We start from the raw sequence: 57,671 nt of genomic DNA, 5'->3' as shown, positions 1-57,671 counted from the left end.
TTCTCACCCACATGTGTCTACCTTTTGCATTAATAAACGGCAGTTCACTCGACCACTTACCATCAGTGACCATTGCTCGGTTTACCGTTTCTTCAATAATGTCACGAGCCTCCGGTGCAAAATAATCAAAACCACTGGTGAGTGTTGGTACAAAATCCGCTTCAACCCCGACGATTTCGCGAGTCTGCTTGGTCCATACCAGCTCATCGCTTTCCATGTCGTATTCCCAACCACCAACACCGGACACCTTTTCTAGCTCGTTAAATAGCTCTTCTTTTCTCGCCAGCAAAACACGCTGAAATTCCACTTCCTCAAAAGCAATCTTAGCTTGAAGGTAATTAAGATTTGACCGAAGTAACCCTTCAACAATTTGAGCTAAGCGACCTAGTTGTTCGATATCATTATCATCAAACTCACGGATTTGATTATCAAACACATTTAGAGAGCCGACAACCACCTCCGGGTCAATGCAAATAGGAAAGCCAGCACAAGACCGAATCATTTCTTTTTGCACATACGGATTATCTTTAAAGCGAGGGTCTTTGACGGCATCTTGTACCACTAGGCGCTGTTTGTTGTTAACAATATAACGACCAAACGAATTGGGGCTATCAATGCCCTTTTCTTCAATACCGACTGAGGAAATAAAAATTTGGGTAGGATTATTAGCATGGTCATCACATAGAGATAACGTTGCCATTGGGCAATTGAAGGTATCAGCAGTGACCTTAATCAAAGACTGCAATTCGGGCAACTGCTCCACACTAGCCGTTTTTAATTGCGCCAGCGCTTCTTTATACACCGCAGAATAATCAGAGGGTTTAATCATCATTCAGTTTACCGAGCCAATCCTAATCCGAACTCTTCATATACTTGATTAATAAGATAGGTTAATTTTGGCACAACAGGTCGTTTTTGCTTCATAAATCCACGAATTTCCTCACTATGTGGTCAAATATTTGTCCACTGCCTCGAATTTTGCGAGTTAAGATAGATATTCACTGGATAAGTAGATGTATGACTGACGTCACATAACCGCTAAAAACGACAAAAAACCACTCAGCTTCACGCATGAATATCAGTGAAATAGCTGATAACATAATTCAACTTTATACGAACAAAATTCAATTATCTGTGAATACAAAACATAATAATACACTCGGCGCATTACTTGTATTGCTTGCCACCTTCACACTTACTATCAAAGACAGCTCAGACAAATACCTAATGCAGCACGATTACCATCCGATGGAAATCTTGTGGTTTCGGTTTGCGATCCCCGCCGTGCTGATGTTCGTCTTTCTGCGCAAAGAATTTGTTATCGCGATAAAAGCCACTGAACGCTGGCTGATTGTTCGATCTGCACTGTTTTTGTTTTGTGCACTCGCCTCTGTCGTCGCATTAAAAGTCATTCCATTAAACACTTACATTATGATCGCTCAACTTGGCCCAGTTGCGTACATGATTGCTGGCATTGTATTTTTTAAAGAAGCTATGTCTTCACGACGCATCATTTCAACTGTGCTTGGTTTTAGTGGGGTGATGGTGATACTGCAACCTGGGTTATCGACAACCTTTGACTGGATGTATTTATTGCCACTGCTTATCGTATTTGCAGCAACGGGTTATAACTTAGCGACCAAAATGATTAATGGTAATGTACAATTTATTTCCATTTTTATTAATACATTTAGTATCTTAGGATTAGTATCAACATTACTGCTTGGTATTAATCCAGAATGGTGGAAAATGCCAGAGTGGCAAGATTGGCCCTACCTTCTCGCAGTGCCAACCGTTACCATCATTTCACAATTTTGTTTAATCAAAGCGATGCAAGTTGCAGAAGCGAGCTATCTTGCACCGCTGTTTTACTTTCAAATTGTTTTTGCGTGTTTAGTGGGTTATTGGTGGTTTGACGAGATCCCGACATCAGCGACTTTAATCGGTGGTTTAATGATTGTCGCGTCAGGACTGACATTAATGCTGAAAAAAGCAAAACAAAAAAACTATCAAACCAACGAACAAACCTAATACTAGCGGTTGAGCGTTAATAATACGCCAAACGAGATAAGCACTGCACTGCACAATTGATTAATTCGATGCCCGAAACGCGTCATCCAAGTAGAAACGGTCGCTGATGTTAACCAATAAGCAACAGCGGTAAACCATAGTGAATGCAGCAGAGCGATATAAACGCCATAGACAATCACGTAAACAGTCTCTCCATTCGGTTGATTCGCGATCAATTGACTAAACACACTAAGAAAAAACAGCATGGTTTTGGGATTAAGTAAATTACACAAGAATCCTTGCAGGATAGCAGTGCGCGCTTTTGATGTATTAGAGTGCAAATCCCCTTTGCTAGGAACAGCTAAATGAAACTTAGACTGAAATAGCCCCTTCACACCTAAGTACACCAAATAACCGGCTCCGAGATATTTGATTAAATTAAATAGCCACACATTATGTTGCACTAACTGACTGATTCCTATAACAGAATAAGTCACATGAACACATACGCCTAAACCGATCCCAAGCGCGGTTAACACGCCCGCTTTTCTACCCTGCAGCGCACTGGTTTTAAATACCAAGACAAAGTCAGCACCGGGACTCACCACAATCAAAAGTCCGAATACAATAAAACTTAACCATTCCATAAATTCACAATTCCTTTATACAATTTAAAGGAATTGTAACTATTTTTTAGTGATTTATAATCGAAAAGAACAGACACTAACTGTGAGAAAAATTCAAAGGTGACATTTATCTATCGCCTTTTTAATTTATAAAAATTTTTTTCCTACCTAATCTGGCATTATCATTTAATTTGATGGTTGGTCAGTTGGCATCTTTTTCCAATCACTCATCAAGCGTTCCGCCATCCCTTTGTCTTTAATTAGCAAAGAAGGATGATTATTAGCATCTTTGATGAGATACAAATCTGGCGTTTCTTGTAATACGGTATATTGAGTATTGCCAAATTGAATAGAACCACTGGTCGCAATAACAGTCGGTTTCACAGTCGTCATTTGGGGTTCAGCTTTCCAAGGATAATCACTGGAAATCTGTTTAGTATCATTCAAATGATATAATGTTTTACCCTGCCACTGTGATTCATCCAAGGTGATAGCCGTAAAACCTGTCAATGATTGGTTCGTATTAGCCGTTGTGTAAAGTTGCAAGTCGCTATCCACAGACACGGCAATCGCTAAACCATTTTCGGTATAGATAAAGTTATCTTTCATCTCTGATGTTTTGGTCTGTCCATTTTCAACCCACGCTAAAGAAAAAGCATTTACGCCCTTGGCAAAATTAATATCGAATTTGACCTGATAAGTATCTGTTTCTGAATCATTCGCATCAGTAACGATAACCGTTGGATTCGTTGCATCACTTAGGTTAAATGTCCATCGAGTTGATCCATCTCCAAGACCAGAACAGTTTTCTCCAGCGCTACTGTCGATATTTTCGTCTTCACATAGATGACGCCAAAACTCATTTAGGCTAAATGAGGTCAACGAACCAGATTGCAAAAATTCTTTTAGGGTCGGTTTAGCCGCTATCTGAGTGATTTTACCATCGTTAATTTCCAAATTGACGCTATCAAGTTGGCTTGCTGGCACTTCTGCTGCGCTATCACGAAAATCAGCAAAATTATCCAGCATATCATCGTCACTACTGCTCAAATCAGACAATGTTCGAGTTGCACTACGTGCTATAAGATGCGCTCTATCAGCATCTTCACTTTGCGCATTAACATAGTCACCACTGACAACACTTTCAGGAAGATTCACTAATGAAGCAACGTCCGCCAAAGAGATGTTCTGCTTTACCGCTAGTGTGGTAAAAGGCGTGATTACGGAAGAACTACTGTTTGATGCCATCTGGTAGCTGTGTCCCACCACGCTGCCAAAATCCTGATCCGTTGTTGTACCAGCATCAATAACCGCGATAATCGTTTGCCCATCACTCACATTGTTAATGGTTATTTGACCGTTTTCATCAGTAGTGCCGACCACCTCATTTTCATCTGCTACTTGGTTGGCGTTTCGATCAACGTAGACTTGGGCATCTTTTAAATAACCATCAATAATCGTGAATTGCTTTGCTGTAGCAGTTTGAGAAGTATTATCTGATGAATCGCTTGAAGAACCATTACAGCCAGCTAGCGCAAGAAACATACTCGCCACAATAACATTTTTATAAAACATTTAGACTACCTTTCGTTTTTTATTTAATGATAATCTAATTATGATTTTTATTAACTGGGGTAAAACCCTAGGTTGCACTAACAATATTTATTAATGTCATATCTTTAACATAAATTTAAACTAGCTCAAATGATGTAATTACGTATAATATAAAAAGCTATCTAATATTCGTATATTATGAAATCATTAATAAAATCATCTCTAATTTTCATTTTTTGGTTCTGGGCATGTTACCAAACCGGAACACTTTTTAGGGTTTATCCGGACAATACAGCAATCGCTTGTTTTTACCCTGCACCAGCTCTAACTATTGCTCTGATCTATTACAGAGGGTGGCGCTATTTGCCATTGGTGTTTGTTGCAGCTGTACTCGCCTCATCTCCTGAAAAGACACCGTGGGAGTTTGCGGAATATGTATGGATAAATAACCTGAGACAAGTCGTTGTATACGGTAGCTTTGCTCTTATGCTTCGTACTTGGTTTAAGATGCAAAGCCCGTTTTTAACTAGCACGTTATTTTCCAAGTTCATTTTGGGTTCATTGATTACTACCTTTATTTCTGCATGCGCTGCTATCACTCTATATAATCATTACGATGTAATACCCAAATTTGCCCTAAGAGATGCTTTCTTTTCATTTATGTCTGGAGATCTTGCAGGCATCATGATGATAGCACCATTTAGTTTTTGGATTTTGAATAATTCTACGAAAGAATTCTTTCAATTATTAAGAAATATTGGAAATAACGAAAAACTCCTCTTTATTGGCAGTATATTATGTGGAACATTGATATTTGCATTTATTAGTATTTACGAAGGTATTTCGTATTATTCCTATTTATTTCTAATTCCAATCTGTTGGTTTTCTGTTCAATTTGGTGCGTTTAAAGGAGCATTAAATTCATTAGTGACCAATGTTCTGGCAGCAGGAACATATACTTTGGCTCACATTTCGCTTTATACACCTACACAATTGCAAATGGGGTTCACTGTCTCTTCTATTTTGGCTCTCATGATGGGGTTATCACGAGATGAAAGAGTTCGCTTAGAAAAACAAAATAAACAGCAATCTGAAAATATTCACAAAATGTCACATCTTGCATCGCTTGGAGAATTGAGTAGCACCATTACACATGAACTCGCAACGCCACTTCAGTCGGCCATGCTCAACGTCCAAATGGCACTAAGATGTATGACAACGGGAGAATCACTTAATATCGAGCGGATTTCTCTTCATAACCAAGACGCAGAGCTAGCCCTACAACGTATGGGGGCAATACAAACCCGAATACGCTCTTTAGTGAAAGCTTCGTCAGTCAAAGAGATTACCGATATTTGCCCGTACACTTGCCTTCACGAAGCGATCACCTTACTTCAACATGAAATTGGTCATCTCAAAATCAACTTTTTTTTGCCTGAACATTCATCTATTAAAGTTAAGGCTGATCACACTTGTTTAGTTCAGGTTTACATTAACTTGATTAAAAATGCCTATCAGGCGCTGCGTGACGAACAAAAACACAATCCAACAATTACGATTAACATCTCTGAGCAAGGAAACAGAGTTTACTTCGATGTCATAGATAATGGTCTAGGCATCAGTCCCGAAATGCAGTCATCGATTTTCAATAGTTTTGTTTCTGGTAAACAAGATGGGCTTGGGTTAGGGCTTTCTATTTGTCGTAATATTGTTGAATCCTGCGGCGGATACATTCGTTTGCAGGACACTCCCAATGGAACACACTTTCAATTCACATTACCAGCAACAAGTTAATAGCCATGGATGTTTATATAATCGACGATGATCCGATTCTACTACGGTCACTCTCCCTTTTAATGGAAGACCAAGGCTATCAAGTAAACAGTTACCTTGATGCCGATACCTTCCTAGCAGAGGTTATCTTTACGTTAAAACCAGCCTGCCTAGTACTTGATTTACGAATGCCAAAAACCTCAGGGGTTGAACTCTACCTTCAAATCCAAAATGAAGTTGAGCATTGGTCGACCATTTTCTTAACAGGGCACGGTGAAATACATACAGCTGTTGAAATGGTCAAAAAAGGAGCGTTTGAATTTCTTCAAAAACCAGTTGATATTGATACATTACTTTCGATAGTTCATAACGCCATGAAAAACAGCGAATTAAAGACCCAATTAAAAAAAATGACGGCACAATTGACTGACCGCGAGCAACAAATACTTAAATATCTTACCCTTGGCTTTTCAACCAAGGAGATATCGAGCCACGTTGATATTTCAATTAAAACCGTAGAGTTTCATCGTGCTAATATTCGTCAAAAAATGAATTTAAAGGAATACAAATACCTTATGTTAAATTTATAAATGCTATGTAAAAAAGCTAAATAGTGAAAATATACCAACAACCATACAATGAATAATCATATAGATAGAATATATTTTTCAGTGAGTTATAATCGAAAAGAACAGACATTAACTGTGAGAAAAATTCACGGATGAGACATTTAAAAGCCTTTTATGTATTTCACATTACTGCCGATTCATCCAGTTATAGTGATGCGGCTGAGAAACTGCACATAACACATGGCGCGGTCAGTAAGCAGATCAAATTGCTGGAACAGTACCTCTCTCAAGTATTGTTTTATAAAAAAGGCAGGAACATGTTACTGACTACTGAAGGTAAGCTGCTCAAGCAATACACCAACCAAGCATTCAGTGCGCTGAGTAACGGAGTAAATGCCTTAATGAAAAAGGATCACGCTCATTTAAGCGTATCCTGCGAACCAACGTTAACCATGCGTTGGCTGATGCCAAGATTGGCAAGCTTTTATCAACAAACCGGCATTGATGTACGTCTTTCGACCGCAGGCGGTCCTGTGACACTTAACGACGATGATATATCCTTAGCCATTCGCCGTGATGACTTTGAGATCAACCCAGATTATACCGCGCACTCTTTAACCCCTGAATATGTTGGTCCCGTCACCTCACCAGAGTATTGGAGCAAAATTAAAGATGATTTAAGTACTTGCACCTTACTCCATTCCAATACACGCCCTACCGCTTGGGCTGATTGGCTCACCGCGACAGATACCTACTTATCAGCAACAAATGAGAAGTCATTTGAACATTTTTACTTTGGCTTGCAAGCAGCATCCGATGGCTTAGGTGTTGCCATCGGTTCTTATCCTTTAGTTATCGACGATATCAAAAGTGGTCGTTTGATTGCACCGTTTGGTTTTATTGATTCTGAGCATCGTTATGTTCTGATCAGCCAGCATCCTCGCTGCAATCCACTCGAACAAGAATTTGCCACTTGGCTAGAGCGTGAGTTGGTCACACTACAACCATCACAGATTGAAGATCAACGCTCACCTATGCCATAGGAACTAAATATTCCATATGCCCATTTCAGCATTGCGCTACTTGGTACCGTATAAGAATGGAAATCATCCAGCATTTTAAACGCGGTATATTTGGCTTTGCCGAGTTCGTGATAAGGCAAGAGTTCGATGGCACAACCCGCTAGATTGTGTTGCATAAATTCCGCGGTGGCACGCAGGTTGGCCTCGTCGCCATTCACTTCTGGAATAAACGGAATGCGAATCGTCATGGGTACACCGAGATCGTAAATGCGTTTTGCGTTCTTTAATATTTGTTCGTTGCCAAGCCCGGTGACCTCCTTATGTTTGGCAGAGTCCATCACTTTGAGATCAAAGAACAAATGTTCAAAATGAACAAATAAGTCAGCAGCACTGCGCCAATTAAAATGGCCGCAAGTTTCTGCCCAAAAACTGATGCCTAGTGGTTCACATTTCTCGATAACAGCACGAATAAAATCAGGCTGCAGAAACGGTTCTCCTCCAGAAAACGTGACGCCACCTTCGGTATAGCGAAAAAAGAGTTCATCGCGTTTGATTTTCGCCACCACCTCATCGACCGATGCTGGCGTACATGCCAGAGAAAGCGCTCTTGAGGGGCAGGCTTTAACGCACAATCCGCAGTGATCACAGGTTTTAGTGCTTTGCTGCACTGCCCTTGGATCAAGCTGTTGAGGACATTGCCCAACGCAGGTTTGGCAATCTTTGCATTTGTGGGGGTAATACGCCAGTTTTGGCTTAGCACTCCATGTTTCAGGGTTGGCACACCACTGACAACGCAGTGCGCAACCCGCTAAGAAAATGGTGGTTCGGACCCCATCACCGTCATGGATGGAATAATCCTGCATTTGCAGGACTATTCCTTGTGGCGATGGCGTTGCCTCAGTAGAGGTGTTCTCCCTCATTAACAACAACTTCCATGAGCAGAACGGGCAATAATCGCCTCTTGCATCTCAGGCGACAGGTTCACAAACTGAGTGCTATATCCCGCCACCCGAACTAAGAGATCTCGGTATTGATCCGGATCTTTTTGTGCTTTACGCAGTGTCTCGGTAGAAAGCGTATTGAACTGCACATGGAAAGCACCCAATGAGAAATAAGCACGAATAATATTGCCTAAATCGCGGCGTCCTTTGGCCGTTTTTACCACATCTTCGCTTAAACGTAAGTTCAGCAACGTGCCACCAGTGTGCACATCGTGATTCATCTTCGCGCTTGATCGCATGGCGGCGAGTGGGCTGCACACATCACTGCCGGCAAATGGAGAAACCCCTTCTGTAATCGGCTGACGAGCCAGACGTCCGCATGGTGTAGCCCCCACAACACGACCAGTTGGGATGTAGTTAGAAATCCCCATAAAGGCACTGTTAAAACGCGAACCAAAAATATCGTGGTATTCGCGGGTGGTGCGGTAATAATAGTTAGCAATAGTGCGCGCGATACCATCCACATAATCATCATCGTTGCCGTATTTGGGCACATCCAACGCCTTAGCTCGCAGTGCTTCAAAGCCTTCCCAGTTGGAATCTAACGCTTTATTAAGCTCTGCCATTGTGGTGGCTTTATCTTCAAACACTAGCTTCTTAATCACCGCCAGTGAGTTAGCGACAATCGCCAAGCCGATCCCAGTTAATACTGGTCCGATATTGTATTTTGCTCCGCCTTTAGAAAGATCGGTTGCGGTCTCAATACAATCTTCAATACAAGCCGAAAGAAATGGCCGTGGTACCATCTCTTCATGGAGCCGCTGCGCGACCAATGTGGAAATGACCGAGTGACGAATCAGATGGCCAATTTGTGACAACGTAGCGTCTTCTACCGCTTGATAACTGGCAAACTCGCTGACTACGCCGTCACCCATATGCTCGCCAGTTAAACGACTTTTACCATTATTGAGTGCGTATTCCATCGCAGCCGCAAAGTTCACATTCACCGCAGACGTCCATTGACCAGTTTTGCGAAAATGCGGTACGACACAGCCGCAGTTGCTCCAATCACGAGCATCTTCCGCATCATAACCCGCTTGCAACAACATTTGCGTGCCTGCTTGGTCATTATGAATTGCAGGGAATCCTGTACCGGTACTAACCAAATCGGTGACGGCTTGCATAAATTCCGGTGGACAATCTGCATGTACGCGCACACTCAACCCCGGCTGGTGAGTTTTCACCGCATCGGTTGCTTCTAAGCACAGATAAGTCAGTTCGTTGGTCGCATCAGATCCATCACGATTTTTTCCGCCCACGGTGAGGTTTTGGAATTGGTTGTAACCTGCAAAATAGCCCGCGGTATTGGCCGAGATGGTCCACACCCATTCAGAGAATTTAAGCCATAACGCCTGAGTAAGCTCTCTTGCATCATCTTTAGTGAGAATGCCGTTTTCCATATCATGTTGGTAATATGGATACATATATTGGTCGAATCGGCCAGGGTTAAGCGCCAGCGGGTTTTCTGAAATGATTCCGCCTAATTGAGTAAACCAAACAAACTGAATCGCTTCGTGAAAAGATTGTGGTGGCAACTTAGGCACGCGGGCACACACTTTGGCAATGGTGCGCAATTCTGTTTGTCGAGCCAGATTGGTTTCTTGTTCCGCCAAGCTTTCAGCTAGTGCGGCATAGCGCTGCGCAAAACGGATAATCCCTTGCGACGTTAAAATACTCGCTTGGCAAAACTGGATTTTTTCAATATCGACACTATTGGCATAATCCAAACTCGCCATCTTAGTTTCCAGCTTTTCAATCACGCCTTTAAAGCCGTATTTAAACAACACGTCTTGATAGTCCGGCGTAATTTCTCCCACCGCTTGACGCCATTTTGAATCGTTATCGACGATGCCAGTATCGACCACAATTTGTGCGGTACGCTTGGGCAGTGCTGCCAAAAAATGCTCTTCTAACGATTGTCCTTTCCAATAAGGAAACACATTCGCTCGGACAAAATCACGCTGTTCATCTGTCATCTGATAAGGATCTTGCGGACGTTTATCGAAATTGTCCATTTCCTTATCGACCCATTGCCAAGAAAATTCTGGTGTCAAAATCCCAGTACGACGAAATTTGCCCGCTGTGCCGACCACCAATTCATCAGCAAAGATCTGAATATTAAATTGATCACAAAAATCATAAAATGCCTGTGCACGGCGCAAAATGACAGGCTGACCTTCGGTACGTTTATGTGATTCGGTGTAAATACGAGCACGCTCGTAACAAATGGAAGGTTTCGAATTAACGTAATTCTGTCTTAAGCGTTCGATTCGTTCATTGACTGACATGACCATTTCTCCCTACTTGTCTGCCCTTTTCACCCGTGTTGTCGTATCAACACCACATAAAACGAGCGACAACATCCGCTGTTGAATACTTTTTGTATGCTATAACGCACAATCTAATTTCAATCTAACATGCTCATGAGTGGCTAAAATTTGTCCTAGCGCAATAAAATGCTGAATTATTCACCTCTGAGCCTAACGTTATAAGCGTGGGTATATACCCAAATGACCTCAAGATGCAGGATTCAGAGCTTCATCAACGAGCCTAGGTCAAGCTCAATCACGGCAGGAATGGTCATTCCCTTTTAACGTGATTGAGCGCAGAAATAGGTTTGTTGATGAGCCCCCAAAGGGCGAGTTTTATTCGCTCCTAGGCTGTGTTACTGATTTTTAACGTAGAATGACTATGTCTTCAAATCAGTGCCTTGCCTAAGAGCGAATACATTCTCGCTGAAACAGCATCTTGAGGTTACTTGGGTATATTATTAAGTTTTATCGCCAAGCCTGATATCCTCCAAATAAGAGTTAACAATGAATGAATATGATGGAAGAAATTGTCCTAGCCGGTGGCTGCCTATGGGGTGTGCAAGAATTTATTAAATATGTACCGGGAGTAATCAAAACAGAAGCTGGGCGAGCAAACGGGACGGCCAATACCACTCAAAGCCCCTATGATGGTTATGCTGAATGTGTACGGATTGAATTTGATTCTCAGATGGTAACTGTCGAACAACTGATTGACCACCTATTCGAAATCATCGATCCCTACAGCGTCAATCAACAAGGAGAAGATGTAGGCTTAAAATATCGCACGGGTATTTATAGTACAAACGATCAACATTTGCAGAGCGCTCAAAATTATATTGGTCTGCGTGACGATGCAGATAAGATCGCTATTGAAGTTTTACCATTAACTAACTTTGTGCCTAGTGATGATGAACATCAACACCACCTTACTCATCATCCAGAAGATCATTATCTGTGCCATATACCTTGGAAACTCCTCCATCGATATAAAATGCAACAGAGTGAACATGAATAATAACTCTATCGTCAAATCAGCCCTTTATGTAATAGAGGCTATATTCACTCTGAAGCTGAATTTTGCAGTGACTTATGCATATATCAGAAGAATTTTTATTGGCAATTTGACATAAATATATGTTATTTATTGTGTATTAGAACAATAATGTTGTATTCCTTATTAAGGATGTTGTAAAAGGAAGTTCATTGTGAGAAAAACGAGTGTATTTATAATCATTGCATCAACTATATTTTCGGTTTTTAATTTCGCACATTCATCTGAACTTAATAGCATATATATAAATAAATATTTGAATATAAATCAATATTTTTCAAGTAAGAACTATGCATATAATTTATCCTATCAAGCTAAAGGGAAATGGGATAAAGGTAAAGGGTTTACAGTCCGTATTGATAACAATGAACAACTGTTCATTGATAGCTGCCCAACACTGATAAAATCCTTTGAAAGTGGATACCAAACGTCAAATTTAGAGCAAAAAAACTCATATCGAACAATATACACTCAATGCAAGGCGATCAATGTAATCGTCAGTGACTCTGAGAATGCAAGAAAGTCGTACTTAAAAAGATTTCATTTAAACTTAAATAACATCAAAAACCTGCCTGCGGTGACTGCGTTTGTTATATCTAACGAGCAAGCTAAGCCCTAAGATAAAAATGAAGAAAGCCAGTATTCTGATTTCGTAAAAATAAAATCAATTTCTTTTCCTAGAAAAGGCGAAGCTAGAATCTTTAATATTAACGGTGCAGTACAAGACATATCGATTATCGCCAAAGCAGATTTCAATAAAGACAACATTGAAGATGTCTTATTATTAACCGCTAACTATAAACCCGATGGTTCTTATTCTGCATCCACACTATTTCTACTCACCAAACTAGCAGATAAAGCGATGTGGAACGTGTTAGCTATTTACCCAGAGATCAATCCATAATTTCGATCTAACCTATTGCATATTTCAACCGCTGTCGTACCTGCACCTTTGCTTAGCACTTGGTAGCACAACGAAAAAACCCGACTCCGATTGAATATCGAAATCAGGCCTTTCAAACCACGTCACAGACATCTGCAACGTTATGGGATCACGTCAAAGTACTAAGCCGTTACCATTCATAATGTCGGCTTTATTGACCCAAGTCTAAGCCTTCAATCGCTTGAGACACTTGGTCGGCTCCTTCGTGAATTTTATCCATTAACAATGAAACTTCTTCAATACGTTCATTGGTTTCGGATGACACACTCGACACACTTTGAATCGTTTCAACCACATCATTAGTTAACGTTAAGTTCTTTTGCACCACTCGGTTAATTTCATCTGTCGACGATGAAGTACGCGTTGCTAATTGCCGCACTTCATCTGCAACCACAGCGAATCCTCGTCCGTGCTCACCGGCACGTGCCGCTTCAATTGCCGCGTTCAGTGCCAATAAGTTAGTCTGCTCTGCGATCGACGTAATCGTTTTTACGATATTGGAGACATCTGCAGAAAGCGTCACTAACTGATTTAACTTTTCAATTGATGATTGAACATTGTCATTCATTTTGTCTGACAGCGTGACACATGTCCGTAAACCATGTTTGCCTTCTTCGGCCACTTTCGCGGTTTCAACCGATGTATCTTGAGCAATATGCGTTGCTTGACGTAAAGATTCACCTCGTTGAATATGACTTGTAATATCCACCGCAAATTTAATCACTCGGTAAACTTTGCCCTTCTCATCAAAAATTGGGCAATAAGTTGCTTCAAGCCACACCTCATTACCGTAACTGGATTTACGTTTAAAACGACCTGACTTCGATTTTCCCTGCCCTAAATCACGCCAAAAATTGGGGTTGTCCTGATAAAAGTCATCAAAACTAAACATTCGATGATGCTTGCCAACGACTTGTTCTCGCCGATAAGACATCGTCGTTAAGAAAATATCATTAACATACGTAACCGTCCCATCAGGCTCGAATTCAATCACGGCATACGTTTTATTTAATGCGGTAAAGATATCCATGGTGCGTTGATAAGAATTAAATTTTTCAGTGATGTCTGCACCAACTTTCATCACACGGGTCACTTTGCCATTTTCTGTAATTGGGAAGTAAGTAGCTTCCATGATCAAAGGTGAGCCATCTTTACGCACGCGGAAAAAATTACCCGATTTTTCTTTACCATTGGCTAGGTCTTGCCAGTGTTTCCTATAGTCGGGACTGTTTGTATACTCTGGCGTACAAAATATTTTATGGCTTTGACCGATCAATTCTTCTTTTCTATATCCAACAGCGGCTAAAAACAAATCATTAACTTCAATAATTGTACCGGTTGGATCAAACTCTATCATCGCGACAAATCGGCGCATTGATGCCAGCGCACTACTATCAATTTTTTCTACGCTATTAACCTGCGTTGTTTCAGTTTTCTTCTTTCTGAACATTCAGAAATCCTCACAAGACCACACTAATCTGCTGAGTATTTCTGTGATCCCCAAAGACGCAGAAATACTATGGCTTAATCGTTTCACCACAATAGATAAATGTAGCAGGAATTACGCAGGTAATAGGAAAATAGGCGCACTTTATATCCATTAATGCTAACCACATAGAGCTACCCTGTATGTAGGCTGGTTCATTGCGCGCCTATTATCCACCACCAAAAATACGTTTGGTTACATTTTTATGGGTTTCTTATCGACCATGCAAAGCAAGATGGTCATTCCCTTTCAACGTAATTGGGCGCAGAAATGGGCTTGTTGATGAGCTCCCAAAGGGCGAGTTGTATTCGCGTTACAGATTTTCTACTTAGAATAACTATGTATTTAAATCTGTGCCTTGCCTACGAGCGAATAAATTCTCGCTGAAACAGCATCTTGAGATTATTTGGGTATATACTCATTAACAAGTTACAAAATATGAGCCGCTAATATGGGAATCTTTTCGTCACTTAAAACGTCTGTTATAACGCTAATGACTTGGGCATGGATAAGTGCAACAGCACATGCTGCCGCCCCCGCACTTCCTTCAGTTGGAGCCAATATCAATGAGACATCAGTGTCTGGCTTATCCTCTGGCGGGTTTATGGCAAGTCAGCTCTATCTTTCACACTCATCAATTATGGCGGGAGTAGGGATTGTCGCTGGCGGCCCATACCTATGTGCTCAATCTTGGCCGATGCCCGGTTTAACTAATGCTGTTATGGCCTGTATGGCACCTCAACTTAAAGAGATGGGGCCTAATACATCAAAGCTTATTAGAGTGACAAAAGGTCTAGCTAGAGATGGGGATATTGATGACTTACAACGTCTTAAATCGGCTCATTTCTACTTTTTTAGTGGCAAAAATGATTCTACAGTGAATACCATTGTCGTGAATCAAGCGGTCGAATTGTATAAAGCACTTGGGGTATCGGAAAAACAAATCAACTACGATAAAACCGTTAATGCTGGGCACGCGTTTATTGTCAATAACAAGCAAGCCAATAAATGTAATACCAGCAAAGCGCCATTTATCAATGATTGTGGGTTTTCTCAGGCCGAACGCATACTCGCAACTATTTATCCAAACTTAGATAAAACGCCGCAAACGCCCCTTCCACAAGCCGTTCCATTTAACCAATCGGTATTCATCAAAGCAAAAAAGACGGGTATGGATGATACTGGGTATGTGTACATTCCACCGCAATGTAAAACGGGCACATCTTGCGCCGTGCATGTGGTATTTCATGGCTGCCAACAAGGCGCGACGGTTATTGGAGATAAATTTTATAACGGTACAGGGTACAACGCCTATGCCAACGCGAATAACATTATCATGCTGTATCCGCAGCTTCATGTATCACCAAGAGAAACCAGTGTTGAACCCTACAATCCCAAAGGGTGCTGGGATTTTTGGGGATATTCAGGTTCTGACTATTTTGATAAAAAAGCGCCCCAAATCAGCGCGGTTTATCGCATGATAGAAACCCTTGCAGCTCAACCTTAATAGACCAAAGTGATAAAGGCCAGCCTTAACATACGCGTGTGGCTGGCCTTTTTCATATTAAGATTCTGTCGACACAGATCGGCTCACTGAGACCGTATTACGGATTTTCCTTGGGTAGACGACAACAACAATACCAGCCAGAAATAGCGCACACGACACCCATTGCACTTGGGTTAAACGCTCATCATAAATGACATATCCGCCAATTAATCCAAATACAGTGGTCATTAGTGTTGTTGGGGCAATCAGCGCCATTGGGTACTTCAACGTCATTTTATTCCACACCCAGTAGCCGAATACTGTAGTGGGATAAGCTTGAAATAGCACCGAAAACCAAGCATGACTGTTCCAGTGGCTAAATGTTGTAACGATACCTTCAGTGCCATTCATCAACAGGCTCAACATCAACAACGGAATAGGCGCAAACACCATTCCCCAAATAGTAAAAGCAAATGGCGTCGTTGAACCAGATTGACGAATCACAATACTGGCTAGGGGCCAGCACAATGAAGCAATAAAAATGAAGATGAGTCCAACTGGCGTAATATTACCGTTGGTATAAGCAATAGAAACGGTTAACCCAACCATAGCAATGACCATACCGACTGCCATCTGCTTGGTGATTTTTTCTTTATAAATTAATGCGCCCACTAATACGCTGGTCAACACATCAAATTGCATCAATATTGAAGTGATACCCGCCGACAAACCGAAACTATTGGAACAGGCAGCCATTCCCCATACCCCCGTCCCGAATACTGTGCCGTAAGCAATAAAATATCGTTTAGGTACTTGAGTACGTTGAATAAAAAATACCAAAGGGAAAGCGGCAAAGAAAAAACGCAGCGCAGTAATAACAAATGGGTCAAACTCACTGGCACCCATTTTTATTGCGACAAAATTGACACCCCAAATCACCATGATGGTAATGATCAATAAAATATCTCGCCCCTGCATTGCTCACGTACTCCTGTAATTCTTATCCTATTGATGAGTATCTCTTGCTCTCCAAAATCAGTACAGATACAATTTTCTAAAATTAACCAGTACAATTTAAATCCACTATGCTTAAGTACAAACAGCTAGCAGCAAAAGTATCACACGATATTCAGCAGAACCGACTAAAAAACGGGGCTCGTATGTTGTCATTGCGCCAATTTGCTAAACAGCACAGCATTAGTGTTTCAACCGCAGTCAGTTGCTATGAGGAACTTGAAAAGCAAGGTTGGATAGCCGCACGCCCACAGGCTGGGTTTTACGTTACTCACTCATCAACGATTTTGCCATCCCCCCATTGGCCAAGCTTTAATACCGAAAGAACCACACCATCAAGGCCCATAAAAGAGACATCTATCCCGCAAGGAGCACTCGGGATGGCCTGCCTAGAATTGGATGAGCACACTCAACGCAGTCTTGATCGCAGTTTACGTAAAGCCATCCAGTTTCAAACAAGGCATTTTGCTCAATATCCAGCCCAACAAGGCGAACCGTACCTACGAGATGCACTCGCTGAGCATTTTCAAATCAATGGTTATGCATTGAACAGTAACGAACTGGTGATCACCCACGGTTGCATGGATGCCGTAAAAACGGCGCTAATGGTATGTACCAACAAGGGAGATACCATTGCCGTAAGCTCTCCCTGCTTCAATGGATTACTGGATTTAATTGCCCAACTCGATTTAAACCTCATCGAAATTCCTTCCCATGAAGATGGCATTGATCTCGATGCACTAGAAAAGCTATTACAAGACAATCAAATTCAAGCCGGACTCTTTTGTACGACTCACATGAACCCGCAAGGAATCACCCTTTCCTCACAACAAAAGCAACGTTTAGCGAATTTGGCTGCAACTTATCGTATTCCCGTGATTGAAGATGATGTGTATTTTGAATTAAGCCATTCGAACGAATTAAACTTGCCAGCCGCTTATTACGATACCAGTGGCTACGTGATTTGGTGTAGTTCTATCTCAAAAACGCTTTCCCCTAATTACCGGCTTGGCTGGTGTAAACCAGGAAAATACTTTGCCTCATTTTTGCAATACTACCAAGGTGTATCTGGTATTCTTCAATACGCTATTTCTGATCTCATTTGTTCAGGTCATTACGCAAAACACCTGAAACGAGCTCAATACACCCTTGCCCAGAATAAACGCGATTACAGCCTCTATTTGGCAACACATTTGCCCATGGGCAGTCGAATCACTCAACCTGATGGTGGCTTAGTACTTTGGATGCAAATTCCTCACCTTGACACAACACGATTTAAATTGGCCATACAACGCGAGAAAATTGATATCCGCACTGGCGATATTTTCACAGAGTCTCATCGCTATAGTGACTGTTTGCGGATCAATATTGGTTATCCACTCGATGGCCGTATAGAAAAACAACTCGATAAGTTAATGGCATTAATTCATCAGTGTTGTACTGGGTAAATCATTAGGTCATACCCAAATATGACCTTTCTCGGCCGATAAGAAATCCATTATTCGAAGATTTGTAATACTTTTTCCGCCATCGCTAATCCAAGCGTTTTGTTGCTTTCTTCGCTGAGATGAATGCCATCACAGCCATCCGTTTGAACAATAGAGCCTGCATCAAAGAACATCACTTTCATAAAATCTGCCATCATTTTGTAGTATTTAGGTAGCTGCAATGTTTTCTCATGACCACCTTCATACATCACCCCAAACCAAGGGTCTGGCATTGGCGTAAGTGGCGGCGGTGACACAACCAAGACTTTCGGTGCTGGATAGGCAGCACCGATCCCACCAGCGCTACCACGTGCCTGACTGACAAGCAGTGACATTCCCTCTGCAATTCGCTGCGGCGTTTGATTAAATGACGGTTTGGTGTCATTCGTACCCAGCATGATGATAACGAGATCGAGTGGTAAATGGCTGGCCAATGAAGTAGGAAAATAGTTCGCACCATTTACACGAGCATCCAGCGGATCATCAATATTAGTTGTGCGGGCATTGAGCCCTTCTTCTATCACATTAAACTGCGCGCCTAATGCCCGTGCCATTACACCTGTCCAGCGTTTATCGGGAGCATAACGTTGAGAAGGAACACTGTGTGGCTGAGGGATCCACCCCCAAGTTAATGAGTCACCAAAACAAAGGATATTTTTAATATTTTCCATAGCATGATTTCCATCTAGTCATATCTGGTTGTTCCATAACCGTATTATACCTAAAGGACAAGTTTATCTATTCACAAACACACAGACTTATTATTCCCTTTTATGAGAATTACACATCGAGATGTCCAAAATGCTGTAGTGCATTTTTAAGGTCCAAATAAACAGCGGATTTATCTTCTCCGCGGCAATACTCATCTCGATATACACTTGGGCTAACACCCACATATAAATGAAATTTACGGACAAAAAAACTCAAGTCGGGGAAACCCACTTGATCACATACTTGTGTCACTTGTAAGCTCGGATTGTTATCAAAAAGCTCCATGGATTTTGCTATACGGAACCGCATTAATACCTTTTTAAACGACATTCCTAAATAATATTTAAATAAATAGGACAAATGCGACTGACTAATACATGCACTGCTCGCGAGTGTAGGCATATCAATCGGGTTAGCATAACTCTTATAGATATAGTGAAGCGCCTTATTAAGAGCAGGATGGCTGTACCCTTTGTTCGATTTGGGTAACACAGCATATTTTTTCGCCAGCTCGTCAAACGAATTGGCTATTGATGAGTTTTCCGTTTTGGCAGCTGATGGATGTGTCGCATCAACTGCCTTTGTTTCTAAATTCATAATTCACCTTTCTATATCAGCCTTTTTATATAGAAAGTACCTAACATTATGATTATTTTACGTATCAGTTTGGTATGACTTTACTTCACGCACCAATATCATCTCCCAAATAACCTCAATAGCTCAGATGAAGAGTGTCATTAACGAGCACACATCAAGCTTGATTACAGAAAGAAGTCGCTATTTGCTCAGGCCGACAACTTGTCCGCCATTGCGACGATCTCATCATACATAACAAGGCATTGGCGCCATTGTTGAGGTATGTTGTCGAGTCCGTAATACGCACCCGCAATTTGTCCACATACCGCAGCTGTGGTATCTGCATCATCACCAAGATTTGCAGCGGCTAAAACGGCAGCAGCATAACTCTCCGTGTGATAAAAACACCACAGGGCAGCTTCCAAACAGTCAACCACATAACCGCTCCCTTTTATCTCATCGACACTTTTTCCCCGGTATTCTTGTTGCCCAATCGCAGCAACCTTAGATGTGATGGGCTGATACAAGGTGGTACTTAAAATCTGCTGTTTAGTTTTACCTAATAACGCTTGATTAAGCAGCGTGGCGTAATAGCAACACGCATCTAAGCACTCTTTGGCACCATGAGTTGTGCGTGAACTTTCTGCAGCATAGTGGATAAGATCTTTTATATCAGAATAATACAGTGCTATTGGTGCTAAACGCATCAGAGATCCATTGCCAGCCGCTAAAGGATGGGTTGAGCCGGAAAATGGATCTTGGGTATGCAAAAATTGATTCAATGCTTCTGACACGGTAACTCCAATATCAAAACATCGGCCATTACTACTCATATAACCTTCTTTCCACCAACGTAAATAGCGGTTCATCTGATCGTGGGCATTAAACTCATCACACTCTATTAATGAAGCGGCTAAACAGAGAGCCATCGAAGTATCGTCAGTCCATTGCCCTGCTTTGAGGCGAAATACACCGCCCCCTACCAAATCAACCATCGGGGTAAAACTGCCTCGAGCTTGAAATTCAACCGTTGTACCTAGTGCATCCCCAACCGCTAACCCAACTAAACATCCTCGATAATATTGTTGCCTTTCTGACATCAGTATCCTTTCCTTTTACTAAAAAGCGCTAATCTATGGGCTATATAGTCTATGACCTCGATATACAGGACTCGGAGCTTACCCATTTTTTAAACGATATGATGGAGTCACCTATTCATGAGTGAAACTGAATCATTTACCGCATCAACACACCCTGCCCGCCCAGTGGTTTCTCACTCACTTTGTCATACTCTACCTTCTTTTGCCGCTAGTTCATTAAATCGCTGTAATATACCTGCTAATATTTTAGGCAGCTGTACTTATCAGCACTATCCTGTGCCGCTAATTCTCGATTTTGTACACGATCTGCATAAAGATTTTTTCCGTCACTTAACCACCATCGACACCGCACAAGAACGTGCCGCGTATTTCCAATATTATATGCGCTCAGCCTTTTTACTCGGACAAAGTGAGCAAGCTGGATTTAGCGCCAAGAACCGGGGGATCAAACGTGATAAATCCGATTACTTACGCTTACTAAGAGGCTGGATGTTTGATGCCGACAGTATTGAAGCTGCCGTAATAAAGCGCTGGGTTGAATCTAGATTTGGCCTACTCACCCTAAACCATAAAGGAATGATTACACGAGTCTCTGACCAAAGTTATCAAATTTACTTAAAGGACTATGTACGCGGGTTATATAATAGCAATGCCCTAGAATCTCAGTTAGATCTCCTGTATTGCTATTGCCAATATGAACTTAAAACTCAATATTCACATTTACACCTAACTTTGTATCGGGGAATTTCCAATATTAATCATTTTTATCAAATTCCTGCTGGAGAAAAATTTGCAGGTGCTCTACTACTTAACAATATGAATTCATTTAGTGATAACCAATACCAAGCAGAAATTTTTGGGGACAAGGTGATTTGTTGCCAAGTCCCTACCAGTAAAATTTTATACTTCCCCAAGCTGATAGCAGGTTCATTGAATGGAGAAGACGAATATCTGGTATTAGGTGGCATGTACCTTTGTCAATCAGTCAAATAAAAATATCATATAATCAAATAGTTATTTTAATAGCAAACAGAGTGACATTATTAGTATCCAATAAATTCAATTTTTCAACATCATATTGGTATCAATTAAGTATCAGAAAATATCGATATTATACGTAATAATAAAAAACGTTAAATCAAAGAGTTATTTTTTTAAAAATGAAATCACCGCCATAATATACATATTTAATTAAAATTTAAATTATCCAAAAAAAAATAAGGTATTCGCTTTTTAAAAATTTAATTTACATAGTAGAATTTCCCCGTATACTTTATTTTTAACACGCGTATTTTAAAGTAATAATTATTATAGCTTTGCATACGAAATTATTATGAACATTGTTTGTTATTGTATTCATATTGGAATAAATATATGTCACAGGCATTCTCATCAGATCAATACTTTAGAATCCTTGATTCTTCACCTGATCACGTCTTCATCTTCAATTCTGAAGGAAAATATGTCGATGTGTTTGGTGGACATGAGAATGGGATAGGATTTGACTGCAAAGCATATGTTGGTCAATCATTGCATGATGTAATGCCAACAACTCTCGCTGATTTGTTTCTTAAAACAATTCAAACAGCCCTCTCTAGCCAAAAAACGCAACGAATTTCCTATCAATTTAACCAACAACAATTGCAAGATTTACCCTATTCATCATCATCACCAGAACTATGGATAGAAAGCATATTAAAGCCATTTACATTGGATTCTGGTGAACAGGTTGTTATTTGGAACGCTCGTAATATCACTGAAAAACACCACTTGGAACAAAAACTTCGGCAATTATCAGAGATCGATACTTTAACAGGAATCCTAAACCGAAGAGCATTTATGAATTGCCTTTCTGATAAGGTGGAGAGTTTCCAAATATTCGGTATGAATACCAGTTTTCTTATGCTCGATATCGATCGTTTTAAATTGGTCAACGACAACTTTGGCCATGTCATCGGCGACCAAGTCATTACTCATGTCACCAAAACATGTCAGGAAGAGCTTAGAAAGCATGATATCTTCGGCCGTATTGGTGGTGAAGAATTTGCCATCATTCTCCATGATGCCGACCAAGATCAAGCATACGAAATAGCGGAAAGATTACGAGAAGCGGTAGATAACAATGTCTGTATCCTTGATGAGAATACTCAAGTACATACCACCATTAGTGTTGGGATTACCCAATTTCAACCCACCGACACTGATAACAAATTCTTATTAACCCGTTCCGACAACGCAATGTACCAATCTAAAAAACAGGGACGCAATCAAGTCACTATTTATGACAATAGCATGCATGGTAATACAGATTAACTCATTGAATAAAAGGCGATATTAAGTATCGCCTTACTCATTTTTAACGATTAAAAAGTGTTTGGTAGACTTCATAAGCCGCTAATACAGTCGCCTGTTGCACGTTATGCCCTGCGATAAAATCGTCACCGTAAATGGTTTCATCCGGGTATTCAGTGATGAGTTGCAATGGATAATCAGCCTCTTCGACTGCGGAAATCAGACACGGATATCCGTTTATCATCCTAAATCCAGTTTCACCTGCATGAATTTGATACACATCGATCTGCGCCTGATTCATCGCCATGACTTCAGGATAGACATTAAGTTTTAAGGTCACTTGCTCGATAAATTGCTCAGCCAACCGCGCCCACTGAGGATCGTTGAGATGCCGTACCACCAAGAAAAAGCCTTTCGGGATTGTCCACATATCAAACCCAGTCGGCACGTAGCCAGATAATGGCCGCGTCCATTCATGACTTGGATAACCATGTAAGTTGATATGCAAATTCGCACCACTTAACTGTTTGGCTTGTTTGCGCATTCCTTTTTCATAAAGTGGTTCAACGGTGCGATATTCGAGGTCATCCCCCAAGGCGGTATAACGGGCGGCGTGATGCATATGCAAAGGATTATCTTGAATGTATTGCTGATGAAGCGCGTATCCATCAGGGTTACTCATTGGCACAACCACAAAGTGACTTTCCGCTTGCTGCTCAAGCACTTTCGCAGCCCGCAACGCTCCGACCACGCCAGTGGTTTCATTCGCATGCTGACCACCGCAAATCAGCACCGCTTGATCCTTGCCGCGTTTGTACTTAGCTTCCACTTGGCGTCCGGTTGGGGTGTCGACTGCTAACACTTCACCGACAACGGTGGCTAAGTGCTGCTGCACCATGGTCATGCTCATCGGCTTAGCCGCGACATCCAACGCAGACTCTTCATCAGTAACATCAACATCCACCAGCGAGTAATCGGCTAACGTCATCTCAAGGTGATAATCACTGTCAGGGGAAGCGGTGATCAGCGGCACGATCTGCCCCGGCTGGCTGTTTCTGGCTGTCAGTGCTTTGCCTTCTTTGAACTTAAACCACTCTTGGATAGAGAAGTAGAGATCTTCATGCAGCGCCTCTTTAAGGCTAATCACTTCGTGAGCATAACCGACCAACTCATCTTCTACTGGCACCTGCACTTTAAGTTGTAGCTGCTTAAAATAGGGCGACTGAATCGGCCATTCATAGCTCGTCACTGCATCGATCATTTGGCTAAAGCAGTGCTCAAAATCTGTTGCTAAGCGTTCATCACGCTCCAATTCATCGACATGGTTGTACGCTTTTACCCAACCCGTTGGCGTTAATACGCTATCTTGGGTGGCATTAACATAGGTATGATTGGGAACAAAGACACTGACATTCTCGCTAACCGTCGCCGGTTCAGCCCCATCCGCGGAGGTGCGATAAATCTCAAGCTCATAACAGTCGGCTTGCGTACCCGGAGTAAAGGCAAGTTTACTTGGGTCAATCAATCCCGCCAGTGGATAGGCTTCGAGTAAAAAGCGCTTATCTGATGCTGGCGCACAGATTGGATAACGAATCTCAACGCGCACCAGATCTTCTGATACTGCAAAGCGTTCATCCAAACAGAACTCTTCCAAAAAGTAATGCACCAGCGGTTTATACGCACTGCGTACTTTCGCTTCAATGCCAAATTCAGCCATAGCGCGCTCTGCTTCTTGGCGTGTAGCAAGGTCGGCAAACACCCACGCTTCCAGATTTTTCGGGCGATGCGCTTGTGCGCTGTACTGTTCAATCAGTTCTGCCAAGGTACTGGCAATGGTTGCTTTTAAGATGGGTTTCATCGTGACGTTCTCCCTGTTGGATCTAACAGGTCGCGTAACCAGTCACCCAATAAATTTAAACCTAATACTGTTAATAAAATCGCCAAACCTGGGAACACGCTCACCCACCATGCAGTTTGGATATACGTTCTACCATCGGCTAACATGCCGCCCCAACTTGGAGTAAGAGGGTCAACACCTAACCCAAGGAACGTTAAGCTACTTTCTAACAAAATGTTGTTGGCAACATTGAGGGTCATGAGCACGATAACTGGGCCAATTAAGTTCGGCAGCAAATGTTGAAAGAGGATTTTAAAGTGACTCACCCCAATGGCTTGTGCCGCTTGAATGTATTCACGATCTCGTAGCGACAGCACGGAACCGCGTACTAAACGCGCGTATTGCACCCATTGTGAAATAATCAGCAGGATGATCATGTTGGTTAACCCACCGCCAACGATGGCGATAAAGGTGATCGCGAGAAGAATAAACGGCATCGCCAACTGAATATCGGCAAACCGCATCACAATCACATCCCAAAAGCCGCGAAAATAGCCTGAAATAAGCCCCATCACCACACCAAACACCACCGCGCCCAATACGGAAATAAAGCCCACTTCTAATGAGACGGCACCACCAGAAATAACGCGAGCAAACACGTCGCGCCCTAGAGGATCGGTTCCCAACAGGTGCTCAGGATGGGAGAAAGGCGCAAGCAATCTCGCCATTAAATTGATTTTGTCTGCTGCCCCTTGGAAAATCACATCGGACAACAACACCATCACAATCATGCCGACGGTTAATAGCATGCCAAGGACAAACTCTAAGCAGAGATAACGAGATAATCGTGGTGAACGAAGAATATTAGTTGTCATCGTCATTACTCCGTTCTAATTCGTGGGTCGATGAGGCCATAAGCGATATCGACCAATAAGTTGATGCCAACAATCAGCATAGAAAGCACCGTAATGACCGCTTGTAGCACCGGATAGTCGCGGCTACTCACCGCATCGAAAGCAAGAGTGCCTAATCCTGGCCAGTTGAAGACTTTTTCAATGACTACAATACCGCCCAGCAAACCGCCAAATTGCAGACCAAAATAGGTAATCAGCGGAATCGCGCAGTTACGCAGGGCGTGTTTATACAGCACTTTGCTTTCACTGAGCCCTTTAGCACGTGCCACCATAATGTATTGCGATTGCAGTGTTTCTAGCATCGATGAGCGCACCAAGCGCACATTGGTTGCGGTAAGAATAATCGCCATGGTCACCGCTGGCATGATAAAGCTTGCCAAGCCATCCATCCCACTTGGTGGCAACCATTTGAGGGAGATAGAAAACACCAGCACCATCATCAGTGCTAACCAGAAATTGGGAAACGACAGACCAATCAAGGAAGTGATGCGGATCAGTTGGTCGGCCCATTTGCCTTTCGAGACGGCCGCCTTGATCCCCAGTGGAATTGAAATGGCGATCGAGACCAGCATCACTGCAAAAGCGAGCGACACCGTGGCAGGAAATGAGAGCCCAATCAATTGGCTCACTGGCGTTTGGCCCATAAAGCTGCGCCCTAAATCTCCCGAAAAAATTCCTAAAATGAAGTGGCCATATTGCACCCAAAACGGTTGATTCAGACCAAGAGATTCGCGGATCAAAGCCAGATCGCTCTCTGTCACGCTACCCGCTCCTTGAGTGAGCATCAGCGCTGGGTCGCCAGTCAGACGAATGGCGTAGGAAACGATCAAGGTAATCGCAAACAAGACAAAGACCGCTTGAAGCAACCGCTTAAGCAAAAAATGAGTCATGACGTGTCCTTACGTACAATCTTTACCTAAAAAGTGCAGCTTTGCTCTGGCAAAGCTGCATGGAAGTTTACTCAACTGTCACGTCGTTCAAGCGCAAACGGCTATCAGGAACAGGAGTAAAGTTTTTCACGCGCTTGGCCACACCAAAGATGGCATTTTCACTGTACAGAGGCATCTCAAGTGCACGATCAGCGGTGTAGTGCGCAATCTCTTGCAGCATAGAGAGACGTTTGGCTTGGTCGGTCACTGAACGCTGCGCTTCCAACATCTGGTCTAACTTAGGATCGCTATCGTATGGGTTCCATTTTTCACCAGAGTGATACATAAAGTACGCGGTATTGTCGTAATCCAGCGTCCAACCACCCCACGACTGTTGAAACATCGCGCCCGTTTTACCGGCAGGTATAATGTCGTTCAGCAGTACGTTAGTTTCGTAAGGCTTGATGATGGCTTTTAAGCCGATGATTTGTAGATAACTTGCCACCGCTTGAGCCACTTCATTGAAGGTCGCGTTGTTACCACGAATATCGATTTGTACTTGCGCGCCCGGTTTCACGCCCGCGGCTTTCAGTAACTGCTGCGCTTTGGTTGGGTCATACGGTAGCGGCTTCATTTTCGGGTCGTTACCAAATGAAATGGCACTTTGGAAACTGGCAATGGCTTCGGCTTGACCACCTAAAATCGAATCGATGATCGCTTGGCGATCAACACCATAAATCAGCGCCTTACGTACACGCTCATCTTTGGTAATGCCATTTTTGGTGTTAAAACGTAAGGCATACACCGTTGGGCTGGTCGCCGACATAATCGTCAGCTTAGGATCGTTTTTAATGGTTGGGATCATCGCAATCGGAATGGTTGGCGGAATCACCATATCCACGCGACCCGATTGCAGCTCTGCTACCGCCGTCGATGGTTCAGAGATAAAGCGATATTTAAGCTCAGAGAGTTTTGCTTTATCACCCCAGAAATTCGGATACGCTTTTAGCGTAATACCGACTTTAGGCTGATACGACTCAAATTCAAATGGGCCAGTACCCACCGGGTGAGTATTAAAATACTCTTCCCCTTTCTCTTGGATATATTTTGGCGGCACGATCATCGCGCCATAACCTGCCAATTTAGTTAGCAGAACAGGATCAGCCGCTTTAAGGAAGAAATCCACCGTGTAGTCATCCACCACAGCGACATGGTCGATGGCAGAATAGTTTGAACGTTGTGGGCCTTTTTTGCCTTCATCACCTAGCAGACGATCAAAGGTAAATTTCACCGCGTTGGCGTTAAAAGGTTCGCCATCATGGAAAGTGACGCCTTTACGCAAAGCAAAGCGGATTTTCTTGCCGTCATCGGAAATTTTCCACGAAGTCGCCAGTGCTGGCTTTAACTTTAGGTCTGGGCCGCGATAGGTCAAACCATCGTACATATTAGTGGCAACCGACGCCCAGTTCACTAAAAACGTGTCAATCGGGTCCCAACTGCCGGGATCTTGTGGTGAAGAAACGGTCAGTGTACCCGCTGCCATTGACATGGAGGAAAAGGTCACGCCCGCTGCCAGTGCAAAGCACTTAAGCCATTGTTTTTGCTTCATCATTGAAATACTCTCCATTTTGTAAATTGTAAAACGCCCCATCCTTTGGAACGCCAGCAACATAGTGCCCTTCACTCACCTGCGTATACTCTAGCTGGGGTGGTTGATAGCCCACTTCATGCACAGGACTTGGAATATCACCATTGATCAAAAGATGTTGTTTACGTTGAGTCGGGTCGGCAACCGGAACGGCGGATAGCAGCTTTTGCGTGTAAGGATGCGTGGGTGAATCAAACACTTGTGCACGTTTACCTAATTCAACGATTTGTCCTAAATAGAGCACAGCAACGCGGTGGCTCATCTTCTCTACAACCGCCATATCGTGACTGATAAAGAGATAGGCAATACCAAATTCTTGCTGTAACTCCATAAATAGATTGATGATCTGCGCTTGAATCGACACATCCAGCGCAGAGAGCGCTTCATCTGCGATAATTAACTTAGGCTCAGAAGCCAGTGCCCGCGCGATACAGATACGTTGCCTTTGTCCGCCAGAGAACTCGTGGGGATAGCGTTTGGCATGTTCCGCTTGTAAACCGACTCGTTCCAGTAGCTGCGCCACTCGTGCTTGAATCGCTTTCTCATCACGGATCAAGTGGTGCGTGCGAATCGGTTCGGCGATGGAAAATCCCACGGTTTTACGCGGATCCAGCGAAGCAAACGGGTCTTGAAAGATGTATTGCACATCGCGTTTTAAACGATGCTGCTCTTGCGGGGATAAGCGGTCGAGCTGTCGCCCTTCAAAGCAAATTGAACCGCTCGTTGCCTGTTGCAGCTGCTGAATCGTGCGGCCAATAGTGGATTTGCCAGAGCCCGATTCGCCCACCAGTGACAGCGTTTCTCCAGGATAAATATTGAAACTCACACTTTCAACTGCGTGCACTTTATGGGTTGCACGTCCCCAGAAGTTTTTCTTGGTAATAAACTGAGTGACCAAGTCATTGACTTGCAACAGCGGCTCTTGATCGTAGCGAGCCGTGTTTTGCTCCACTTCTGCACCGATACTCACCAGCTGGTTATCGCGCATCACTGTTACCGGAAATTGATAGGGATTTGCGCGTCCAACCATACTGCCTAATTTAGGCACAGCCGACAGTAGCGCTTGGGTATAAGGGTGCTTTGGCGCGGCAAACAGTTGCTTCACTTCACCCTGCTCGACCTTATTCCCTTGCCACATCACCACCACATCATCAGCGATTTCTGCGACCACGCCCATGTCATGAGTAATGAAAATCACCGCCATATTCAGCGACTTTTGCAGGTCAGCAATAATAGACAGAATCTGGGCTTGAATGGTCACATCCAGTGCCGTGGTGGGTTCATCAGCAATCAGCACTTTAGGCTTACATGCTAGGGCCATAGCAATCATAACGCGCTGGCGCATACCACCCGACAGTTGATGCGGATAGCGCGCTAACATGTCATGAGCATCCGGCATGCGCACCAATTCCAATAAACGCTCACTTTCAGCCATGGCTTCGGCTTTAGTCAGTTTTTCATGTAGTAGGAGCGCTTCACTCAGCTGATCACCGATGGTAAACACTGGGTTTAGCGAGGTCATTGGCTCTTGAAAGATCATCGCAATCTCTTTGCCACGTACCCGGAGCATTTGCTCTTGAGACAACGCGAGCAAATCGAGCGTATTAGCCTGATTAGTATAAAGAATTTTTCCAGAGGTATAGCGAGCGCCACCGATATCAGCCAAACGCATGATCGATTGAGAAGTGACGGATTTTCCTGAACCCGATTCCCCCACAATTGCGAGAGTCCGCCCCGGCGTCACATCAAAGCTTAAATTGCTAATTACCTGTGATTCACCAAAAGAGACGGAGAGGTTCTTTACAGAAAGAATTGCGGATTGAGTTACGTCTGCCACCTGTTCATCCTTGATCAGTTCGGTAAACACTTTGTTGCAAACCAACGAAAATGACGTCCGTTCATTCTCTTTTGTGGTTTAACGTCTACCAAAGGTTATGTCTGACATCCATCATGAAAAGATTTGGCAATGTAATCAACTTATATTAATGCATAGTTGATAACTAAATGTTATGGTTAATCCATTAAATTCTTACCGTTAAAAAATGGTAGAGAGTTTTCAAGAACCGGCAAGGATTGCTATGAAGTTTCGCCAAATCGAAGCCTTTCGCTACATCATGTTACGAGGTACCACTGCTGCCGCAGCCAGTGAAATGCATGTTACTCAACCGGCAGTAAGTCGACTCATCAGTGATTTAGAAGACTCACTGGGTTTTATGCTTTTTGAAAGGCGTAAAGGGCGACTTTACCCCACCGATGATGCTGCTGAATTTTTCAGATCGGTTGAAGAGAGTTTTTTGGGGTTAGAAAAGCTCGAATCGGTTGCCAATAACATTCGTACTCGTACCCCAAGAGAACTGCGCATTGCGGTCACTTCCGCCATTGCCAGTTCCTTAGTGCCAATGGCTCTCAAAGAGCATAAGAAATTTTACCCTGATGAACGCGTCGTCATTTTGACCTACAGTCTGTCAGAAATGGTCACCAAGCTGCAGACTAATTCCGTTGATCTCGCCGTCGGCTTACAACTGCCACAATTAGTTGGGATTGAGCAAGAATTTATCGGTAACGCTCGCTATGTGTTTGCAGCGAAAGAAGGACATCCGTTATTAGATAAAGAGGTAATCACGGCAAGCGATCTAAAAGGGCAAGAAGTACTCACGGTATTAGACTCTTACCCTAAGTATTGGAACCACCTTGAGCAAGCGACCGATTCTGTTCGCGCTGAATTGAGCAAAAATCTCTATATCGATACCTCGCACACCGGCTACGCCATGATAGCCTCAGGTCTTGCGGTCGGCGTATTGGAACCTTTCGCTGCGCGAGTGTGGATCAAAAATGGCGTCGTCACCAGACCGTTTGAACCGCAAATTCGCTATCCCTACGGGTTTGCTTATCCAACCAACACGCGTCACCACACCTCGTTGCATCAATTTATCCAGTCAGTTAAGAATGTCGCGCAAACAATGCCTGAATTTTTTGACAAATAATCACGATGATAGTGAAAAAGCGCTTACTAATACTGCAAGTGCTTTATCAACTATTTAAACGAGCCTTAGTCAAAAATAAGTCCCTGCTGAATAAGCAAGGACTGTTTATATGGGAAAAGGATTGGCGTTGTTCTTCACAGCCATCCTTTACGTTTGAAATAGAAATAAGGAGCAAAGCCGGATGCTAACATCAGACCCAACGCAAACGGATAGCCACCAGCCCAGTGAAGCTCGGGCATGAAATTGAAGTTCATCCCATAAATACTGGCGATCACTGTCGGGGGTAGGAAAACCACAGACGCGATAGAGAATATTTTGATGATCTGATTCTGTTCAATATTGATAAAACCTTGCGTTGAATCCATCAAGAAGTTTATTTTATCAAACAGAAAAGTCGTATGAGACATCAATGCTTCAATATCGTGGCTCACCTCATTGAGCGTTTCTCGATGTTCATTACGTGATTTCAACTTACGTAATAAAAACGAGATAGTTCTCTGTGTATCCATCAAACACAAACGCACTTTTCCGTTACTATCTTCGAGCTTTGCAAGGCGACTAATACACTCTTCTAGATCCGACTCTTCACTTTCCAATACATCGTGACTGACTTTTTCTAATTGGCGATGAATGTCTTCGAGGATATCAGCGTGATTTTCCACTTTCTGCTCTAGCAAAGTGACCAATAAATTATCGATATTATTACAATGGACTTGGCCGCGACGGGCACGTAAGCGTAATAACCGGAAATCGGCAACATCACCATCACGCATAGTAATCAGACGTTGATTCTGCAAAATACATGCGACAGTCACTGTGTTATGTCGCCCTTCTGATGGCGACAAGAATAGCGAGTGAACATGAATACCAGACTGATCGATAAAACATCGCGCCGATGTTTCAATTTCTTCTACATCGTTCGATTCTGGTAGTGAAATTCTCAATAAAGAACTAATCAGGGCACGTTCATCTTCTGTAGGATCATGGGCATCGATCCATTGTGCTTGTTCTACAAAATCGCTGATATCGCTGCAGTCATCAGTCGGCATGGCAGTAATCATGCCATGTTGAATATTAAAAAATCGCAGCATTATTCACTCCTCTACATCATTACGAGTCGTCTCATAATGGTTACTCTTATTCGTTCTCTCATTGGATCATAAGACAGAGCGAGCCTGTAACAGCCGTAACCTGCATCCATGCGATTATAAAGCCGGTCATTATATACCCAAACGACCTCAAAATGCAGGATTCAAAGCTTCATTGAAGTGACTTAGGTGTACCTAAATACGGTTTAATGGCAGGCGTTAGCGTTAATACGAACTCTTAGATAATTGGCTGCATCCTACACGGTTAACCCAGAAGGGTATATATATTTTTATCAATATCTTTTTTTGCTGAATAACACATGAATGTCATTGAAGGATAAAACGAAAATATGACGATTTGAGGACATGGAGCGGGTTGAGAGCGTTCCCTCACTTTCATCACTCTCTAGCAAGGGAACACAATTTGGCGGGCACTTTCACAAGAATTAAGAACGTAATTGGTCAACGATGCTAACAAACCGAGCAACACCTTGGCTGACATCTTCTAAACCATGTTGAACAGTATGAATACTATCCTCTCCTTCTAGAGCAACATGATTGACTGAATCTAAATTGCTATGCATCTGGCTGATAAGACGCGTATTTTCCTCAACGACATTGGTAATTTCATCTGTTGCAGCAGAGGTACGAGACGCTAATGTTCGCACTTCATCAGCTACCACTGCAAATCCGCGCCCCGTTTCTCCAGCTCGAGCAGCTTCAATCGCGGCATTTAGTGCGAGTAAGTTGGTTTGTCCTGCAATACCATTGATTGTCGTAACAATTTCATTAATGCTTTTGGATTGTTCCATTAACTCATTGCCAAGGTGACTCGCGCCCTTAACCTGATCGGCAACTTTATGCGACGTCTTGACGGCATCATGAAGAACTTTAACCGCAGAAGCAGTAATAGCGGATGTTTCTTCAGAAATTGCCGCCGCCATTTCGACTGCTTGCATCGTGAGATTTTCTCGTTCGGTAATATCACTGGCGAACTTAATCACTTTATAGACTTCACCACGAGAATTTTTGATTGGATTATAAGTCGCTTCCAGCCAAATAACGGCACCATTGGCATTTTTACGTTTAAACCGCCCCGTCATAGGCTCACCATTTTGTAGCACATGCCAGAAGTCTGGATTCTCGACATAATACTCTGGAAAGCAAAACATCTTATGATGTTTACCTTTTATTGCTTCTAAGGTGTAGCCCACGGTATCAAGAAAGTTTTGGTTGGCATTCAAAATCGTACCATCAGGAAGAAACTCGATCACGGCTTGAGTACGGTCCAACGCTGTTAAAACAGCTCGCTCCGCATTAGCTTTTTCGGTCACTTGTGTAACATCAGAGCATATTTTGATTATTTTAACGACGCTCCCTCCAGCATCTTTTACAGGAAAGTAGTTTGCTTCAAGGTATATGGGTTGACCGTCTTTGCGAAACCGCTTGAAAGTCCCACTGTGAGCTTCTCCAGCGGCAAGGTGGCGCCAGAACTCACGATATTCATTGGTTGAACTATATTTCTCATCACAAAAAATGCGGTGATGTTTGCCAACAATTTCATCTAATCGATAACCAGACGCTTTGAGAAACAGATCATTTGCATGTTGAATCGTGCCATTCGGTTCAAATTCAATAAATGCAGTATGCGCAACAATGGCTTCGAGTTCATAAACAAGCATCTCTTGAGCTAAACGATTTGTTGCTTCTTCATCCGTTTCCTTTTTTTGACCAAACCACATAACCCTATCCCTTAGTAAACTGTTAAACCCTGTCCACTATTGACGTCTGCGAGTAATTACGCACATATGAACCAATACAAATATCGCTTTGTTTTATAACAATAGTTCATTATTAGTAAGCTGTCGTAAGGCAAAATTAAAAATAATTGCTTTGATTCAAAATGAGTAAATTCAGTAATAACACCGCAATTTGTCGCAGAAATACGATGTAAAAACCACCATGCTGTAGCTATCTCATTGAAAGGTAATGGCCATTCTTTCGGTGATTGAACGTGACTTGTGCTGATGGTGAATAAGCTCTAACTCTTACCTCATAAACTCAATGGTTACATTGTTAATTAGTCAGTGCTTATTTTCATATTGATGTGTAGAATGCAACTTCCATTTTGGCTAACACTCGACTTTATGTTTGGACTTTTCACCTTACAAATTGCCCTTTTCTCGGTTTTTCCACTCTATTTCACCACATTAGATGGACCACTTAGGAAGGTTTCTTACTACCTGTATATCGCGCTTGTTTTATTGATTGGTGGATTTTTTGGCAATGTTTACTCATTACCGATTAATGATCATATCAATGTTTCCGGCGGAAACCTTTGCTATGGCGCATTTATGATGTCGTCGGTGCTATTTGTCTGGGTAGAGCGCGATCTGTTTATATTAAGGCACCTCGTCCGACTGGTTATCTTTGTCGATTTGTTTAATGTCCTATTTTCAACACTTGTGACTTATTCACTGCGTCATCCTGGTATCATCAACCCGCATAACACCCCTGCGGCATTATTCGATATTTCCACTCCGTTTATTATACTGGGTGGTTTTCTGATTATTTTAGAACTACTTACGCTGCTGTTTTTTTTCGATAAAGTAAAACGCTGGCCGTTATCGCCTTCCCTGACAATGATTGTGTATGTCGCGTCATTTATTACTATCTTATGTATCGATGGCATTGTCTTTCCTTTACTGGCCTTCGGGTTTTCTTCATCGATCATCGACATTGTGTTCGGAGGATTAGAAGGCAAGATTTTAACCGCGAGTTGTTTTAGCATTCCTCTTCTCCTGTTTGCCGTATTCAAACGTCAATCTTTCATCAGCTATCTGGAATCTAGCGATTTCAAATGGCCTGTACTGCTTAAAACCAGTCAGCAATTGATGGCAGATATGCAAGAGAAAGAATACGGTTTAGAGAAAGCCGCTACGATTTATAACAATTCGAACCAAGGCCTCGCCTTCGTCGATAAAAATGGCAAATTGCTCCAAGCCAATCCCGCGTTTCATCACAAACTCAATTTGTTTTCTCCTAAGGCATTACATAATTTAAAAGTGAATACGCTGTTTCGATTTCAAGGCGAACCGCTAAGTAAATCAGAGCTACTGACCGACCGTTGGAAAAATGAAGTCTCTTACGGCAGACAATTCGCCCATCAGGGGATTATGTCGGTGAGTAAAGTCACCTCAGAGATCAGTAATGAAGAGACGTTCGTTATCTCTTTAGTCAATATCGATGCACAAAAGCAAGCGAGAGAGAAATTGAACCACCTCGCATTGCACGACCAATTAACGGGCTTACCGAATCGCAGAGTACTGGATGAACAGCTGGCACAAGTCCAGTATTCTGATGCAGGATTATTAGTTGTCGATCTAGACCATTTTAAAGATATTAATGATAGCTATGGCCATGGTGCGGGTGACACCATATTAACGGCCGTTTCTGAGCGTTTAAGTTCAATCCATAACCAGTTCCCCGATATCATTGCAACATTGTGCCGTACCGGTGGCGATGAATTTGCCATTTTAGTGAATACTAAAGACGAACAAATCATCACTAAGCTCATTCATCATATTCAAGATGTATTAAAAAAAGTGCTCGTGTTTGGTGAACAAACTGAAGTCTTTATCTCAGCGACAATAGGCGCATCGACTCAAAGCTCTAATGAAGCGCGAGACCTTCTTCAAGAGGCTGATGCCGCTTTGTATGAAGCAAAAAGAACGTTGCGCGGATCATTTGGTTTATATGAAGAACGTCTCACCATCGAAACGATCCGCAAATTAACGTTAAGTGCTAAATTAAAAATCGCACTAAAACAAGGTGAGATTGAGGTCTACTACCAGCCGCAATATACACCTGATACCCATGACTTGCTTGGTGTAGAAGCGTTAGCTCGTTGGCATGATAATGAGTTAGGTTGGGTCTCCCCTGGAGAATTTATTCCTGTTGCTGAGGAAACGGGCTTAATTGAAGCTTTAGGCGATTATGTTTTGGAGCAAGCCTGTTTAGATGGAGCACAGTGGATAAAAGAAGGTTATCGACCAATTAAGCTATCCGTTAATGTCTCTGCATACCAGCTCAGATTTGGTCAGTTTATGAACGCACTGGGTAATGCTCTCAAAGTCAGTCAGTTCCCAAGTCGCCATTTACAATTAGAATTGACAGAATCTGCGTATATTGAGCGAGAAGAAGAAGTGTTACCTTTGCTTAATCACATCAAACAGCTAGGTGTTGGCTTAGCCATTGATGACTTTGGCACCGGCTATTCTTCACTATCGTACCTATCACGTATGCCGTGGGACACGCTAAAGATCGATCGCAGTTTCATCACGGATATTCCAAACGACATCGAACAATGCAAACTGACGTCAACGATTATCTCGATGGCCCAAGACCTAGGTTTATCGATTGTTGTTGAAGGTGTTGAAACCAAACAACAACTCGACTTTATGGCGAAACGTCAATGTCAGTTAATTCAAGGGTATTACTACTCACCACCGATTCCTGCCGCTCAATTGCGCACGCGGTTAACAAAAGAAAGCGGTCACCTTTAAGCGAAAATACTTGCTGCGCCTAGCTAGGTGCAGCATGTAACAGATTCAAAAATAACGGTTAGTCTAACCTTCAAGGGACTTGCCCATATTTATGCTAAGCACGGCATAACCCATCTTTTTATACAGAGCTTGAGCCTTGCTGTTTTGCTGGAAAACATGCAGACCAATCTTTTTCGCACCGCAGGCCTTAGCCACATCGTCAATCTCACGCAACGCTTGTTGTGCTAGTCCCTGACGGCGAAACTCTGGGAGGATTTCTAGATTATAAATAAAGGCGGTGGCTATCTTAGGGTCAATGAACACCCAAATATTCCCTGCCGGTTTACCTGTTATTGAACAGGTAATGGTAAATAACTTATGATTCTTAGTGTTCTCTCTCTGTGGCAATAGTTTATCGATTTCATTAAAGGCGCGCTCAAGCGATCCTTCTTCGAGCCATCGACCCGATTCTACGTTTTCTCGGGCGTATTCTTCGCTGGAAACTTGACGAAATGGCGCAAATTCCGCTGCTGTCATGGGTACTAATACTGTCATTTTATCATCCAACTCTCTCTAAAATCTTATTCATCCGTTATTGCCACATAACTAAGATGGCGGCCACAGCAATCAATACTAACGCTGTGACATCTCGTACTTTCACTTTCTCTTTAAGCCAAAAGACCGAAATCAACATGGTAAAAAAGACTTCGACTTGGCCTAATGTTTTCACATAAGGCACGGCCTCTAGTGACATTGCGCTAAACCAACCAAATGATCCAATAAAGCTTGCCAGACTTGTCATTACAACAAGCTTAGGGCGCGCAAACATGTCGCGCAGCGTTTGTTGATCTCTTAATGACAAATATATTGTCAACATGATCGTTTGTAATGAAATTACCAAAAACAACACCCATGCGGCGCGATGAGGAAAAGGCAAATGTAAACTGAGGCTCGCTTGACGAATCCAAAGTGACGCTAAGGCAAACGAAGTGCTGCAAGCAAGACCCAGTAATGCGGTGGATAGCGATATACTGCGAATACCATTTCTGCAACTTAATAAAAATACCGCGATAGCCCCCACGAAAACACCGCCCCAACCGATAACGCTTAAAGATGTGCCAAAAAACAGGACGCCCAAAAACGCAGACACTGGCGCTTCACTTTTAGCTAGCCCAGCTCCAATCGCGTAGTTTTTCTGCTTAAACAGCACAACCATCAAAGCGGTTGCAACAATTTGGATGATCGCCGCGCCTAATACATAGAGTGTCGATTCAACAGTGACGACGGGGATTGGCGCAGGTTCAAAATGATACAAGGTGATTAAGTACAGCAGAGCCAGCGGCCACGCCCAAATAAATCGAGCCAGCGTCACCCCAACGACATTAATTCGTTGACTTAGACGGCTTTGAAATGCATTACGCCACGATTGGCTAAAGGCAGCAAGAAAGGTAAACAGAATCCAGCTCACAACGGTCTTCCATGTTGGTGCAAATATAAGAAGCCCTCACTTTACAATAAAGCACTCAGCGTGTGACGAGAAAATTGCACTATTTCCTCTCTTTTTTCATTGGATGAGTCGCTCTCTCCTTTTTCTAATCAGGCGAGAATGTCATTTCGCTTGTTTTATAAACAATATTAACTGCTGCGAACAAAGATAAAACAGCAAACATATGCGTCAGACAAAGCCATTTAAACGTTATCTTTTGTACAACTGTGATGTAATGAATTGGTAATGGAAATTCAATTACAGGTTTATTTGTTAGTTGATTTAAGGATGAATACGATGACAGTACCTACCCCGAAATTTATCACGTTTGATTGTTACGGCACGCTTATCAAAATGCAGTTTGGCATTATGGCCCGTGAAATGTTTAAAGACCGCGTCGCGCCAGAAAAAATGACCTCATTCCTCCACGACTTTTATAAATATCGTTTGGATGAAGTGATGAACAACTGGCAACCTTATGATGTGGTGTTAAAAAATGCTCTACAACGTACTTGTAATCGTTGGGGGCTAGAGTTTAAAGAAGAAGAAGGCCAAGCATATTACGACGCCGTACCAACCTGGGGCCCACACCCAGATGTACCCTCTGGCTTAAAACGGTTAGCAAAAGCTTTTCCATTGGTCATTTACTCCAACGCTGCCGATGATCAAATCATGAAAAATGTTGAGCAATTAGGCGCACCGTTCCATCGCGTATTTACCGCTGAAGAAGCGAAAGTCTATAAACCTCGCTTAGGTGCATTCGAATACATGTTGGATAACTTGGGCTGTAAGCCAGAAGAGATCTTGCATGTTTCTTCCAGTTTCCGTTACGACTTATTTCCTGCTGATGATATGGGCATCAAAAACAAAGCCTTTATTGCTCGTGGTCACGATCAACCAGCAAACCCTGCGTACTCATACAATCAATTTTCTGATATCAATGCCCTCGCTGATTGGCTTGGACTGGATTAAACGTGAGGTGTCATCATGAAAAATCTTTCTTATTGGATCGATACAAAGCCTGAGTTCACTCAAGGCTCTCAACAACTTGAAAATGGCCATTATGATGTGGCCATTATTGGCGGTGGGCTTACCGGCCTTTCTGCTGCGTATCATTTATCCAAACAGGGCGCTAAAGTCGCCCTATTTGAAGCCACCAATATTATGGAACACGCATCCGGCCAAAACGGCGGCCAATGCAGTAGCGGCGTGGTGCAAGATTTTGGCGGTCTGGCAAAAAAAATTGGCATGGATAGAGCCAAACGTTATTACCTTGCTTACTGTGACGCTGTCGACTCACTGCGTAAAGTGATTAAAGATGAAAATATCGAGTGTGAAGTCCGTGAAAGTGGCAAACTTAAGCTGGCATCCAAACCGCACCACGCTGAAAAGATCTTCAATACCTGCGAGTTAGTTAAAAAGGAAGTCGATCCCAATGTTGAGTTCTTAGATAAAGCTGCAGTAAAAAAAGAGATCGCTTCTGATCGCTTTTATGGTGGCATGATCCAACGTAACGGTTTCCAACTTCATGTTGGCAGACTCGGCGTTGGACTTGCGAATGCTGCCACCAATAACGGCGCGCATATCTACGAGCAAAGCCCTGTGACCAAAATTCAAAATAATGGCAGCCAATTCACTTTAGAAACCCTCAAAGGAAAAGTGACAGCAAAAGACGTTGTCTGTGCTAGCGGCATCAGTCAGTACGGACCATTAGGCTGGTTTAGACGTCGAATAGTTCCTGTGGGCAGTTTCCTTATTCTGACGGAGAAAATTGATGCTAAGTTGATGGATGATCTGATGCCTAATAAGCGCTCTTATGTGACCAGTAAAAATATTGGTAACTACTTCCGCGTAATGGGTGAAGATCGTTTGCTCTTTGGCGGTCGCGTTCGCTTTGCGTCTTCTAACCCTGAATCCGATGCCATCAGTGGCAAAATGTTAGAGAAAACGATGGCCGACATGTTTCCAGAACTTGCTGGGGTTAAAGCCTCCCACTGTTGGGGTGGATTGATCGACATGACACCTAATCGCCTGCCTAAAGCGGGACAACGCAAAGGCATGTTCTACTCAATGGGCTTTAGCGGTCACGGCGTGCAAATGTCAACGTATATGGGCCAACAACTGGCGCAAATGGTGGGGGGAAATGCAGACGCGAACCCTTGGCGTGACGAAAAATGGCCAGCAATTCCTGCTTACAACGGAAAACCTTGGTTTTTACCTATGGTTGGCGCTTATTACAAACTGCAGGATTACCTCCACTAAGATAATTCCAATTATTACGTAAAGTCAGCCCTCATAATAGAGAAAGGATACGATATTATGACCGAGAAAAAAATCATCACGGGTCACCAGTGTATACAGGATTTTGAACATTTGACCCAAGAAGGCCGCTCAAGACGTCGATTATTGAAATCTTTAGGGGCCGCTGGGGTTGTACTCGCCGCTACAGGTGGCTCTTTAACGCCTTTTAACGTGTTTGCTCAAGACACAACAGCCAAAGGAAAACCAGGCGGGTCAATCAAAGTCGCCAGCTTATCAATGTCAACCGCAGACACCTTAGACCCAGCCCGAGGTTCGTTCTCAACCGACTATACTCGTTTATACATGGCTTATAACGGGTTAACTAAATTTGATGATAAGCTCGTTCCCCAGCTGGAACTGGCAGAGAGTATCGATAACGATCAAGCCACCATCTGGCACATCAAGTTGCGTAAAGGCGTGCAATTCCATGATGGAAAAGAGCTCACCGCTGACGACGTTGTTTTTTCACTGCAACGCCATCTAGACCCCAACACGCAGTCTAAAGTCATGGGGCTTGCCAAGCAGATGACAAGTATCAGCAAAGCAGGAAAATATGAGGTGCGAGTTGAATTAGAAGGCCCCAACGCGGATTTTCCGGCTATCTTAGCAGTACCCAATATGCAGATCGTGCCCGCCAATACGACCGATTTCAGCAAAGGCATTGGTACAGGTCCGTTTAAAGTGAAGGAATTTCAGCCAGGCGTTCGCACCGTAGTGACCAAAAATGAAAACTACTGGAAACCCGGTTTACCCTACCTCGATGAGGTCGTGTTGTTTGCTATTGCTGATGAACCCTCACGCGTAAACGCGCTGCTTTCTGGTGAAGTGCATGTGATTAGTGAAGTCAATCCACGCTCCACCAACCGAATTAAACAGAGTACGGGCCATGAGTTTATTCCCGTGCCTTCGGGTAGCTATACCGATTTGATCATGCGCCAAGATTTAATGCCGGGTAAAAGCCCTGAATTTACTCAAGCGATGAAACTCTTGATGGATAGAGATCAGATGAAGTCGGCGATATTCCAAGGGTTTGCCACAGTAGGTAACGATACTCCTATTGCCCCGGGAGCGCGTTATTTCAATCCTGATATTCCGCAAACGGAATTTGACCCAGAAAAAGCGAAATTTCTCATCAAAAAAGCGGGCTTTGCCAACGCCACCATTCCATTGGTGACATCAGAAGCAGCGACTGGAGCAGTCGATATCGCGGTATTAATGCAGCAGTCAGCCGCAAAAGTCGGTATCAAAATGCAAGTCCAAACCAAATCGGTGGATGGTTACTGGGCTAATCATTGGGCGAAACATCCGGTCAGCTTTGGGGCAGTCAATGCGCGACCAAGCGCCGATATTATATTTTCACAATTCTTCCTATCGAGTGCCGCATGGAACGAATCACATTGGAAAAACACTCATTTTGATAAACTTCTGGTGGATGCTCGCAAAGAGACAGATGATGCGAAACGCGCGCAAATGTATGGTGAAATGCAAGCGGTCGTGCACGACAAAGGCGGAATTGGTATCCCGATATTTATTAGTAAAATCGATGGTATTGATTCTCGCCTTAAAGGCTACGGCACCAATCCACTTGGAAGCTTTATGGGTTATATGTTCGCTGAGAAAGTCTGGCTGGATGCCTAATAGGAGCTTTTCAATACAAACAAGGGCAGGAATCACCTGCCCTTGTGTTTATTTTTAAGCCATAACTCAAAGATTAAAGCTCTAAGCGATTACCCGAGAAAGTGGTCCATAAAAGATTCGTCCCACTCATGAAACTCAATAAAACGCGCACTTGCACACTCTTCCGATTGACATGTACCGGTATAGGTTGAAAAATCAAAGTATGCTTTAGCCATGCCGTTATACAGTAATGCCACTTTGCTTGCATCCGCCGCCCATAAAATAGAGAGTTCACCTTCACCTTGAGGCGCTGTATCTTGGCGATAAATAACGAATGCAGTGGCGATAGGATTACCGTCTTTTTTCTCATCCATTAGATAAAATGTTCCATTCACACCATTATCTTCAAACACGGCTTGATATCGCTCTAATGGACTGACACTTTCTACTTCAAACTCTTTTCCTGGAATCACTGTTTCACTATGGTGAGCACTTACTACCAATTGACGCATTGAATATCCTTTTTGTATTGAGCCTGCTCATACCCATTCGATTTAAATCATTCGAATATCACAGGCTTTAGCCTTTTATTAGGAGAGATATGGTAACGGATATTGGTAGGCGCACAGGGAAACGACAGCTCAAAGTTTGGAGCCAGATCTACTAAAAACTGCCATTTCCTAATTAATAATCAAACATTAGGCGCATCATCAAGTAACCAATCTACGGCCTGTTCATAGGTTTCAAATGACTGGGCCTCGCCATTAGTTAAAAACCAGCTACCAATCTTTAATGCCCACCCTTGCCAGTCATGATTCGCATAGACAGCGACCTTATCAAAAGCGCCACCACCTTCTAAGCCCAATTTAAGTTCATCCCATGCAGCGCGAAGCTCCCACCCAGCAAATTCACTGGCATCAAACAACACCTTTACTTTGGGTTGGTTAATTTTAATGGTCGCAGCTTCAAGCATTGGTGCTGCGCGTTGGTAATCATCGTGGGTTAATGTCCCTACCGCCTTTATTGACAACAAAAACTCACTTCTAACGCGAATCAAGCCAATTGATATGCCATGCTTGTAATAGCTCATCGTTACCTCCCTACCATATTGGCATTTGATAACTCACTCATTAGGAAGTATAGACATGCTCTAAACCAGAGCATGTGAAGCAAAGCGTATTGCACAACATTAATTGATTAAGTCACGCTTAACACCACTTATAGTGACAGCGTCACACAAATTGAAGGAGGTCAACTTGCTATTTCTGTCCCATGATTAATCACAAGCATGGAGATAATTCATTAGATTAAACATTTGGTTTTATAAACTCATTCGTGGTGGACGTTTACAGTAAGTTTCGGCCACAGTACCGTTAGCAAAATTTTTAATCTGTATACTCATATCAAAAAACTTTTGCTCATCTAATTTCTGCCAAAACTGACGTCCCGCAGGAGTTGTTGCGTCGGGGCACAAAGCTCGCAGCCGCTGTAAATACATCGACGAAGCACGTTGTGAAAGCCTATTACTCCCGTGTTCAGAGCGTGCTGTGTTATAAAGCATTTTATAACTGTTCTCATCATTGTGCCCCATTGAAATCACGACATGATAGCCATTCGATTGATGACTTAAGTCTGCTATCTTCCAACCATTTAACGTAAATTCACTATGATGTTGCAACTCGGAACGAATTTGGTCTGCCACTGAATCGCCAAAGCACCCTGTCAAAATGAAGGATATTCCTGTAATTGTCATCGCGCGGTATAAGCAAGAAGCAGCGCGAACCCTGTTAACCGATAGCATTCGGTATGACTCCGTATAAATATTTTTTCTATTAGATTGATGGCAATGACTACTCACGAAAATAACACGTGATATTCGAACATAGTGAAGGGATTGAAGGACCGGATGACATAACAACTAGGCGATATTACATCATCCAATCCATCAATTTATATTGTTAAGCTCAAATCACTTCAAAATGCTGGTTCAGCGTGAATGCCGTCGCTGCTAGGAAAAGCACTGAGTTAGTCATTCTGCGTTAAAAATCCGTCTCACAACATAGGAGAACATGAACGTTAGCCATTCGAAAAATCATTAGTGGTAAATTATAAAGGTGAACCACTGCAGGTAAAAACTTGCCTAGTGAGCAAGATATTGCACAGTTTATAAAATAAATGATATTTTTTAATGCTTTATTAATTTAATCATTTAAACTATCAGTTGTAATATTAACTAAATTTATTGTGATTTATTGCACAATAATGACAGAGATCTAGCAAACCTGACGAAAACCCGCAAATTCTATATATTAAAAATAAAAGGCGAAGTAACATTATTACTTCGCCTTTTATTGTTATGTATATCCCCAGATGACCTCAATATGCAGGATTCAGAGCTTCATCAACGAGCCTAGGTCAAGCTCAATCACGGCAGGAATGGTCATTCCCTTTTAACGTGATTGGGCGTAGAAATAGGTTTGTTGATGAGCTCCCAAAGGGCGAGTTTTATTCACTCCTAGGCTGTGTTACTGATTTTCAACGTAGAATGACTATGTATTCAAGTCAGTGCCTTGCCTAAGAGCGAATACATTCTCGCTGAAACAGCATCTTGAGGTTACTTGGGTATAGTTACTTCAGTGTTGCCAGCATCTTTGCATTGACATCTTTTAAGACTTTTACGGATTGTTTGAACGCTTTAACTTCCGATGCTTCAAGATGATATGTCACAAGTTCTTTAATCCCATTACGAGTAATGACAGCAGGAATCCCCGCGTAGACATCCGACTCATCATATTCGCCGTTGAGCATGACAGAGGCCGGCATCACGATATTACCATCGCGTACAATGGCATTAATCATGCGCGCAGCGACAGCGGCGATTCCGTAATCAGTCGCCCCCTTGGCCCGTACCACTTGATAAGCGATTTGACTAATTTCTTGTTGTACTTCCTTAATATCAACCCCTTTCAAGCGCTCAGGGTTATCGTGCAAAATTTGCTGAAAACGTTTTGCACCGACAGTCACTTGGCTCCACGGAATCATTTGTGAATCACCGTGTTCACCCAAACACATCGCTTCAACGCTGCGAGGATCCACCTGCATGGTATCGGCGAGGAAATAACGCAAACGTGCTGAATCTAGAGACGTGCCCGTACCTATCACTCGGTGTGAGGGTAAACCAGACAATTTGTGAACAAGATAGGTGATCGCATCGACTGGATTGGTAATGACGATGAAAATACCAGAGAACCCACTAGCCATCACCTGAGGCACAATCTCTTGTACAATATCGGTCGCTTTTTCTAGCATGTCTAAGCGGGTATTACCTTCTTTATAAGGTGCAGCCACAGACAACACTACGATATCTGCATCTGAGCAATCTTGATAATCACCCGCATAAATTCGCATCCGATTTTCGGAAAATCCTAACGAGTGTTTTAAATCTTCGGCTTCTGCCCATGCTTTCTCGGAGCGGCGATTAATAAGTACCAATTCCCCACAAAGATTTTCAATGGTGAGGTGATGAGCTAATGCACAACCGACATGCCCCATACCAATAATGGCGAGTTTACTTTGACTTAGCATATTTGCATCCCTTTCCTATGCTCTGGCAGCGGTAAACGGCCTAAAAGCCTCACCAGAGCGAATTAATCCATTATCGTTTAGCGATACACCATTATCGCCAACGTGTTGCTGCGCGGATTCTAGCATGCTTTATTATCGTCAAAAGCGAGTGACAGAGCTTTACCCAAATGCTTCATTGTAAGGATATGTTGACACTCTTGGTCTTATCACTGAGCAAAGTTAGTCACAATAAACAGGTAGGTAAGCGGATAAAAATGTGTTGTTCATCACAATCTACTTGAAAAATAATCCTATATTCTCCACAATTCGCTCGGGTTTGACCGTCGGGTTAATTTTAATAAGAGGTATTGTTTTGAAAACTGCGATGTATGTTGATGATCTTACTGCGATTGATTTTTCAGTCTACAACGGCCTAGAAATCTGTGGTGACAGTGTTTCTCTCAGTGTTATGGTGACCGGTAAACTGAATGAGTCTGGCATGATTTCAGATTTTGGTAAGATCAAACCGCGTTTAAAAGCAATTTGTGATAACGAAGTCGATCACCGCTTAGTGTGCGATCCAAAATTTTTAACCAATTTAGAATCCCAATGGCAAGGTGAGTTTCCCGTTTCAAGCGGTGTCATTACTGTAAAAGGTCCACGCTGCATGTTCTGTGAGATCAAATCGGGCCCAGAAAACTACGTTGAAGACATCAAACAGTACCTGCACGACAAATTTAACGAAGCGATGCCTGAGTTTGAATTCGAACTCACACTGAGTCATAACCGTAAAGCAAGCTTCCAATACAATCATGGATTAAAGCTTCATGACGGTAACTGCCAACGGATCATTCACGGTCATAGTGCCGAATTAGAAATCTTAATTGATGGTAAGCTTTGCGCTGAAAGCCAAGCGATGATGATTCAGCGCCTTAACGGTAAGCACTTGTTCAATGAAAGTGATGTTGTGCACGGTGAAGAACGCTCAACCGTTAGCTACTCAGCCTCTCAGGGACAATTTGAAGTACAACTGCCCAATGAACTGCTGGAAATCGTTGCCGGTGAACCATCGATTGAAAATATTTCGAAGCACATCGCACAGATTGTTCTATCAAGCCAATCTAAAGCTTCAAGTGTACGCGTACGCGTGAGTGAAGGCTTATCAAAAGGTGCTGTGACACTGATTTAATCGATAACAATGACAAGGGCAGATTTGGGTTATGATGACCAATAACGCCAAGATAAGCCCTTGCCATTCAATCTTGTTATTGATCGTGAGTCAGCAACATTTCATATTCCCACTCATTCTCACCAACGACTTTAAAACCCAATCGTTTGTATAAATTTTGCGCAGGATTTGTTTTTAATACTCCTAATGCAACATTGGCACCTTGAAGCTTGGCTTTTTCAATTAACCCTTTCAATAATCGACTGCCAATTTTCCCGTTTTGAAAGTCAGGATGGATTTGAATTTGCACCACATACCATTCATTTTTTTCCGCACGATAAATGGCCTTAAATAACCCAGCACGCTGACCATTTACTTCTACAATCTGAGCAGCATCATAATGCAGCAACACTCGCTCTACGTACGATTTGCGATCCGTTCCTGCTCCCATATCGCTCAAATACCCTTTAAGTGTGGTATCTCTTAGGGCAATTAAAAACTCAATGTCGTTATTATCAGCAGCTCGAAGCGTGTACTCCATACTCACCTCCTTATGAGTGTCACTTAGAAGGCAAGACTGTATCACTGATAACCTACTGATGACTATACCCAAATAACGTTTCATGCCATGGGTATAGTCTGTGCCCTTAGTATGAGCGTGGGCTCACATTAAGCGTGATCGGTGTATTTGAGAAAATCATCCGTGTATCTAGCACCAGCAACGCCTAACTCTGCGGTTAAACCATTCAATAACGCCAGTTGAGCATCACTAAGATTCAAAGAGATCGCCCCCAAGTTATCTTGAATATGAGCAATTTTACGACTGCCTGGAATCGGCACAATATCGTTTCCTTGATGAAGTAACCATGCTAGAGAGACTTGAGCAGGAGAGGCATTTAATTGCAAGGCGATCTCTTTTATCGCCGCCAGAAGGTGCAAGTTATGTTGATAATTTGTACCTTGTAAGCGTGGGTCCCCCCAAGCACGAAAGTCTTGATGACCATATTGCTCAGCACTTTTGGCTTGAGCAGTGAAAAAACCTCGCCCTAAAGGACTAAAGGGCACTAACCCTATATTGAGTTCGCGTAACAGTGGTAACACATCCTGCTCGATACCACGCTCCCATATAGAGTATTCACTTTGTAACACAGACACAGGGTACTCTTGATGTGCACGTTTAATATTGACGCAACTTGCTTCTGACATACCAAAATATTTCACTTTACCTTGCTTCACTAAATCACCCACTGTCCCAGCCACTTCTTCAACCGGGACATCAGGATCAACTCTGTGTTGATAGAAAATGTCGATGTAATCCGTCCCTAATCGCTGCAAACATTCATCAATAACACGACGAATATGTTCCGGACGACTATCCAATCCCGATGCTCTAACTTGCAAGTTATCGAAACCAAACTTAGTGGCTAACACAATGTCTTCACGCTGAACATTTGATTGCGACAACCAATGACCAAGTAGCTTTTCATTGGTATATGGTCCATAAAATTCAGCGGTATCAAGCATCGTAATACCATGGTTCACCGCATAATCTAGTGCTTGTTTTGATTCCCTATCATCAGATTCGCCATAAGCATGACTCATTCCCATACAACCTAATCCTAAAGCGGACACGCATAAACCTTGGTTACCTAGCTGTCTTACTGAATTCATCTTATTGGTTCCTTGTCTTCTTCGTAATGAGGAAACCAGTGTGCCATGCTTGTATTTATTAATTAATGCCGCATAATCTTATCGAATTAGTAAGGTTAAGATGGATAATTATGAAAAGTAGTGAATATTCAGATTTAAAAACGTGCTTAGCTGTCGCACAACATGGTAGCTTTGCGAATGCCGCGCGCCACTTAAAAATGACGCCATCAGCAGTCAGTCAAATCATCCGTCGTTTAGAACAGAAACTCGATATCAGGCTGTTTAACCGTACCACCCGCAGTGTTTCATTAACCACTGAAGGCCAAGCACTCATAACCAAAGTGGGCCCGGCTTTATCAGAGATAGAAGCAACCTTTAGTGAATTAAAATCTCAGAAAAAAGACCCTGCGGGTAAAGTCAACATTCATACCACTAGCTCAGCCGCTCGTTTGCTTTTGGAACCGATCATTGGACAATTCCACCAGACGTTCCCCAACATTGTGTTAGATATTGTGGTCGAAGATAAAATTATCGATATTGTCGAGAATGGCTTTGATTTGGGCATTAGTTTGGGCGAATACGTACAAAAAGATATGATTGCCTATCCGTTAATGCCAGAGACTCAATTAGTGGCTGCTGCGAGCCCAAATTACATTGATCAATATGGCATCCCTTCACATCCAAATGAATTACGACGTCATCGCTGCCTTAATTGGCGCTTTCTTAGCGACAATAGCGTTTATCGTTGGGAATTTTTTATTGATGGGCACTGGCAATCTTATCGAGTTGATGGCCCTCTAACTTCAACCTCTCGATCATTACTGCTTTCTTCTGCGTTAAAAGGGGGCGGCATCATTTTGTGGGAAGAAAATGTATTACAACCTTGGTTTGATAACGGACAACTTATCCCATTGTTAAGAGAATATTGCCATCCGTTTTTAAGTTGGCATATGTTCTATCCGCAACAAAAACACACGCCGAAAGCCGTGCGGTTATTCATCGATTTTATGCGGGAACACTATCCTGCTAGCCGTTTACGATGACTAAACGAACAAGACCCCTTTAATGACTGTATGTGCTGAACCATACAACTTCACACGTTTGTTTGTGTGGCAATATTCCATCTCAACATATCCACCTCGTGTTGACGCTTGATAGCCACGCATACGTGTTTTATTGAGAAGCGGAGACCAATACACAGCTAACGCACAATGTGCAGTCCCAGTCACAGGATCTTCATTAACACCAACCCAAGGCGCGAAATAGCGTGATACAAAATCAAGCTCGGGGTCATCAGCTGGCGCAGTGACAACCACGCCTCTGCCAGGAAATTGCTTTAATCTTTCAAAACTTGGAGTTAAAGCGCGCAATGACTGCACGCTCTCTATTTGAATCAAGTCTTTACTAGCAAACTGCTGGTAACTTACGACCTCTTTCGCATCTATCGTTAACAAGGTCAATTTCTCCTGAGCCACTTCGGCAGGTAACAATTCAGCAGCGGGAAAATCTAAGATAATTTGCTGGTCTTCCAATTTAGCCTGCAACACCCCAGACTGAGTATTGAATTCAACGATGTCACCAACACTCGCTAACCCTGATTCTTTCATGACATGTGCCGTAGCTAATGTTGCGTGTCCACACAGAGCCACCTCGATCTCTGGTGTAAACCAGCGCAATATCATGGTGCTTGTATCCAAAAATGCAGTTTCAGATAGTGCCATCTCTTTTGCTATTGCTAACATCAGAGATTCCTCTAAAGGAGATTGGGTAATGCAAACGCCGGCCGGATTCCCTGAAAATGGCTGAGAGGTAAACGCATCGACTTGATAGATGTTAAGTTCCATTGGCTCTCCTTATTACAGCGTAATCCTCCTGATTACGTGAGATCATTTTGGTGTATAACGGCTGAAGTTACGAGAGAAAAGCAGAATATTGACGGATATTTTGCACTACAAGAGTTCGCAAATTACATTTTGAGGTGTTTGGGATATTACATCCCATCTTTTCAACAAAAATGGGATGTCTTTACAAAAGCAATAACCGCTAACTTAACCGAGCGGACCACCTTGAATCGTCACTTTAAGACCCTCCATAATATGCTCGCCTGTCTCTTGCTTGAGCTCAGCATACCAACTTTGTGTTTTACTCATCTCTTTGCCATGAGTCACATCACAACGTTTACGCGCTTTTAGCACTAAGTCTTTAACTCGCCCTGCTCGCTGGGCTTCATAACTCTTTAACGCTGCGATTATGTCACCTGAATCTTGCAACACTTCAGATAGTACCACCGCGTCTTCAAATGCTGCGCAGCCGCCTTGACCGATATCAGGCGTCGTACTGTGGCCAGCATCACCTAATAGTGCAACACGCCCTTTAACTAGCGTAGGGAAAGGTTCAATATCATGAACTTCAATACGATTAACCGCGTCACTATCGATCGCTTTAATCAACGTTTGCACTGGTTCAGCCCAACCCGAAAAATAACGCGCTAAATCAGATTTGGCCGAAGCACGGTCTTCTTCTAATCCCTTAACCAATGGCACATCAAAAAAGTAATAAAAACGGTTGTCCGCAATTGGCATCATAGAGACTCGCTTTCCTTCTCCAACGAACGTTGTCCATTGGTCCGCGGGTGCAATATTCGTATCAATCTCTACCAAACCATTCCAGTTGACATACCCAGCATAGCGTCGCTCGGGTTGATATCCGATAACATAAGGACGAATCACTGAATGAGTCCCATCAGCGGCAATTAAAAAATCGGCTTTTTCTACGCCACCGTCAGTAAAATAAGCTGTAACACCTGCATCGTCTTGTTCAACACGCTCAACCACCTTACCAAATTGCACTTTGTCTCTGCCCCACCAATCAATCATACTCGCCTGCAAGTCCGCACGAGAAACAGGACAAGGACGCTCTCCTACTTCTTTCACTAACGGTTTTAAACTGAACTGAGTCATCACTTGGCCATTAAGCCCATCAATGTAAGCCATGTTATGCATAGGACCACCCAGTCGATCCATAATTTCTCCCATGCCCAAATAATTCATGCATTTCACGCCGTTAGACCATACAGAGATGGCAGCGCCTACCGGTTTATTTTCTTTGACCGCTTCAAACACATCGCACTCAATACCTTGTTTCTTCAACGCAGCGGCAGCTGACATTCCGCCCATCCCCGCACCAATTACGATTCCTTTCATTCTGTATTCCTCAGTGTTCTATGTCTGGATTGTATACAATTTACGCATAGACCGTGCCATATTGCTAAGATGATAGTTAACTGATAACAAATTACATAAAAATACTAATATTCATGTACTTAAATAAAATAAACCGCTCATTAAATTTTCGCCTTGACCGTTTCTCATTCTGGATTGAACTTAATTTGTGCATTTATCTGACCACTTGGTCAGATAAGGTGCAATTGTTTCGTTACAAAAGAAAACCTGACTCATTTGGACCAAAAACGCTTTACTGTTGCTAAAGAGCATTTCATAGCTATGGTTATAAATAGAGCAGTCAGAGTAAGGATACGATATGCAGCGTTATGTCACTGCCTGTGTGGAAGAACAACATTACTGTGAACCCATCACAGAACTTGCCGCTTGGGCATCACATAAACTCAAGGCCCCACTGCGATTAGTCCATGTCATGGATGATGATGATATATTCGCAGAACCCGACCTATCCCATTATATGGGGTTAGGTGCCCATGAGGAGTTAGTTCAATCTTGGACAGACTCTGCCTTAGCGCGGTCGCATAATCAAATCATCCAAAGTCAGCAATTACTAGATGAGTTGCAAATAAAGCTAAAATCACAAGGGTTGACCAATATTTCACAGCAGTACTTTCACGGACATCTTATTGATACGTTAAAAGAGCACGATTTAGAGATTAGGACCTTAGTATTGGGTAAATCCGGCCATACTAATGATGCAATGCCCCATCATATTGGCCATCATATCGAACCCCTATTACGGACATTGGACATCCATACACTTATTGCCAGTAACGAATTTATTGCTCCTCATAGCTTTATGCTGGCATTTGATGGTTCTCCACATGCAGAAGACATGCTAGATAAAGTCATTGCTTCACCTATATTGACCAATTTGACTTGTCACTTAGTTATGGTCCATGGGCATCACAATGAGTATGAAGCCTTTGAGAGAGCCACCCACCGCTTAGTCAATGCTGGGTTTAATGTCTTTACCGCCCATCTCGATGGAGACCTGCCCCACGCTCTCACTGACTATCAATTACTTAATGACATTCATCTGTTAGTCATGGGCGCATATAGTCATTCAAAAATTCATAATATGATGTTTGGTAGTCATACAACGCGAATATTGAATGACACCGACATATCAGTGATGATTTTAAAATGAGATGAAACCTTCATTCCATTGCTCATGTTTTCATGTAGTTTAGCGCAATCCAATATGCATATCATTCAATAAGACCATTCATTAGATTGGTCTTATTGAATGATATGAATTAAAGGACTAACTAATATGATTAAACAGATTATCACTTTGATATTTGGTACTTGTGTTTGCTTTAGTGTTTTCGCTCGAACAGGGGTTTTCCCTCAGTCTAGCTTTGATGAACTCAGTTATGGTTTGTATTGGTTTGGTGCCGACAACCAATATGAAGAAGCATCATCCAGTACTCAAGATGGCAGCACTTATTACGACCCAGAAAAACCGACCCTCATTTTAATTCATGGGTGGCAAAACGGCAGTATTACGGATCAAGATAGACAAACCTTCTATGAAGATGACTCAAATGGCTGGCCAGATAAAGACTTTGCCAACAGCTGGATTAGTGCTGGCTACAATGTCGGTCTTTTGTATTGGGATCAATTTGCCGATGAATCAGAGGTCAAAGATGCTGAAGCAAAAATTTGGTCAACAGAAGGTAACCAAGCAATGCGCTGGATCGATAGTGAAGGCACTTACCATTCAGGCCCAGATCAAAACGTAACCGAGCTCCTGCTTGCTAAATATGAAGCGGCTATGGCTGGATATCAAGGCAGTGACATTCGATTAGCAGGACACAGTTTAGGCAACCAATTGGCTTTGCGCCTTGCTGATCAGTTGGTTCAACTTGCAGATGCAGGTGATATTAATAGTAACGAAGTACCTGGCCGTGTCTCTTTACTCGATCCTTTTTACTCCAACTATGCGAAAAGTTATCTAGATGGGGAATGGGTTGGAGAAAAAGCACGTGAGATCGTAAAACGCTTAAAAGCAGCAGACATTGCTATTGATTCTTATCGAACTTCACTTGTGACCTCTACTCTTTTTGTGGGGGATGAAAATACCGAATTACAAAACTCGGTAGCGTTCGAAGAGGAAAAAACTTCATATTTTGATCAAACTCAACAATCGCAAAAACACAGCGCTGCAATCTGGCTCTATTTGTGGTCTATCGAATATGCCACACCTACCGTTTCTGATAACACTCTCGCTGGACTTTCAGCAACAACAACGAATGTTGAAGTAAAACAGTGGATGGACACTACAGATCATTTAGTTCAGAGCTCTGGCGGGGATACTAAAGATCCCCAAGACAATGTTTTCGAAACAGAAGGAGCCCTGTAGCTTTACCGCCCATATCACCAAATAAAAGCACAATATGTGCTTTTATTTGGGTCGAAAATTCAAATATTATGCAGCGGCAGCAAGTGCACGCTGAATTTTAGGCTTCACAATAAATACCATGATCATTGCGATCACATAGCCCAAAGGCAAGGCACGGACCAAAGTAAACGACCATGTAGTAAGAAACTGCGCTATATCATGAGGATGAGTAGTCGAAAGTGTCGATATAACCGCTAGAATAGCCTCTAACGTAAATGCAATACCGGCGCATTGAATCAACTTTTGATAAAGCGGTTTAATATGACCAAAGCGTGTTTCCACAAACTTACCGATTTTCATGATCAGTAGACCAGCTAAAGGCAGCATGATGATTAATGAGAACGCTAACGCTTTAAGCCATTGAGCAAGGAAATCGTCACTGAAACCATGGTTAATATAGGTCATAAACAGTGAGAGTGTACTCACAATACAGATAGGAGCAGGTAGTGTGATGGCGACTTTCTTTAAATTCATTTTGTATCTTTTGTAATTGGTTGATATAGTCAACTATATGTTAATTAGTTGACACTATCAACCTTATGAAAAGTAGTAGTTTAGAACACCACATCGCCCACCTTACCCAGTGCATGCGAGAAAACATATCTAAGTTATTGGTAAAAAAAGGCATTACTCTTACGTTCTTTCAAAGTCTAGTCCTGCAAAAAATAGCCGAAAATACCGCGTGCACAGCTCATGACGTTGTTGTTGCCACGCAAAAAGACAAAGCACAAATTACTCGATTAATTAATGAGCTGATTAAGCTGGAATATGTCATTCGGCAACAAGATGAGCTAGATAAACGCCAATATATCCTGACGCTCACTACTGAAGGGCAAGAATGCTTTGCCGACATAAAGCTTATTCGTCAACAGGTGTCGGAAAAGATGACTCAAGGTGTCACGCAAACGCAGCAAGATCAACTGATAGAGTGGATTATGCTGATGGAAAATAACCTAAGTTAATCCGATGATACCTAAGTCTCGTCAGGATTAAGGTTTAGCGAAAAGAATGTCGCTCTGAAGATCTGCTTTGAAGAGGGAGTCGTTCTATGTTGAAGAGCAATGATGCCGCATAGGAGCGAGTTATATAAAAAAGCAGCGCTTCACAGGCGCTGCTTTCAATATCAATCTAACCATTCGCTTCGTTTATTTACCGTAAATATCGAAGTCGAAGTATTGTTTAGCTATCTTGTCGTACGTGCCATCAGCAAGCATATCGGCCAATGCTTTATTCACTTTGTCTTTTAAAGCACCGTCTTCTTTACGAAAACCAATGCCCGCACCAACGCCAAAGTATTGTTCATCATTTACTTCAGGTCCGCTAAAGTGGAAGCTTTTGCCAACAGGACGTTTCAAGAAACCATCATTTGCCGCGACTGCATCTTGGAATGCTGCGTCAAGGCGACCATTCACTAAATCTGCATAGATAAGGTCTTGGCTTTGGTAAGTCACCACATCAACCCCTTTTTTCAGCCATTGTTCTTTAGCATAGGTTTCAGCGGTTGTCCCTTGGAATACACCAACACGTTTGCCTTGCAAAGACTCCGCTGTAGGTTTCAAATCTACATTATTGGCAGTCACTAAACGAGCAGGTGTGCCATATAACTTATCAGAGAAAGCAATCTGCTTTTGACGTGCTGGAGTGATCGACATAGACGAAAGGATCGCATCGATTTTCTTCGCTTTCAGAGCAGGAATCAAACCATCGAAATCGCTTTGAACCCAAGTACAATCAGCTTGGATACGTTGACAAATTTCTTTACCTAAATCGATGTCGAAGCCAGCTAATGTACCATCCGGTTTTTTGTATTCGAATGGTGCATAACCAGGTTCAACGCCTAGACGAACTTTTTCTGCAGCGAAGCTAGATGTAGATAATGCGATCCCTGCAAGTAATACGGCAAACAGTGATTTTTTCATTTTAGTCACTCTTATTCTGTTTATGTTGTTGTTTTTAATGCGTCTGCAATGTTATTCATGTGCACTTCCCTCAGTGCATAGCCGCATTCTAACAACACCCAAACTGAATAATCAACAATTATTATTGTATTTTTATTCATTATTAGCGGATAAACACTGTATGGTATTCATTATCGAGCATAGCCTATGGTTAAAAGGTAGCAAACTAGAATATTATGTTGCAGCAAAATATAATCATACGGTGCGCTTTTTTTAGCAGCATTAAATCAGAAATTTTTCATTAACCTATTTAAAACCAATATCTTACTACCAAACCAAAAGAGCAAATGATCGGTATCATTTGCTCTTATTAAGTCATAGCTTTTCATTGCTTATCGCTAACGCGCAATAATTAGATCGTAAATTTTGCGACCAGTTGGCTTTGTTCAGTGGCAAGCTCATTTAAGGAATGGCTGTTAGTGGCTAATGTTTGAGCATCGTCTGCCAAACTTACCGCCATATCCGAAATATGCACGATGTGCTCTGCCACATCTTTTGTTACGACATTCTGCTGCTCACATGCTGTGGCAATTGAACGACTCATTTCGTTAATATTGTGCAGGCGTTTAATCATGACACTCAGTGACTCGTGGGTGTCATGAGTCTGCGTAACCGATTGATCGGCGTAAGATTGGTTGCTTTCCATCATGGCTACGGCTTGCCGAGCCTTCTCCTGAAGTTCGGCAATCTTGTGATTAATATCATCAGCAGAACGGCGCGAGTGACTTGCCAGCGAGCGTACTTCATCGGCGACGACAGCAAAGCCTCGGCCATTTTCTCCCGCACGGGCCGCTTCAATGGCAGCGTTCAATGCCAAAAGATTCGTTTGTTCAGAAATACTCTGAATCACTTCGATCACTTGGCTAATTTCTTGAGTTTCATTCGCCAGTTCCTGGATGAGGTCAGACGCCCCATCAAGCGAGGTTTTCAACGAACGGATAAAGGCCAAATTATCTTGCATATTGTCAATGTTCTCATTGGCTAACACCGTCACTTTCTCAACTTCACTGCTCGCATCTACGGCATGATGAGTCACCTCTTCGACCGCAGATTCCATTTGCGTTACAGCCGTTGCGATAGAATCCGTTTTCTTGCGCTGTTCGGCTAAGTCTTGACTGGTTTTATTACTCATTTCAAAACTGTCCGCTGCAACTTTGTTGACCATTTGGGCCGAATGTTGAACTGAACCAATCACATTGTGTAATTGTTCTCCAAGATGATTGATATCACGAACCACCTTGCCCATTTCAGAACGAAATGATTGGGTTATCTTCCATGATAAGTTGCCATTGGTCAGTTCATTCAAGGCCCGAGTGATAACCACAAGTGGCTTTTTCACTGAAAATACTACGGTGGTTGCCACTAATGCAGCAACAATAAC

Annotated in this window: 49 protein-coding genes and 2 pseudogenes (2 of these 51 running past the window's edge); 20 read left to right on the top strand and 31 right to left on the bottom strand. The window is 42.6% G+C overall.

What is annotated here, in order from left to right; all coding sequences use genetic code 11:
- On the bottom strand, positions 1–832 hold the beginning of the coding sequence (locus I1A42_RS17795) for a sensor domain-containing diguanylate cyclase (protein ID WP_196124257.1). Its footprint begins 1,028 nt before the window's first position; the window shows 832 of its 1,860 coding nt (coding positions 1–832); the start codon lies at positions 830–832; its stop codon lies beyond the left edge, outside the window.
- Between the two features lie 302 nt (positions 833–1,134).
- Between I1A42_RS17795 and I1A42_RS17790 the strand changes: the two genes are divergently transcribed.
- Positions 1,135–2,031: a DMT family transporter gene (locus I1A42_RS17790; RefSeq protein WP_196124256.1), complete on the top strand. Its 897-nt coding sequence runs from the start codon at positions 1,135–1,137 to the stop codon at positions 2,029–2,031.
- A 2-nt stretch (positions 2,032–2,033) separates the two neighbouring features.
- Here I1A42_RS17790 and I1A42_RS17785 read toward each other — a convergent pair whose 3' ends face one another.
- Complete coding sequence (locus tag I1A42_RS17785) at positions 2,034–2,657, bottom strand: LysE family translocator (protein WP_196124255.1); 624 nt, start codon at positions 2,655–2,657, stop codon at positions 2,034–2,036.
- Positions 2,658–2,822: 165 nt separating this feature from the next.
- Positions 2,823–4,211, bottom strand: a complete 1,389-nt coding sequence (locus I1A42_RS17780; protein ID WP_196124254.1) for a hypothetical protein — start codon at positions 4,209–4,211, stop codon at positions 2,823–2,825.
- A 177-nt stretch (positions 4,212–4,388) separates the two neighbouring features.
- Here I1A42_RS17780 and I1A42_RS17775 point away from each other — a divergent pair, with 177 nt between their 5' ends.
- From I1A42_RS17775 to I1A42_RS17765, 3 genes are all read left to right on the top strand, one after another.
- The gene (locus I1A42_RS17775) at positions 4,389–5,984 is read left to right on the top strand and encodes an ATP-binding protein (RefSeq protein WP_196124253.1); all 1,596 of its coding nucleotides are present in this window, start codon (positions 4,389–4,391) and stop codon (positions 5,982–5,984) included.
- Between the two features lie 5 nt (positions 5,985–5,989).
- Positions 5,990–6,553 (top strand): response regulator transcription factor, encoded by a 564-nt coding sequence (locus I1A42_RS17770; RefSeq protein ID WP_196124252.1) that lies wholly within the window; start codon positions 5,990–5,992, stop codon positions 6,551–6,553.
- A gap of 131 nt (positions 6,554–6,684) precedes the next feature.
- On the top strand, positions 6,685–7,575 hold the full coding sequence (locus tag I1A42_RS17765) for a LysR substrate-binding domain-containing protein (RefSeq protein WP_196124251.1): 891 nt from the start codon (positions 6,685–6,687) through the stop codon (positions 7,573–7,575).
- Here I1A42_RS17765 and I1A42_RS17760 read toward each other — a convergent pair.
- Entirely contained in the window at positions 7,554–8,474 is a 921-nt protein-coding gene (locus I1A42_RS17760) for a glycyl-radical enzyme activating protein (RefSeq protein ID WP_196124250.1), read from the bottom strand. The two genes, I1A42_RS17765 and I1A42_RS17760, sit on opposite strands and share 22 nt — an antisense overlap.
- Positions 8,474–10,843 (bottom strand): glycyl radical protein, encoded by a 2,370-nt coding sequence (locus I1A42_RS17755; protein ID WP_196124249.1) that lies wholly within the window; start codon positions 10,841–10,843, stop codon positions 8,474–8,476. The genes I1A42_RS17760 and I1A42_RS17755 overlap by 1 nt, the downstream gene beginning before the upstream one ends.
- Positions 10,844–11,384: 541 nt before the next feature.
- Between I1A42_RS17755 and I1A42_RS17750 the strand changes: the two genes are divergently transcribed.
- Together I1A42_RS17750 and I1A42_RS17745 are read left to right on the top strand one after the other, a co-directional pair.
- A complete protein-coding gene (locus I1A42_RS17750; protein ID WP_196125630.1) occupies positions 11,385–11,882 on the top strand; it encodes a peptide-methionine (S)-S-oxide reductase in 498 nt (165 codons plus the stop codon).
- Between the two features lie 190 nt (positions 11,883–12,072).
- The gene (locus tag I1A42_RS17745; RefSeq protein ID WP_196124248.1) at positions 12,073–12,537 is read left to right on the top strand and encodes a hypothetical protein; all 465 of its coding nucleotides are present in this window, start codon (positions 12,073–12,075) and stop codon (positions 12,535–12,537) included.
- A gap of 475 nt (positions 12,538–13,012) precedes the next feature.
- On the opposite strand, the gene I1A42_RS17740 is transcribed toward I1A42_RS17745, so the two are convergent.
- Entirely contained in the window at positions 13,013–14,311 is a 1,299-nt protein-coding gene (locus tag I1A42_RS17740; protein ID WP_161158065.1) for a methyl-accepting chemotaxis protein, read from the bottom strand.
- 487 nt (positions 14,312–14,798) lie between these two features.
- Between I1A42_RS17740 and I1A42_RS17735 the strand changes: the two genes are divergently transcribed.
- Entirely contained in the window at positions 14,799–15,854 is a 1,056-nt protein-coding gene (locus I1A42_RS17735) for an extracellular catalytic domain type 2 short-chain-length polyhydroxyalkanoate depolymerase (protein WP_230389636.1), read from the top strand.
- 57 nt (positions 15,855–15,911) lie between these two features.
- Here the strand turns inward: I1A42_RS17735 and I1A42_RS17730 are convergent, their stop codons facing one another.
- Positions 15,912–16,811, bottom strand: coding sequence for an EamA family transporter (locus I1A42_RS17730; protein ID WP_196124247.1), 900 nt, complete (start codon positions 16,809–16,811; stop codon positions 15,912–15,914).
- A gap of 107 nt (positions 16,812–16,918) precedes the next feature.
- Between I1A42_RS17730 and I1A42_RS17725 the strand changes: the two genes are divergently transcribed.
- Positions 16,919–18,295 (top strand): aminotransferase-like domain-containing protein, encoded by a 1,377-nt coding sequence (locus I1A42_RS17725; protein WP_196124246.1) that lies wholly within the window; start codon positions 16,919–16,921, stop codon positions 18,293–18,295.
- 50 nt (positions 18,296–18,345) lie between these two features.
- On the opposite strand, the gene I1A42_RS17720 is transcribed toward I1A42_RS17725, so the two are convergent.
- The 3 genes from I1A42_RS17720 to I1A42_RS17710 form a co-directional block, all read right to left on the bottom strand.
- Positions 18,346–19,005: an SGNH/GDSL hydrolase family protein gene (locus tag I1A42_RS17720; RefSeq protein ID WP_196124245.1), complete on the bottom strand. Its 660-nt coding sequence runs from the start codon at positions 19,003–19,005 to the stop codon at positions 18,346–18,348.
- Positions 19,006–19,114: 109 nt separating this feature from the next.
- The gene (locus tag I1A42_RS17715) at positions 19,115–19,642 is read right to left on the bottom strand and encodes a helix-turn-helix domain-containing protein (protein WP_196124244.1); all 528 of its coding nucleotides are present in this window, start codon (positions 19,640–19,642) and stop codon (positions 19,115–19,117) included.
- A gap of 188 nt (positions 19,643–19,830) precedes the next feature.
- On the bottom strand, positions 19,831–20,721 hold the full coding sequence (locus tag I1A42_RS17710) for an ADP-ribosylglycohydrolase family protein (RefSeq protein ID WP_196124243.1): 891 nt from the start codon (positions 20,719–20,721) through the stop codon (positions 19,831–19,833).
- 117 nt (positions 20,722–20,838) lie between these two features.
- On the opposite strand from I1A42_RS17710, the gene I1A42_RS17705 reads away from it, so the two are divergent.
- Positions 20,839–21,714 (top strand): NAD(+)--dinitrogen-reductase ADP-D-ribosyltransferase, encoded by an 876-nt coding sequence (locus I1A42_RS17705; RefSeq protein WP_230389634.1) that lies wholly within the window; start codon positions 20,839–20,841, stop codon positions 21,712–21,714.
- A 381-nt stretch (positions 21,715–22,095) separates the two neighbouring features.
- Entirely contained in the window at positions 22,096–23,034 is a 939-nt protein-coding gene (locus I1A42_RS17700) for a sensor domain-containing diguanylate cyclase (protein WP_196124242.1), read from the top strand.
- Between the two features lie 43 nt (positions 23,035–23,077).
- Here the strand turns inward: I1A42_RS17700 and I1A42_RS17695 are convergent, their stop codons facing one another.
- The 5 genes from I1A42_RS17695 to I1A42_RS17675 all read right to left on the bottom strand — a co-directional run bounded on the left by I1A42_RS17695 (position 23,078) and on the right by I1A42_RS17675 (position 30,118).
- Positions 23,078–24,871, bottom strand: a complete 1,794-nt coding sequence (locus I1A42_RS17695; RefSeq protein ID WP_196124241.1) for a M14 family zinc carboxypeptidase — start codon at positions 24,869–24,871, stop codon at positions 23,078–23,080.
- Positions 24,868–25,725, bottom strand: coding sequence for an ABC transporter permease (locus I1A42_RS17690; protein WP_161158199.1), 858 nt, complete (start codon positions 25,723–25,725; stop codon positions 24,868–24,870). The genes I1A42_RS17695 and I1A42_RS17690 overlap by 4 nt, the downstream gene beginning before the upstream one ends.
- A gap of 5 nt (positions 25,726–25,730) precedes the next feature.
- Positions 25,731–26,654, bottom strand: coding sequence for an ABC transporter permease (locus I1A42_RS17685; protein ID WP_196124240.1), 924 nt, complete (start codon positions 26,652–26,654; stop codon positions 25,731–25,733).
- Between the two features lie 67 nt (positions 26,655–26,721).
- A complete protein-coding gene (locus I1A42_RS17680) occupies positions 26,722–28,245 on the bottom strand; it encodes an ABC transporter substrate-binding protein (RefSeq protein ID WP_196124239.1) in 1,524 nt (507 codons plus the stop codon).
- Positions 28,220–30,118, bottom strand: a complete 1,899-nt coding sequence (locus I1A42_RS17675; RefSeq protein ID WP_196124238.1) for an ABC transporter ATP-binding protein — start codon at positions 30,116–30,118, stop codon at positions 28,220–28,222. The genes I1A42_RS17680 and I1A42_RS17675 overlap by 26 nt, the downstream gene beginning before the upstream one ends.
- Positions 30,119–30,359: 241 nt before the next feature.
- Between I1A42_RS17675 and I1A42_RS17670 the strand changes: the two genes are divergently transcribed.
- A complete protein-coding gene (locus I1A42_RS17670) occupies positions 30,360–31,265 on the top strand; it encodes a LysR family transcriptional regulator (protein WP_196124237.1) in 906 nt (301 codons plus the stop codon).
- 134 nt (positions 31,266–31,399) lie between these two features.
- Here I1A42_RS17670 and corA read toward each other — a convergent pair whose 3' ends face one another.
- The 3 genes and pseudogenes from corA to I1A42_RS25360 all read right to left on the bottom strand — a co-directional run.
- The gene (gene corA, locus I1A42_RS17665) at positions 31,400–32,356 is read right to left on the bottom strand and encodes a magnesium/cobalt transporter CorA (RefSeq protein ID WP_196124236.1); all 957 of its coding nucleotides are present in this window, start codon (positions 32,354–32,356) and stop codon (positions 31,400–31,402) included.
- A gap of 443 nt (positions 32,357–32,799) precedes the next feature.
- Positions 32,800–33,210 (bottom strand): annotated as a pseudogene (locus I1A42_RS25365) (methyl-accepting chemotaxis protein); the annotation flags it as partial.
- 117 nt (positions 33,211–33,327) lie between these two features.
- Positions 33,328–34,035, bottom strand: a pseudogene (locus I1A42_RS25360) (PAS domain-containing protein); the annotation flags it as partial.
- Between the two features lie 432 nt (positions 34,036–34,467).
- On the opposite strand from I1A42_RS25360, the gene I1A42_RS17655 reads away from it, so the two are divergent.
- Positions 34,468–36,918: a putative bifunctional diguanylate cyclase/phosphodiesterase gene (locus I1A42_RS17655; RefSeq protein WP_196124235.1), complete on the top strand. Its 2,451-nt coding sequence runs from the start codon at positions 34,468–34,470 to the stop codon at positions 36,916–36,918.
- A gap of 63 nt (positions 36,919–36,981) precedes the next feature.
- On the opposite strand, the gene I1A42_RS17650 is transcribed toward I1A42_RS17655, so the two are convergent.
- Positions 36,982–37,452: a GNAT family N-acetyltransferase gene (locus I1A42_RS17650; protein ID WP_196124234.1), complete on the bottom strand. Its 471-nt coding sequence runs from the start codon at positions 37,450–37,452 to the stop codon at positions 36,982–36,984.
- A gap of 37 nt (positions 37,453–37,489) precedes the next feature.
- Entirely contained in the window at positions 37,490–38,365 is an 876-nt protein-coding gene (locus tag I1A42_RS17645) for an EamA family transporter (RefSeq protein WP_196124233.1), read from the bottom strand.
- A 315-nt stretch (positions 38,366–38,680) separates the two neighbouring features.
- Here I1A42_RS17645 and I1A42_RS17640 point away from each other — a divergent pair, with 315 nt between their 5' ends.
- Genes I1A42_RS17640 through I1A42_RS17630 form a run of 3 tightly spaced genes read left to right on the top strand, consistent with a single transcriptional unit; the run spans position 38,681 to position 42,322 of the window.
- Entirely contained in the window at positions 38,681–39,355 is a 675-nt protein-coding gene (locus I1A42_RS17640) for a haloacid dehalogenase type II (RefSeq protein ID WP_196124232.1), read from the top strand.
- 15 nt (positions 39,356–39,370) lie between these two features.
- Positions 39,371–40,645: an NAD(P)/FAD-dependent oxidoreductase gene (locus I1A42_RS17635; RefSeq protein WP_196124231.1), complete on the top strand. Its 1,275-nt coding sequence runs from the start codon at positions 39,371–39,373 to the stop codon at positions 40,643–40,645.
- Positions 40,646–40,702: 57 nt separating this feature from the next.
- Positions 40,703–42,322 (top strand): ABC transporter substrate-binding protein, encoded by a 1,620-nt coding sequence (locus I1A42_RS17630; RefSeq protein ID WP_196124230.1) that lies wholly within the window; start codon positions 40,703–40,705, stop codon positions 42,320–42,322.
- Positions 42,323–42,411: 89 nt separating this feature from the next.
- Here I1A42_RS17630 and I1A42_RS17625 read toward each other — a convergent pair whose 3' ends face one another.
- From I1A42_RS17625 to I1A42_RS17610, 4 genes are all read right to left on the bottom strand, one after another.
- Positions 42,412–42,813, bottom strand: coding sequence for a DUF2251 domain-containing protein (locus I1A42_RS17625; RefSeq protein ID WP_196124229.1), 402 nt, complete (start codon positions 42,811–42,813; stop codon positions 42,412–42,414).
- A 179-nt stretch (positions 42,814–42,992) separates the two neighbouring features.
- Positions 42,993–43,391, bottom strand: coding sequence for a SpoIIAA family protein (locus I1A42_RS17620; RefSeq protein ID WP_196124228.1), 399 nt, complete (start codon positions 43,389–43,391; stop codon positions 42,993–42,995).
- 231 nt (positions 43,392–43,622) lie between these two features.
- Positions 43,623–44,102 (bottom strand): hypothetical protein, encoded by a 480-nt coding sequence (locus tag I1A42_RS17615; RefSeq protein WP_196124227.1) that lies wholly within the window; start codon positions 44,100–44,102, stop codon positions 43,623–43,625.
- Between the two features lie 827 nt (positions 44,103–44,929).
- Positions 44,930–45,886: an L-lactate dehydrogenase gene (locus I1A42_RS17610; RefSeq protein ID WP_196124226.1), complete on the bottom strand. Its 957-nt coding sequence runs from the start codon at positions 45,884–45,886 to the stop codon at positions 44,930–44,932.
- Between the two features lie 352 nt (positions 45,887–46,238).
- On the opposite strand from I1A42_RS17610, the gene I1A42_RS17605 reads away from it, so the two are divergent.
- The gene (locus I1A42_RS17605; RefSeq protein ID WP_196124225.1) at positions 46,239–47,054 is read left to right on the top strand and encodes a 6-carboxytetrahydropterin synthase; all 816 of its coding nucleotides are present in this window, start codon (positions 46,239–46,241) and stop codon (positions 47,052–47,054) included.
- A gap of 76 nt (positions 47,055–47,130) precedes the next feature.
- Here the strand turns inward: I1A42_RS17605 and I1A42_RS17600 are convergent, their stop codons facing one another.
- Positions 47,131–47,574: a GNAT family N-acetyltransferase gene (locus I1A42_RS17600; RefSeq protein ID WP_161157411.1), complete on the bottom strand. Its 444-nt coding sequence runs from the start codon at positions 47,572–47,574 to the stop codon at positions 47,131–47,133.
- Between the two features lie 128 nt (positions 47,575–47,702).
- Positions 47,703–48,704 (bottom strand): aldo/keto reductase, encoded by a 1,002-nt coding sequence (locus I1A42_RS17595; RefSeq protein ID WP_196124224.1) that lies wholly within the window; start codon positions 48,702–48,704, stop codon positions 47,703–47,705.
- Between the two features lie 110 nt (positions 48,705–48,814).
- Between I1A42_RS17595 and I1A42_RS17590 the strand changes: the two genes are divergently transcribed.
- Positions 48,815–49,726: a LysR family transcriptional regulator gene (locus I1A42_RS17590; protein WP_161157413.1), complete on the top strand. Its 912-nt coding sequence runs from the start codon at positions 48,815–48,817 to the stop codon at positions 49,724–49,726.
- On the opposite strand, the gene I1A42_RS17585 is transcribed toward I1A42_RS17590, so the two are convergent.
- Both I1A42_RS17585 and hpxO read right to left on the bottom strand, forming a co-directional pair.
- A complete protein-coding gene (locus I1A42_RS17585; RefSeq protein ID WP_161157414.1) occupies positions 49,727–50,527 on the bottom strand; it encodes a PhzF family phenazine biosynthesis protein in 801 nt (266 codons plus the stop codon).
- A 204-nt stretch (positions 50,528–50,731) separates the two neighbouring features.
- Positions 50,732–51,886, bottom strand: a complete 1,155-nt coding sequence (gene hpxO / locus I1A42_RS17580; protein WP_196124223.1) for an FAD-dependent urate hydroxylase HpxO — start codon at positions 51,884–51,886, stop codon at positions 50,732–50,734.
- 337 nt (positions 51,887–52,223) lie between these two features.
- On the opposite strand from hpxO, the gene I1A42_RS17575 reads away from it, so the two are divergent.
- Together I1A42_RS17575 and I1A42_RS17570 are read left to right on the top strand one after the other, a co-directional pair.
- Entirely contained in the window at positions 52,224–53,075 is an 852-nt protein-coding gene (locus I1A42_RS17575; RefSeq protein WP_161157416.1) for a universal stress protein, read from the top strand.
- 126 nt (positions 53,076–53,201) lie between these two features.
- Positions 53,202–54,293, top strand: coding sequence for a hypothetical protein (locus tag I1A42_RS17570; protein WP_161157417.1), 1,092 nt, complete (start codon positions 53,202–53,204; stop codon positions 54,291–54,293).
- Between the two features lie 66 nt (positions 54,294–54,359).
- On the opposite strand, the gene I1A42_RS17565 is transcribed toward I1A42_RS17570, so the two are convergent.
- A complete protein-coding gene (locus I1A42_RS17565; RefSeq protein ID WP_196124222.1) occupies positions 54,360–54,806 on the bottom strand; it encodes a DUF2798 domain-containing protein in 447 nt (148 codons plus the stop codon).
- Positions 54,807–54,871: 65 nt separating this feature from the next.
- Between I1A42_RS17565 and I1A42_RS17560 the strand changes: the two genes are divergently transcribed.
- Positions 54,872–55,294, top strand: coding sequence for a MarR family winged helix-turn-helix transcriptional regulator (locus I1A42_RS17560; RefSeq protein ID WP_161157419.1), 423 nt, complete (start codon positions 54,872–54,874; stop codon positions 55,292–55,294).
- 183 nt (positions 55,295–55,477) lie between these two features.
- Here I1A42_RS17560 and I1A42_RS17555 read toward each other — a convergent pair whose 3' ends face one another.
- Positions 55,478–56,251 carry an ABC transporter substrate-binding protein gene (locus I1A42_RS17555; RefSeq protein WP_161157420.1) on the bottom strand — a complete coding sequence of 258 codons (774 nt, stop codon included), beginning with the start codon at positions 56,249–56,251 and terminating at the stop codon, positions 55,478–55,480.
- 391 nt (positions 56,252–56,642) lie between these two features.
- Positions 56,643–57,671: the 3' portion of a methyl-accepting chemotaxis protein gene (locus I1A42_RS17550; protein ID WP_196124221.1), read on the bottom strand. The gene runs 975 nt beyond the window's last position; 1,029 of the gene's 2,004 nt are visible here — the last part of the coding sequence; its start codon lies off the right edge, out of view — the gene reads right to left on this strand; it ends in the stop codon at positions 56,643–56,645.

The organism is Vibrio nitrifigilis (assembly GCF_015686695.1).
In the GTDB taxonomy this organism is placed as follows: Bacteria; Pseudomonadota; Gammaproteobacteria; order Enterobacterales; family Vibrionaceae; genus Vibrio; species Vibrio nitrifigilis.
The sequence above is the reverse complement of the archived record's forward strand: the minus strand, read 5'-3'. Positions and strand labels throughout refer to the sequence as shown.

Bases quoted from the DNA above. Each gene is read 5' to 3' on its own strand.
- I1A42_RS17595 (WP_196124224.1), bottom strand. From the start codon at position 48,704: ATGAATTCAGTAAGACAGCTAGGTAACCAAGGTTTATGCGTGTCCGCT.
- I1A42_RS17600 (WP_161157411.1), bottom strand. From the start codon at position 47,574: ATGGAGTACACGCTTCGAGCTGCTGATAATAACGACATTGAGTTTTTA.
- I1A42_RS17620 (WP_196124228.1), bottom strand. From the start codon at position 43,391: ATGAGCTATTACAAGCATGGCATATCAATTGGCTTGATTCGCGTTAGA.
- I1A42_RS17685 (WP_196124240.1), bottom strand. From the start codon at position 26,654: ATGACTCATTTTTTGCTTAAGCGGTTGCTTCAAGCGGTCTTTGTCTTG.
- I1A42_RS17590 (WP_161157413.1), top strand. From the start codon at position 48,815: ATGAAAAGTAGTGAATATTCAGATTTAAAAACGTGCTTAGCTGTCGCA.
- I1A42_RS17780 (WP_196124254.1), bottom strand. From the start codon at position 4,211: ATGTTTTATAAAAATGTTATTGTGGCGAGTATGTTTCTTGCGCTAGCT.
- I1A42_RS17640 (WP_196124232.1), top strand. From the start codon at position 38,681: ATGACAGTACCTACCCCGAAATTTATCACGTTTGATTGTTACGGCACG.
- I1A42_RS17565 (WP_196124222.1), bottom strand. From the start codon at position 54,806: ATGAATTTAAAGAAAGTCGCCATCACACTACCTGCTCCTATCTGTATT.
- I1A42_RS17570 (WP_161157417.1), top strand. From the start codon at position 53,202: ATGATTAAACAGATTATCACTTTGATATTTGGTACTTGTGTTTGCTTT.
- I1A42_RS17765 (WP_196124251.1), top strand. From the start codon at position 6,685: ATGAGACATTTAAAAGCCTTTTATGTATTTCACATTACTGCCGATTCA.
- I1A42_RS17750 (WP_196125630.1), top strand. From the start codon at position 11,385: ATGGAAGAAATTGTCCTAGCCGGTGGCTGCCTATGGGGTGTGCAAGAA.
- corA (WP_196124236.1), bottom strand. From the start codon at position 32,356: ATGCTGCGATTTTTTAATATTCAACATGGCATGATTACTGCCATGCCG.
- I1A42_RS17755 (WP_196124249.1), bottom strand. From the start codon at position 10,843: ATGTCAGTCAATGAACGAATCGAACGCTTAAGACAGAATTACGTTAAT.
- I1A42_RS17625 (WP_196124229.1), bottom strand. From the start codon at position 42,813: ATGCGTCAATTGGTAGTAAGTGCTCACCATAGTGAAACAGTGATTCCA.
- I1A42_RS17555 (WP_161157420.1), bottom strand. From the start codon at position 56,251: ATGAAAAAATCACTGTTTGCCGTATTACTTGCAGGGATCGCATTATCT.
- I1A42_RS17680 (WP_196124239.1), bottom strand. From the start codon at position 28,245: ATGATGAAGCAAAAACAATGGCTTAAGTGCTTTGCACTGGCAGCGGGC.
- I1A42_RS17735 (WP_230389636.1), top strand. From the start codon at position 14,799: ATGGGAATCTTTTCGTCACTTAAAACGTCTGTTATAACGCTAATGACT.
- I1A42_RS17700 (WP_196124242.1), top strand. From the start codon at position 22,096: ATGTCACAGGCATTCTCATCAGATCAATACTTTAGAATCCTTGATTCT.
- I1A42_RS17695 (WP_196124241.1), bottom strand. From the start codon at position 24,871: ATGAAACCCATCTTAAAAGCAACCATTGCCAGTACCTTGGCAGAACTG.
- I1A42_RS17740 (WP_161158065.1), bottom strand. From the start codon at position 14,311: ATGTTCAGAAAGAAGAAAACTGAAACAACGCAGGTTAATAGCGTAGAA.
- I1A42_RS17615 (WP_196124227.1), bottom strand. From the start codon at position 44,102: ATGCTATCGGTTAACAGGGTTCGCGCTGCTTCTTGCTTATACCGCGCG.
- I1A42_RS17720 (WP_196124245.1), bottom strand. From the start codon at position 19,005: ATGGAAAATATTAAAAATATCCTTTGTTTTGGTGACTCATTAACTTGG.
- I1A42_RS17725 (WP_196124246.1), top strand. From the start codon at position 16,919: ATGCTTAAGTACAAACAGCTAGCAGCAAAAGTATCACACGATATTCAG.
- I1A42_RS17775 (WP_196124253.1), top strand. From the start codon at position 4,389: ATGAAATCATTAATAAAATCATCTCTAATTTTCATTTTTTGGTTCTGG.
- I1A42_RS17560 (WP_161157419.1), top strand. From the start codon at position 54,872: ATGAAAAGTAGTAGTTTAGAACACCACATCGCCCACCTTACCCAGTGC.
- I1A42_RS17635 (WP_196124231.1), top strand. From the start codon at position 39,371: ATGAAAAATCTTTCTTATTGGATCGATACAAAGCCTGAGTTCACTCAA.
- I1A42_RS17690 (WP_161158199.1), bottom strand. From the start codon at position 25,725: ATGACAACTAATATTCTTCGTTCACCACGATTATCTCGTTATCTCTGC.
- I1A42_RS17705 (WP_230389634.1), top strand. From the start codon at position 20,839: ATGAGTGAAACTGAATCATTTACCGCATCAACACACCCTGCCCGCCCA.
- I1A42_RS17585 (WP_161157414.1), bottom strand. From the start codon at position 50,527: ATGGAACTTAACATCTATCAAGTCGATGCGTTTACCTCTCAGCCATTT.
- I1A42_RS17670 (WP_196124237.1), top strand. From the start codon at position 30,360: ATGAAGTTTCGCCAAATCGAAGCCTTTCGCTACATCATGTTACGAGGT.
- hpxO (WP_196124223.1), bottom strand. From the start codon at position 51,886: ATGAAAGGAATCGTAATTGGTGCGGGGATGGGCGGAATGTCAGCTGCC.
- I1A42_RS17715 (WP_196124244.1), bottom strand. From the start codon at position 19,642: ATGAATTTAGAAACAAAGGCAGTTGATGCGACACATCCATCAGCTGCC.
- I1A42_RS17575 (WP_161157416.1), top strand. From the start codon at position 52,224: ATGCAGCGTTATGTCACTGCCTGTGTGGAAGAACAACATTACTGTGAA.
- I1A42_RS17760 (WP_196124250.1), bottom strand. From the start codon at position 8,474: ATGAGGGAGAACACCTCTACTGAGGCAACGCCATCGCCACAAGGAATA.
- I1A42_RS17650 (WP_196124234.1), bottom strand. From the start codon at position 37,452: ATGACAGTATTAGTACCCATGACAGCAGCGGAATTTGCGCCATTTCGT.
- I1A42_RS17630 (WP_196124230.1), top strand. From the start codon at position 40,703: ATGACCGAGAAAAAAATCATCACGGGTCACCAGTGTATACAGGATTTT.
- I1A42_RS17610 (WP_196124226.1), bottom strand. From the start codon at position 45,886: ATGCTAAGTCAAAGTAAACTCGCCATTATTGGTATGGGGCATGTCGGT.
- I1A42_RS17710 (WP_196124243.1), bottom strand. From the start codon at position 20,721: ATGTCAGAAAGGCAACAATATTATCGAGGATGTTTAGTTGGGTTAGCG.
- I1A42_RS17770 (WP_196124252.1), top strand. From the start codon at position 5,990: ATGGATGTTTATATAATCGACGATGATCCGATTCTACTACGGTCACTC.
- I1A42_RS17785 (WP_196124255.1), bottom strand. From the start codon at position 2,657: ATGGAATGGTTAAGTTTTATTGTATTCGGACTTTTGATTGTGGTGAGT.
- I1A42_RS17730 (WP_196124247.1), bottom strand. From the start codon at position 16,811: ATGCAGGGGCGAGATATTTTATTGATCATTACCATCATGGTGATTTGG.
- I1A42_RS17655 (WP_196124235.1), top strand. From the start codon at position 34,468: ATGCAACTTCCATTTTGGCTAACACTCGACTTTATGTTTGGACTTTTC.